General features: G+C 73.5%; 37 protein-coding genes and 1 tRNA gene (1 of these 38 cut by a window edge). 21 read left to right on the plus strand and 17 right to left on the minus strand.

What is annotated here, in order from left to right:
* Positions 1–906: the 3' portion of a type II secretion system F family protein gene (locus tag OCU29_RS06380; protein ID WP_261819248.1), read on the plus strand. Its footprint begins 309 nt before the window's first position; the window shows 906 of its 1,215 coding nt (coding positions 310–1,215); its start codon lies beyond the left edge, outside the window; its stop codon occupies positions 904–906.
* A 114-nt stretch (positions 907–1,020) separates the two neighbouring features.
* Here the strand turns inward: OCU29_RS06380 and OCU29_RS06385 are convergent, their stop codons facing one another.
* From OCU29_RS06385 to OCU29_RS06400, 4 genes are read right to left on the minus strand one after another with little or no spacing between them, the layout of a single operon-like run.
* Positions 1,021–2,424 carry a hypothetical protein gene (locus OCU29_RS06385; RefSeq protein ID WP_261819249.1) on the minus strand — a complete coding sequence of 468 codons (1,404 nt, stop codon included), beginning with the start codon at positions 2,422–2,424 and terminating at the stop codon, positions 1,021–1,023.
* Positions 2,424–3,065 carry a PilW family protein gene (locus tag OCU29_RS06390; RefSeq protein ID WP_261819250.1) on the minus strand — a complete coding sequence of 214 codons (642 nt, stop codon included), beginning with the start codon at positions 3,063–3,065 and terminating at the stop codon, positions 2,424–2,426. Before OCU29_RS06390 ends, OCU29_RS06385 begins: the two co-directional genes overlap by 1 nt.
* Complete coding sequence (locus OCU29_RS06395) at positions 3,062–4,837, minus strand: prepilin-type N-terminal cleavage/methylation domain-containing protein (protein WP_261819251.1); 1,776 nt, start codon at positions 4,835–4,837, stop codon at positions 3,062–3,064. The genes OCU29_RS06390 and OCU29_RS06395 overlap by 4 nt, the downstream gene beginning before the upstream one ends.
* Positions 4,821–5,315 (minus strand): type II secretion system protein, encoded by a 495-nt coding sequence (locus tag OCU29_RS06400; protein WP_261819252.1) that lies wholly within the window; start codon positions 5,313–5,315, stop codon positions 4,821–4,823. Before OCU29_RS06400 ends, OCU29_RS06395 begins: the two co-directional genes overlap by 17 nt.
* A 225-nt stretch (positions 5,316–5,540) precedes the next feature.
* Between OCU29_RS06400 and OCU29_RS06405 the strand changes: the two genes are divergently transcribed.
* From OCU29_RS06405 to OCU29_RS06415, 3 genes are all read left to right on the plus strand, one after another.
* The gene (locus OCU29_RS06405; protein WP_261819253.1) at positions 5,541–5,963 is read left to right on the plus strand and encodes a type IV pilin protein; all 423 of its coding nucleotides are present in this window, start codon (positions 5,541–5,543) and stop codon (positions 5,961–5,963) included.
* A gap of 10 nt (positions 5,964–5,973) precedes the next feature.
* On the plus strand, positions 5,974–6,213 hold the full coding sequence (locus tag OCU29_RS06410) for a hypothetical protein (RefSeq protein WP_261819254.1): 240 nt from the start codon (positions 5,974–5,976) through the stop codon (positions 6,211–6,213).
* A 74-nt stretch (positions 6,214–6,287) separates the two neighbouring features.
* A complete protein-coding gene (locus OCU29_RS06415; protein ID WP_261819255.1) occupies positions 6,288–7,034 on the plus strand; it encodes a FliA/WhiG family RNA polymerase sigma factor in 747 nt (248 codons plus the stop codon).
* 66 nt (positions 7,035–7,100) lie between these two features.
* Here the strand turns inward: OCU29_RS06415 and OCU29_RS06420 are convergent, their stop codons facing one another.
* From OCU29_RS06420 to OCU29_RS06430, 3 genes are all read right to left on the minus strand, one after another.
* Positions 7,101–8,048 (minus strand): DMT family transporter, encoded by a 948-nt coding sequence (locus tag OCU29_RS06420; RefSeq protein WP_261819256.1) that lies wholly within the window; start codon positions 8,046–8,048, stop codon positions 7,101–7,103.
* Between the two features lie 62 nt (positions 8,049–8,110).
* The gene (locus tag OCU29_RS06425) at positions 8,111–8,788 is read right to left on the minus strand and encodes a response regulator transcription factor (RefSeq protein ID WP_179615404.1); all 678 of its coding nucleotides are present in this window, start codon (positions 8,786–8,788) and stop codon (positions 8,111–8,113) included.
* On the minus strand, positions 8,785–9,933 hold the full coding sequence (locus OCU29_RS06430) for a cell wall metabolism sensor histidine kinase WalK (RefSeq protein ID WP_179615405.1): 1,149 nt from the start codon (positions 9,931–9,933) through the stop codon (positions 8,785–8,787). The genes OCU29_RS06425 and OCU29_RS06430 overlap by 4 nt, the downstream gene beginning before the upstream one ends.
* Before the next feature lie 133 nt (positions 9,934–10,066).
* Here OCU29_RS06430 and phoU point away from each other — a divergent pair, with 133 nt between their 5' ends.
* Positions 10,067–10,723, plus strand: a complete 657-nt coding sequence (gene phoU / locus OCU29_RS06435) for a phosphate signaling complex protein PhoU (protein ID WP_179615406.1) — start codon at positions 10,067–10,069, stop codon at positions 10,721–10,723.
* A gap of 149 nt (positions 10,724–10,872) precedes the next feature.
* On the opposite strand, the gene OCU29_RS06440 is transcribed toward phoU, so the two are convergent.
* Genes OCU29_RS06440 through OCU29_RS06450 form a run of 3 tightly spaced genes read right to left on the minus strand, consistent with a single transcriptional unit; the run spans position 10,873 to position 13,214 of the window.
* On the minus strand, positions 10,873–11,625 hold the full coding sequence (locus OCU29_RS06440) for a phosphoglyceromutase (protein WP_261819257.1): 753 nt from the start codon (positions 11,623–11,625) through the stop codon (positions 10,873–10,875).
* The gene (locus OCU29_RS06445; protein ID WP_261819258.1) at positions 11,622–12,254 is read right to left on the minus strand and encodes a hypothetical protein; all 633 of its coding nucleotides are present in this window, start codon (positions 12,252–12,254) and stop codon (positions 11,622–11,624) included. Before OCU29_RS06445 ends, OCU29_RS06440 begins: the two co-directional genes overlap by 4 nt.
* 42 nt (positions 12,255–12,296) lie before the next feature.
* Positions 12,297–13,214: a UbiA family prenyltransferase gene (locus OCU29_RS06450; protein ID WP_261819259.1), complete on the minus strand. Its 918-nt coding sequence runs from the start codon at positions 13,212–13,214 to the stop codon at positions 12,297–12,299.
* Between the two features lie 236 nt (positions 13,215–13,450).
* Between OCU29_RS06450 and OCU29_RS06455 the strand changes: the two genes are divergently transcribed.
* Both OCU29_RS06455 and OCU29_RS06460 read left to right on the plus strand, forming a co-directional pair.
* Complete coding sequence (locus tag OCU29_RS06455) at positions 13,451–13,936, plus strand: CarD family transcriptional regulator (protein ID WP_179615410.1); 486 nt, start codon at positions 13,451–13,453, stop codon at positions 13,934–13,936.
* Positions 13,937–14,024: 88 nt separating this feature from the next.
* On the plus strand, positions 14,025–14,654 hold the full coding sequence (locus OCU29_RS06460) for a 2-C-methyl-D-erythritol 4-phosphate cytidylyltransferase (protein ID WP_261819260.1): 630 nt from the start codon (positions 14,025–14,027) through the stop codon (positions 14,652–14,654).
* On the opposite strand, the gene OCU29_RS06465 is transcribed toward OCU29_RS06460, so the two are convergent.
* Both OCU29_RS06465 and ispF read right to left on the minus strand, forming a co-directional pair.
* Positions 14,641–15,429 carry a 2-C-methyl-D-erythritol 4-phosphate cytidylyltransferase gene (locus OCU29_RS06465; RefSeq protein ID WP_261819261.1) on the minus strand — a complete coding sequence of 263 codons (789 nt, stop codon included), beginning with the start codon at positions 15,427–15,429 and terminating at the stop codon, positions 14,641–14,643. The two genes, OCU29_RS06460 and OCU29_RS06465, sit on opposite strands and share 14 nt — an antisense overlap.
* An 82-nt stretch (positions 15,430–15,511) precedes the next feature.
* A complete protein-coding gene (gene ispF / locus OCU29_RS06470) occupies positions 15,512–15,982 on the minus strand; it encodes a 2-C-methyl-D-erythritol 2,4-cyclodiphosphate synthase (protein WP_261819376.1) in 471 nt (156 codons plus the stop codon).
* A 115-nt stretch (positions 15,983–16,097) separates the two neighbouring features.
* Here ispF and OCU29_RS06475 point away from each other — a divergent pair, with 115 nt between their 5' ends.
* Entirely contained in the window at positions 16,098–17,690 is a 1,593-nt protein-coding gene (locus tag OCU29_RS06475; RefSeq protein ID WP_261819262.1) for a molybdopterin-dependent oxidoreductase, read from the plus strand.
* 18 nt (positions 17,691–17,708) lie between these two features.
* Here the strand turns inward: OCU29_RS06475 and OCU29_RS06480 are convergent, their stop codons facing one another.
* On the minus strand, positions 17,709–19,025 hold the full coding sequence (locus tag OCU29_RS06480; protein ID WP_261819263.1) for a peptidase C39 family protein: 1,317 nt from the start codon (positions 19,023–19,025) through the stop codon (positions 17,709–17,711).
* A gap of 212 nt (positions 19,026–19,237) precedes the next feature.
* On the opposite strand from OCU29_RS06480, the gene cysS reads away from it, so the two are divergent.
* Genes cysS through OCU29_RS06495 form a run of 3 tightly spaced genes read left to right on the plus strand, consistent with a single transcriptional unit; the run spans position 19,238 to position 23,451 of the window.
* A complete protein-coding gene (gene cysS / locus OCU29_RS06485) occupies positions 19,238–20,665 on the plus strand; it encodes a cysteine--tRNA ligase (RefSeq protein WP_261819264.1) in 1,428 nt (475 codons plus the stop codon).
* On the plus strand, positions 20,655–21,611 hold the full coding sequence (gene rlmB / locus OCU29_RS06490) for a 23S rRNA (guanosine(2251)-2'-O)-methyltransferase RlmB (RefSeq protein ID WP_179615416.1): 957 nt from the start codon (positions 20,655–20,657) through the stop codon (positions 21,609–21,611). The genes cysS and rlmB overlap by 11 nt, the downstream gene beginning before the upstream one ends.
* Positions 21,598–23,451, plus strand: coding sequence for a metallophosphoesterase (locus OCU29_RS06495; RefSeq protein ID WP_261819265.1), 1,854 nt, complete (start codon positions 21,598–21,600; stop codon positions 23,449–23,451). The genes rlmB and OCU29_RS06495 overlap by 14 nt, the downstream gene beginning before the upstream one ends.
* A gap of 25 nt (positions 23,452–23,476) precedes the next feature.
* Here the strand turns inward: OCU29_RS06495 and OCU29_RS06500 are convergent, their stop codons facing one another.
* Both OCU29_RS06500 and OCU29_RS06505 read right to left on the minus strand, forming a co-directional pair.
* Positions 23,477–25,045: an aldehyde dehydrogenase family protein gene (locus OCU29_RS06500; protein ID WP_261819266.1), complete on the minus strand. Its 1,569-nt coding sequence runs from the start codon at positions 25,043–25,045 to the stop codon at positions 23,477–23,479.
* The gene (locus OCU29_RS06505; RefSeq protein WP_261819267.1) at positions 25,042–26,673 is read right to left on the minus strand and encodes a GMC family oxidoreductase; all 1,632 of its coding nucleotides are present in this window, start codon (positions 26,671–26,673) and stop codon (positions 25,042–25,044) included. Before OCU29_RS06505 ends, OCU29_RS06500 begins: the two co-directional genes overlap by 4 nt.
* A gap of 281 nt (positions 26,674–26,954) precedes the next feature.
* On the opposite strand from OCU29_RS06505, the gene OCU29_RS06510 reads away from it, so the two are divergent.
* From OCU29_RS06510 to OCU29_RS06535, 6 genes are read left to right on the plus strand one after another with little or no spacing between them, the layout of a single operon-like run.
* Complete coding sequence (locus OCU29_RS06510) at positions 26,955–28,460, plus strand: ABC transporter substrate-binding protein (RefSeq protein WP_261819268.1); 1,506 nt, start codon at positions 26,955–26,957, stop codon at positions 28,458–28,460.
* A complete protein-coding gene (locus OCU29_RS06515; protein WP_261819269.1) occupies positions 28,457–30,508 on the plus strand; it encodes an ABC transporter permease in 2,052 nt (683 codons plus the stop codon). Before OCU29_RS06510 ends, OCU29_RS06515 begins: the two co-directional genes overlap by 4 nt.
* Positions 30,489–31,373: an ABC transporter ATP-binding protein gene (locus tag OCU29_RS06520; protein WP_261819270.1), complete on the plus strand. Its 885-nt coding sequence runs from the start codon at positions 30,489–30,491 to the stop codon at positions 31,371–31,373. The genes OCU29_RS06515 and OCU29_RS06520 overlap by 20 nt, the downstream gene beginning before the upstream one ends.
* Positions 31,370–32,077, plus strand: coding sequence for an ABC transporter ATP-binding protein (locus tag OCU29_RS06525; RefSeq protein ID WP_179615422.1), 708 nt, complete (start codon positions 31,370–31,372; stop codon positions 32,075–32,077). Before OCU29_RS06520 ends, OCU29_RS06525 begins: the two co-directional genes overlap by 4 nt.
* Entirely contained in the window at positions 32,074–33,855 is a 1,782-nt protein-coding gene (locus OCU29_RS06530; RefSeq protein WP_261819271.1) for a choice-of-anchor P family protein, read from the plus strand. Before OCU29_RS06525 ends, OCU29_RS06530 begins: the two co-directional genes overlap by 4 nt.
* Before the next feature lie 3 nt (positions 33,856–33,858).
* A complete protein-coding gene (locus OCU29_RS06535; RefSeq protein WP_261819272.1) occupies positions 33,859–34,461 on the plus strand; it encodes a hypothetical protein in 603 nt (200 codons plus the stop codon).
* A 134-nt stretch (positions 34,462–34,595) separates the two neighbouring features.
* On the opposite strand, the gene OCU29_RS06540 is transcribed toward OCU29_RS06535, so the two are convergent.
* Positions 34,596–35,879, minus strand: a complete 1,284-nt coding sequence (locus tag OCU29_RS06540) for a DUF4032 domain-containing protein (protein WP_179615425.1) — start codon at positions 35,877–35,879, stop codon at positions 34,596–34,598.
* 23 nt (positions 35,880–35,902) lie between these two features.
* Complete coding sequence (locus tag OCU29_RS06545) at positions 35,903–37,798, minus strand: glycoside hydrolase family 13 protein (protein ID WP_261819273.1); 1,896 nt, start codon at positions 37,796–37,798, stop codon at positions 35,903–35,905.
* Between the two features lie 85 nt (positions 37,799–37,883).
* On the opposite strand from OCU29_RS06545, the gene OCU29_RS06550 reads away from it, so the two are divergent.
* The 4 genes from OCU29_RS06550 (at position 37,884) to OCU29_RS06565 (ending at position 40,420) form a co-directional block, all read left to right on the plus strand.
* Complete coding sequence (locus OCU29_RS06550) at positions 37,884–38,600, plus strand: SDR family NAD(P)-dependent oxidoreductase (protein ID WP_261819274.1); 717 nt, start codon at positions 37,884–37,886, stop codon at positions 38,598–38,600.
* Positions 38,601–38,649: 49 nt separating this feature from the next.
* Positions 38,650–38,722: transfer RNA gene (locus tag OCU29_RS06555), tRNA-Thr, on the plus strand.
* Between the two features lies 1 nt (position 38,723).
* Positions 38,724–39,575 (plus strand): 16S rRNA (cytidine(1402)-2'-O)-methyltransferase, encoded by an 852-nt coding sequence (rsmI, locus tag OCU29_RS06560; protein ID WP_261819275.1) that lies wholly within the window; start codon positions 38,724–38,726, stop codon positions 39,573–39,575.
* A complete protein-coding gene (locus tag OCU29_RS06565; RefSeq protein ID WP_219633559.1) occupies positions 39,572–40,420 on the plus strand; it encodes an alpha/beta fold hydrolase in 849 nt (282 codons plus the stop codon). The genes rsmI and OCU29_RS06565 overlap by 4 nt, the downstream gene beginning before the upstream one ends.
* Positions 40,421–40,594 lie beyond the last annotated feature (174 nt).

A 40,594-nucleotide genomic window follows, 5' to 3' on the forward strand; every position in this document is an offset into this window, starting at 1 on the left:
CTGGGCCTGGTGCGCCAGGACGTCGAGGCGGGGCACAGCCTCTCCTCGGCCTTCGCCGCCCAGAAGGAGGTCTTCCCCCCGTTCATGATCCACATGACCCGCGCCGGCGAGACCGGCGGCTTCCTCGACGGCGCGCTGCGCCAGGTGGCCGAGACCTTCGAGGCCGACGTCAAGCTGCGCGCGAAGGTGAAGTCGGCGATGACCTACCCCGTGGTGGTCTTCGCGATGGCGATCGTGATGTGCATCGGCATGCTGATCTTCATCGTGCCGATCTTCGAGACGATGTTCGCCGACCTCGGCGGCCAGCTGCCGGCCCCCACTCGCGTGCTGGTCGCGCTGTCGGGGGCGATGAAGTACGCCCTTCCGGCGTTGGGCGTCGTCGTCGCCGCCGGGTTCTTCTGGTGGCGCCGGCACGGCCAGGACGACCGGGTGCGCGAGGTGGTCGACCCGCTCAAGCTCAAGCTGCCGGTCTTCGGGTCGCTTTTCACCAAGATCGCCCTGGCCCGGTTCTCCCGGAACCTCTCGACCCTCCTCGGCGCCGGTGTGCCGGTGCTGTCCTCGCTCGACATCGTCGCCGACACCTCCGGCTCGGTGGTGATCGCGCGCGCCCTGCACGACGTACGCCAGTCGGTGGCGCAGGGCGAGTCGATCGCCGGCCCGCTGGCCCGCCACGACGTCTTCCCGTCGATGACGGTGCAGATGATCGCCTCCGGCGAGGAGGCCGGCGCCGTCGACGCGATGCTGCGCCGCATCTCGCAGTTCTACGACGAGGAGGTCGAGGCCACCACCGACGCCCTGACCTCGCTGATCGAGCCGTTGATGATCGCCTTCCTCGGCGTCGTCGTCGGCGGCATGATCATGGCGCTCTACCTGCCGATGTTCTCGATCTTCGACCTGATCGAGTAGCGGCTCCCGGGCCGCCTCGGCGGCCGGTGGGACGTCATGCGGGCGGGACGTCGTCGAGCCGAGGAGGTGTATGACGTCCTGCGGCCCGGGCCGTCCCGCGGCCCCGGCAGTGGTTCACAGCCGGTCGGTGCGGTCGACCTCGCGGTAGTCGGTGATGGTCAGAGTCGTGTCGACCAGGCTGGGCGAGAGGTTGTGCACGAAGCACTCGTCGAGCTTGACGTCGCCGGTGCCGGTGAGGTCCATCGAGTCGGCGTAGACCGTGCCGATCAGCTCGGCGTTGCCGTTGAGCTTGTTCATCCGCCCGTAGGGCGCCGGCGAGGTGAGCACGACGTTGGCGACCAGCCTCGTGCCGGCGTTGAGCTTGACGTCGCCACCGACGACCACGATCAACAAGGACTGGTCCTTGCACTCAGGGCTGCCGACGGCGGCGTCGAAGGGGCGCGACCAGCCGCTCATGTTGAGGTCGACGCGCTGGCCGGTGTTGTTGCCCGCGGGGAGGTCGAAGAACAGCACCGCGTGCGGGTGCTTCTCCGGGGTCGGGGTCGTGTGCGTGTTGGACTTCCAGTAGTTGTCCTGCGACTTGGCTACCGCGCGCAGCTGGTCGAGCTGGGCGTCGGTGAAGGCCTGCTCCGGGATGCTGAAGAGCTTGCGCAGCGACGCCTCGTCCTTGATCCGCGAGCCCTGCACGTCGGTGCTGCCGTCGCCGTTGAGATCACGGTCCCCGTAGTACGTCGGGTACGGGTCGGTGAGGGTCTTGCACTGCCCAGCCGGGTACGCGCCGCCCTGGACGCTCTGGTCGTGGGGGTAGGAGGTGTGGCAAGCGCCGTTCCTGTGGATCGCGCCGCTGCTCGGACCGCAGTTGCTGTTGCCGCCGTTGGAGGTCGAGACGTACTGCGAGGAGTGCACGGCTGCGGGGATGTCATAGGCGACGTCGGTGCCCGAGACGGTGATGTGGCCCCGAGACCACACGCAGCCAGTGGTCAGGATCGACTCCTGGAAGACCGCTCCGTTGCCACCCCCGTCGAAGCTGCGCGCGAACAGCGCCAGCGGCAGCCCGAGCGGCCGGGTGCCGATGCTGACCTCGGCCTCGATCTCCCGCACGCCGTCGCGGGCTCGGCCGGTGGAGTGCACGACGTAGCGGCCCGGATTGTGGGTGGGCAGCGGCGCCACCGCCTCCACCCACACCCGGTACTGCGAACCTCCGGGCAGGTCGACCACGGTCGGGCTGGCTTGTGAGCCGTAGCCGCTGGGACAGCCGGGGGAGCAGGCGATCCCGGCCACTCCGTGGGTGCGCAGGTGCGAGGACGCCTGGGCCAGCCCGGCGTCGGCGGCGTCGAGGGCAGCGGCCGCGTCCTGGGAGAGCCGCGCCGAGCGCAGGTTCGCGACCGTCACCGACAGGATCGTGGTGCCGACGATCATCGCCAGGGTGGTGGCGAAGAGGGTCAGCACCAGCGCAGCGCCATGGTCGCTGTGGGGGGTGCGGGGCGAGGACGACGACGGCGGCGGGGTCACGGGCATCAGGTGGCTCCTCGGTTGCGCAGGTCGGCCTGCACGGTGAAGCTGCGTACGGCGTCGCCATCGCGCACCTCGAGCTTGACCGAGACCAGGTCGACCAGTGCCAGCTCAGCACCGTCGGGCAGTCCGTTGGCGTTGCCGACGGCGGCCTCGTCGATCTCCTGCCAGGTGGTGGTGCCGTCGCCGTCGGCGTCGTGGATCCACGAGCTGCTGCGCAGCCGGATGTCGACGGCCTGGACGCCGCCGGCCAGGACCGGCCGGGTGACGGCGTTGTTGGCGGTCAGGGTGAGCGTGCGGTCGGTGGCGTCCCAGCGGTAGGTGAGCACCTCGGGGTCGAGTGCGTCATCGGTCTCGACGAAGCCGCTGCCGTCGAAATCGACGCCCAGGGTCAGCGAGACCACCCTGCCACCGGTCACCGTCGCACCGCTGATCTGCTCCGCCTGCCGCAGCTCGCGGCTCATCCGTTCGGTGGCCAGCCGGGCCTCCTCCGTGATGTTGCCGGCAGCGGTGACGTCGGTCGCGACCCGGCTGCTGCCCAGAACGAATCCGAGCAGCACGGTGCCGAGCGCGGCGAACAGCGCCATGGCCACGAGCATCTCGACCATGGTGAAGCCCGCGTCCCTGCGGGGACCGGTGGCGCTCATCGATGGTCCTCCGCGGTGCAGGCGACCGAACCGACGGTCACCGAGAGCGTTGAGAGAGGGTCCGCCTCGGGGGTGCCGTCAGGTCCGAGGACGGGGTTGCCACCCGCGTCGAGGCGGGCCCGGAGCGGGACGGTGTGGATGCTGACCACCGCGGGCACCTCGAGTCGCGCGATGCCGGGGGCCTCGACACGGGTGATGCCCGCGCTCTCGGTGGCCACCGACCAGGACTCGACCCAGGTGGAGAGCGGCGTCCCACCCACCGACAGCGTGGCCGGGTCGGGGAGGGTGGTGGCGCCCTCCTCGGTGAAGGTGGGCAGGTCGGAGTAGGAGGACCCGTTCCAGTAGGAGAGATCGGCGGCGATCGTCAGCGTGGTGTCGGGCTCGTGGCCGGCGCCGGCCACGGTGCAGCGCGCCGCGGCGGCTGTGACCCGCACCTTGATCAGCGGCAGCGGGTCGTCCGTGTCGCTCTCTGCCATGGGCAGGACGCCCACCTCGGCCGAGCGGGCGACGGCGCAGGCGTTGGCCCCGCCGGTGGGCCCCGCCGTGGTGTGGGCCCAGCCGCCGGAAGCCAGTCGCAGCCCGCTGCCTGTGATGCCGACGGAGCAGTCCGCGCCGATGCCGCTTCCGAACTCCCCGGCCCGCACGCGCAGCACCGGGTTGGCGAGCCCCAGGCTCGGGCGCAGCACGGCACCGGAGCCCATCCCCATCCGTAGCGCGTACCCGCCGCCCGCGCTGGGGGTCTTCAGGGCGACCTCTACCGGGGCGGTCGGTGTGCCGACCCCCGGCAACCCGTCGCTGGTCGTCGGCTTCCACGAGCCGTAGAAGCTGCCGCCGCCCCAGCAGGCGACCAGGCACCCGGCAGGACTCAGCCGGCCCTCACCCGTCGACGTCCAGGTCGGTGCGACGTCGGGCGGGGCGGTGAGGGCGGTGCGGGTGGTGCCGTTGTTCTCCTCCGTGGCCGCGGTCGCCGTGACCCCGGCGGCTGCCAGGTCGACCCTGCTGCCAGCGACGAGCGAGGCGTCGAGGTCGGTCAGCGCACCCGACACCGAGACAGCGTTGCCCTCCTCCGGCGTCGGGCCAGGCAGCATGGTGCTGGCCTCGAGCGCGACAGCGTGGGCGGTCGCCCGCAGCCGGGTGGTGGTCTGGTAGCTGCGCGAGATCTGCGTGTACGTCGTGATCGGCCGGCGATCAGTGCCTTGCGCCGGCAGCACGGCCACCGTGATCCCGACCTGGCCGGTGACCGGGGCGTCCCTGCCGACGTCGGTGGTGTCGTAGTCCTCGGGGGGTGCGACGGGCGCCGGGGGCGTGGCGGCATCCAAGAACTGGGTCGAAGCGGTGACCACGAACCCGTCCAGGTCCGGGTCCTCGGCGCTGGTGCGCACGGTGCGGTAGAAGGCACCGGCCGGTTCCCACGAGCACCGCGGTGCACCGGCGGCGACGTACCCGACGTGCGAGACGGTCGGCGGCACCGTGCGTCCGGCGTCGTCGGTGCAGGTCGTGCTGCCAGCAGGCTCGACGTCGTGGAAGTGCTGGTCGAGCAGGTCGATGTAGTCACCCGCGTTGGGCTCGACGTGGAACGGCAGGTTGCGCATCCGCTCCAGCTCGGAGGTCGCGAGCGCCTTGGCCTGGGTGCTGGCGCGGGCGATGTCGTTGGCCCTGATGCCGCCGACGAGCTGCGGGAGCGTGGCGACGAGGAGGGTCATGAGGATCCCGACCGCGACGACCACCTCGACGAGGGTGAACCCGGCGTCCTTCTCAGTCCGTGGTGACACGACCGGTCAGCCCCTCCACGCTCACGACCGCCTCGCGGGCGGCACCGTCGCGCTCCACGGTCACGCGGCCCGGCGTCGCGGTGCCCCGCGGGGCGAAGCTGACCCCGGGCAGGTACGCCGACTCGCCGTGCTGGAAGCGCGGGTCGGTCAAACGCAGCCCCGCGTGAGCCTCGATCGGCCCCTCGAGGAGAACCTTGGCGTCGTCGTCGCAGCGGCCCCGGTAGATGCTCCAGGAGGCAGCGTCGAAGAGCACGCAGGTCGAGGTGCCTGTGGTGACCGCACGCTGCTGCGCCTGGCGCAGCACGCCGCGGAGCTCGGTGACCAGGCCGTCCTGGGCCGAAGCGCGGCTCCAGGTCTGCCAACCGCTGACCGCCGCGGCCATCAGGGTCCCCGCGATCGCGATCACCACGATCATCTCGATCATCGTGTAGCCCGCGTCGCCGCGGCGGCGCTCGGCGCTCGGCGGGCTCGCGGGCATGACGCTCCTGGTCGGGTCCGGCGGGTGGACGTGTCGCGAGGGGGATGTCGGCGCGCCGGGGCCTCCGCTTGAGTGCCTGCGGTGGTGGTCTAGGCCGGGCTCAAGCGGTGCTCGGCCGGCTCCGACGACCTCGGTGCAACACCACGCCGCTCCCTGCGTCTGGCCTGTGTCTGGCTCCGGGGACCGGCGTCCCTCCCGATCCCCTCACAAGGAGAACGAACGACCATGCGCACTGCTCCCTCCACCACCCCCGAGACCAAGAAGGACCAGGGCTTCACGCTCATCGAGCTCCTCGTGGTCGTCGTCATCATCGGCGTGCTTGCCGCCATCGCGATCCCTGTCTTCCTGTCGCAGCGTGAGAAGGCCGCGGACGCCGGCGCGAAGTCGGACCTCAAGAACGCAGCGACCAGCCAGGAGGCTTTCCTGGTTGACAACCCGACCGCTTACGCAACGACGGTCGCCCAGTTGCAGGGTGAGGGATTCACCGGCACGAAGGATGTCGTGCTCAGCATCCTGAGCGCGAACGATGATGGTTACTGCATGTCCGCAAAGGCTGGCTCGAGCGCCAACACCTTCCTCTACGACTCGGGGCAGGGCGGTCTGCTTGACAGCAGCGACACGCCTTGCACTGCGACGTCGTACTCCTGATCCTATAAGCATGAGCAACGAGCGCCGCAGTGACGCGACGAGCATCGCTGACACGCTCGAGCACCTGACCCGCGCGCTGCTCGACCCGGCCTCCAGCCAGGTCGAGCGGCCGCGGGTCGCGGTCGTTCCTGCCCCGACTGGCGAGCCCGCCGACGATCCCATCCCCGAGCAGCGGTCGGTCGAGCCTGTGGTACCGCGCCCCGCGCGCGGGGGCGACCTCCTGGCCGAGCTCGCGTTCCTCGACCGATGACACCGCTGTACGCACCCTCCCCGCGTGTCCGTCGCACCAGCGGCGGGCACGTGGGGCAGAGTCACGATCCGACCATGGGGACCGACATCGATGACGCGCGCGCAGGCACGGCTGCGCTGTGGGCGGCGTACAAGCGCAAGGGCGGCGCCGAGCTGCGCAACCGGCTGGTGCTGCAGTACTCGCCGCTGGTGAAGTACGTCGCCGGCCGCGTCCGCGCCACCCTGCCCGCGACCGTCGAGTCCGCCGACCTGGTCTCCGAGGGCGTCATCGGGCTGATGGACGCGATCGAGAAGTTCGAGCCCGACCGCGGCTGGGAGTTCCAGACCTATGCGGTGCCGCGCATCCGCGGAGCGATCATCGACTCGATCCGCGCCGCCGACTGGGTGCCGCGCAGCGTGCGCACCAAGCTGCGCCAGGTCGAGCAGGCGCAGGGCGAGCTGCGACTGCGACTGGGCCGCGAGCCCGAGCCCGCCGAGCTCGCGGCAGCGACCGGGCTGAGCCCGACCGAGCTGCGCGAGGTGCTCGAGCGCCCGACTACCATGACCAGCGCCGACGACGACGAGCTCGCCGAGATCGGCGACGCCGACGGTGGGCTCGAGGACGCCTTCGAGGACGAGGGCACCCGCGAGCTGCTGATGGGGGCCGTGCGCCGGCTGCCCGAGCGCGACCAGGTCGTGGTGGCGCTCTACTACTTCGAGGGCTTCACCCTCGCCGAGGTCGGCCAGGTCCTCGGCGTCACCGAGTCGCGGGTCAGCCAGCTGCGCAGCCGGACGACCAAGGCGCTGCGCGCCGAGCTGGCGACCGCCCTGCTCGACCGCTGATCCTGACGATCCTCACCGCGACACGCCGCGGGGAGGTGCGGGTCGTCAGGATCGTGGCGGGGTCGCTCAGGCGGGGGCGGGCGGGTGCTCGACGCGCCGCGGCCGGCGCCGCGCGAGCGCCACGCCCAGCAGCGCCAGCACCCCGCCGACGTATGCCGCCCCCGGCGGGGTCTCGCCCAGCAGCGCCCAGCCGAGCACGATCGTGATCGGCGGGACCAGGTAGGTGGTGACGCTGAGGCTCCCGGCGTCCATGTGGGTCAGCGCGTAGGCGTAGGTGGTGAAGGCGATCGCGGTCGGGAAGATGCCGAGGTAGACCACCCACAGCACCGACGAGGTCGGCGCGACCTGCACCTCCTCGATGAGCGTGGGCAGGAACGGCAGGCACACGACCGCACCGATCGTGCAGGCCAGCCAGGTCACGTGCACCGCGGCCAGACGGGCCATCAGCGGCTTCTGCAGGATCAGGCTGACGGCGTAGACCACCGCGGCGAGCAGCACCAGGAAGACCCCGAGCAGGTCGCGGCCCTGGCTCTGCGACGTCGACAGCCCGATCAGCACGACACCGCCGAAGGCCAGCGCGAGCCCCAGGCCGAGCCAGGCGGTGAACCGCTCGTCGAGGAACACCGCGGCCAGCACCGCCACCAGCACCGGCGAGAGCTGGATCAGCATCGCGGCCGTGCCGGCGTCGACGCGCTGCTCGCCCTCGTTGAGCGCGACGTTGTAGACGCCGAACCACAGCACCCCGATCGCGGCGAGCGAGACCCACTCGCGCCGCGTCGGGCGGGGCACGCCCTTCGTCGCGGTCGCCACCACGCCCAGGCACAGCGCGCCCACCAGCAGCCGGCCCAGGCTCAGCGGCCCGGCGGAGAAGTCGGCGCCCAGGTGCCGGATCGCCACGAACGCCGAGGCCCACAGCACCAGCGTCACCGCCACGGCCGCCAGCGGCAGCCAGGACGTTGGGGTGGAGGCCGGGGGAGTGCCGGGCGCGGGGCGCTCGGTGCGGGTCGTCGTCACGACCGAAGCCTACGGTGACCCATGACGCCGGGTCACGCGGGAATCGGTCGTGACGGCCAGGCTCACAGGTCGAGCTTGTAGCCCAGCCCGCGCACGGTGACGAGGTACTTCGGCTCGCCCGGGTCGGGCTCGAGCTTGGCGCGCAGCCGCTTGACGTGCACGTCGAGGGTCTTGGTGTCGCCGACGTAGTCGGAGCCCCAGACCCGGTCGATGAGCTGGCCGCGGGTCAGGACCCGGCCGGGGTTGCGCAGGAACATCTCGAGGAGCTCGAACTCCTTGAGCGGCAGCCGCTGCTCGTGGCCGTCGACGGTCACCACGTGCCGCTCGACGTCCATGCGCACCGGGCCGGCCTCGAGGGTGGCCGGGGCCGCCTCCGGCTCGGCGCCGCGGCGCAGCACCGCACGGATGCGCGCGACCAGCTCGCGCGGGGAGTAGGGCTTGGTGACGTAGTCGTCGGCGCCGAGCTCGAGGCCCACCACCTTGTCGACCTCGTCGTCCTTGGCGCTGACCATGATGACCGGCACGCTGGAGGTCTGCCGGATGGTGCGGCACACCTCGGTGCCGGGGATGCCGGGCAGCATGAGGTCCAGCAGCACGATGTCGGCCCCGTTGCGGTCGAACTCCACCAGCGCGGCGTTGCCGTCGGCGGCGATGGCGACCTCGAAGCCCTCCTTGCGCAGCATGTACGCCAACGCGTCGCTGTAGCTCTCTTCGTCCTCGACGACCAGTACCCGTGTCACGGGCTGTCCTCCTGCTCTTTCCTCTCGGACCCGAAGTGCTGGGGCAGGGTCAGGGTGAACGTAGACCCCTGCCCCTCCGCCGACCAGACCCGGACCTCGCCGCCATGGGTGGCGGCGACGTGCTTGACGATGGACAGGCCGAGCCCGGTGCCGCCGGTGGAGCGGTGGCGGGCGGGGTCGACGCGGTAGAAGCGCTCGAAGATGCGGTCCAGCTCGTCGGCGGGGATGCCGATGCCCTGGTCGACCACCGAGATGTCGACCGACCCGTCGTCGACGCGGGTCGTGACCAGCACCGTCGAGTCGGGGTCGGAGTAGGAGACGGCGTTGGAGACCAGGTTGGAGACCGCGGCGGTCACCTGCTTCTCGTTGCCGAAGACCTGCACGTCCTCGGTGCCGCCGATCGCGACCGAGATCCGCTTGGCGCCTGCGTCGATCGCCGAGGCGTCGACCGCGGAGCGGATCACCTCGTCGAGGTGCACCGCCACGGGCGCGTCGAGCGGGTCGTCGGCCTGCAGCCGCGACAGCTCGATGATCTGCTGGACCAGCTTGGAGAGCCGGTCGCTCTCGGTGCCCATCCGGGCGGCGAACCGCTTGACCGCCTCGGGGTCGTCGGCGGCGTCGACCATCGCCTCGGCCAGCAGCCGGATCGCGCCCACCGGGGTCTTGAGCTCGTGGGAGACGTTGGCGACGAAGTCGCGGCGCACCTCCTCGACCCGCCGCTCGCGGGTGCGGTCCTCGACCAGGGCCAGCACCAGGCGCGAGCCGAGCGGCGCGACCCGGGCCGTGACGTGGCGCGCGGGGGCGCCCGGGCGGGTCATCAGGATCTCGGTCTCACGGATCTGCCCGTCGCGACGCACCAGGTGCACCTGCTCGGCGAGCGCCTCGGAGACCAGGCGCGAGCCGCGCACCAGCCCGAGCGCGTACGCCGGGGCGCTGGCCTTGAGCACCACGTCGCCCGCGTCGACCACGACCGCCGAGCTGCGCAGCACCGAGAGCACCGAGGCGATCCCGTAGGGCAGCACCGGCTCGGGCGCGGGAGGCACGGTGTGCTGCTGGCGGTCGCTGACGTGCCAGGCCAGCACGGCCACGCCGGCGACGAACGCCCCCACGACGGCAGCGATGAATGCCTGCAGCGTCGGGTCCACGTGCAGGATCGTACGCAGTCTCGCACCCGGGACCTGCCGATCCGGCCCCTGCTTCGCAACGTTCACCGCCCGTTCACCGCCCGACGACCACCGGACACCCCGCAGGTCGGCCGCAGTGCCTAGTCTCTTCCTCATGCGTGACGTCTTCCATGAGCAGCTCGACGCCGTCTTCGACGACCTGACCGCCATCTGCGGCCAGGTCGAGGTCGCCGTACGACGAGCCACCGAGGCCCTGTTGAGCGGCGACGCCGCGGTCGCCGAGCAGGTGATCACCGACGACGCCGAGATCGACCAGGCGCGGGAGCGGGTCGAGGAGTCGGCCTTCCAGCTGCTCAGCCTGCAGCAGCCGGTCGCCGGCGACCTGCGCGTGATCATCGCGGCGCTGCGGATGGTCACCGAGCTCGAGCGGATGGGCGACCTGTCGGTGCACGTCGCCAAGATCGCCCGCCTGCGGGTGCCCAACGTGGCGGTGCCCGAGGGCATCAACGAGACCATGACCAAGATGGCCGAGACCGCCGAGGACATGGTGCGTCGCGTCGGTCAGATCATCCGCCACCGCGACGTGTCGGCGGCCATCGAGCTGGGCCGTGACGACGAGGTGATGGACCAGCTGCGCCGCCACAGCTTCACCCAGCTGCTCGGCGACGACTGGGCCCACGGTGTCGAGGCGGCGGTCGACGTCGCCCTGCTCGGCCGCTACTACGAGCGCATCGCCGACCACGCCGTCTCGATCGCCAACCGCGTCGTCTTCGTCGTCACCGGCGAGAAGCCGCACCGCGGCGAGGTCTGAACGACCCGAGAGCCACCCGGCCACCCCCGACGCACACCGCCCCGACCCGTACGAACGGGTCGGGGCGGTGTCGGTCCGGGTCGGCTCGGGTCAGTTCGGGCCGGCTCGGCGCGAAGTATGAGCCGGCTGGGCGCGAGATTTGGGCCGGGTCAGCGACCCTGCGAGGCCACGGCCGCGGCGGCCGCCTCGGCGGCGTCGGGGTCGAGGTAGCGCCCACCGGGGACGGTGGGGGACAGGTCGGCGTCGAGCTCGTAGACCAGCGGCATGCCGGTGGGGATGTTGAGCCCGGCGATCTCGTCGTCGCCGATGCCGTCGAGGTGCTTGACCAGCGCGCGCAGGCTGTTGCCGTGCGCGGCGACCAGGGTGACCTTGCCGGCGCGCAGGTCGGGCACGACCGCCGACTCCCAGTAGGGCAGGAAGCGCTCGATGACGTCCTTGAGGCACTCGGTGCGCGGCATGTCGTCGCCGAGGTCGGCGTAGCGCGGGTCGCCGGCTTGGGAGAACTCGTCGGCGTCGTCGATCGGGGGCGGCGGCACGTCGAACGAGCGGCGCCACTGCATGAACTGCTCCTCGCCGTACTGCTCGAGGGTCTGCTTCTTGTTCTTGCCCTGCAGCGCGCCGTAGTGGCGCTCGTTGAGGCGCCAGGAGCGGTGCACGGGGATCCAGTGCCGGTCGCAGGCGTCGAGGGCCAGCCCGGTGGTGGAGATCGCGCGGCGCAGCAGCGAGGTGTGCACGACGTCGGGGAGGATGCCGGCCTCGCGCATCAGCTCACCGCCGCGGCGGGCCTCGCCCTCGCCCTTCTCGGTCAGGGGCACGTCGACCCAGCCGGTGAAGAGGTTCTTGGCGTTCCAGTCGCTCTCGCCGTGGCGCAGCAGGACCAGGGTGCTGGTCGGGGCGCTCACTGGGTGTTCTCCGGCTCCGACTCGGCGCCGCCCTCGGGCTCGAGCTCGTCGCCCTCGAGGCCCTCCTCGCCGGGCCCGTAGTCGCGCACCGACTCCAGCGGCTCGCAGTCGTAGGTCTCCCCACTGTCACCGCCGTCACCGTCGTCGCTGGCGAAGTCGAAGCCCTCGAAGATGCCGCAGTTCGTGACGACGGGGACGTCGATCTGCACCGACTCGCCGTTGTCGAAGCTCAGGCGCACCGCCAGGTAGTCGCCGGCGGCGAAGTCGCCGGTCACGGCGAAGCCGTTGTCCTCCTCGGAGAGGTTCTCGAAGCCCAGCGGGTCGATCGGGCGGGGCTCGACCTCGGCGCTGACCTGCTCGCCGCCCTCGCCGGACAGGCCGGTGAAGGTGATGACGTCGGTGGCGGAGTTGTTGGCCAGCCCGCCGATGAAGGTGCCGGCGCCGTCGCGGCTGGCCACGATCGCCGCGCCCAGCACGTCGACCTCGGCGTCGCGCTCGTTGGCGCCCGCGGCCGGCGTGTAGGGCCGGTCGGTGGCGTAGTCGAAACCGCAGGAGGAGAGCGGGAGAGCGAGCGCGACCGCGCTGGTGGTCAGCGCGAGCTTGCGGCGGATCAGCATCGTGGGTCTCATGCCTTCGGTTCGTCGTGGGTCCGGCTGCGGGCCAGCCTAGCGTCAGCCGGTGCCCAACCCGCTGGTGGTGCCCACGAAGCCGATCGCGACCGTGACCAGGCCCAGGTAGAGCGCCGTGAGCGCCAGCAGCCGTGCCGCGCCCAGCCGCAGACCCAGGCGCAGCGGCAGGTAGGTCCAGCCGTCCTCGTGGTCGGCGACCAGCCCCCACAGCGCGGTGAGCAGGTGCACCCCGACGCCGAGCAGGGCCGCGAGCAGCACCATCGCCGGCTGCGGGGCCTCGTCGGTGCCGACGCCGCCCCAGCCGCCGTACGACAGGAAGGCGGGGTACGTCGCGAACGCCGCGGCCCAGGGCACGAAGGACAGCACCCCGGTGCGCAGGGTCAGGTTGCCCAGCAGCCCGATCGCCACCGAGCCGAGGTAGATCAGGCCGGCCGTGGGGCCGTGCGCGACCGAGAGCGGCACCAGGGCCAGCAGCCCGCAGGCCAGCGCGAACCACGCCGTGCCGGGGTCGAGTCGCCCGTCGGCGAGGGGCTTGCCCCGGGTCGCGTGGGTGGCGTCGCGGCGCCGGTCGACCAGGTCGTTGTGCCAGCCCAGCATCGCCTGGCCCACCAGGACGGTGACCAGCACCAGCCCCAGCTCGCGGGTCGGGCGGTCCGCGAGCGCCGCGGCGACGCTCATCAGCACGGCAGTCGCCACGGCCTGGCGCGGGTGGGCGGCCTGCACCAGCAGCACCGGCGTGGAGTCGAGGATCCGGGCCGGGCCGGTACGCCGTGCCCGCGGCGTGGGCGGCGGCGGTGCGACGGGCGTGCCCGCCGGCTCGGCGGTCGCGGTGGATGTCGAGCCGGCGGCCGGAGGGGTGGGGCCCGGAGGGGTGGTGGGCTCGGCGACGGGCTCCCCGACGGGCGTCCCCGCGGGGCGCGGGGCGGCCGGGCGGCGGCGGGGCAGGTGGGGTCGGGCCATGCCCGGCAGTATCCCCGTCGAGGGGGCTCCTCGCGGGAGGTCCGCGCAGGTAGGAGGCACTTTTCGCCCGACGCGCCCGACGTCGGGGGTGGGGTGCGTCACGCCCCCGGGGAGGGCCGCCACCACACCCCCGAGCCATCTGTCAAGACCGCATTGCGCCTCTGACCTGCACAAACGATGCGGAGGACGCTTCGATCCCGTGTTAAGATGTCCACCTAGGAAGGGGAACCTGACATATGACTTTCACCGTCGGCGAAACGGTTGTGTATCCCAATCACGGGGCCGCTGTCATCGAGGACATCGAGATGCGGACCATCAAGGGCGAGGACCGTCAGTACCTGGTCCTGCGGATCGTTGCCCAGCAGGACCTGGTCGTTCGCGTCCCGGCCTGCAACCTCGACCTGGTCGGCGTGCGTGACGTCGTCGACAAGGAGGGCCTCGACCGCGTCTTCGACGTCCTGCGGGCCGCCCACGTGGAGGAGCCGACCAACTGGTCGCGCCGCTACAAGGCGAACCTGGAGAAGCTGCACAGCGGCGACGTCATGAAGGTGGCCGAGGTCGTGCGCGACCTGTGGCGCCGCGAGCGCGACCGTGGCCTGTCGGCCGGCGAGAAGCGGATGCTGGCCAAGGCGCGCCAGATCCTGGTCTCCGAGCTGGCCCTGGCCGAGAAGACCAACGAGGACAAGGCCGAGGTCATCCTCGACGAGGTGCTCGCCTCCTGACGGCGAGCACCACCTCCAGCACAGCGACATCTCGACGGCCCCCGGGTGACCACCCGGGGGCCGTCGTGCGTCCTAGGCTGGACCCACCATGACCCCACCCGACAGCCCCGACAGCCCCGACAGCCTCGACAGCCCCGACTGGTCCGACCTCGAGGACGAGGACGAGCTGCCGCCCGCGCTGGGCACCGTGCTCGAGATCAACCGCGGCTCGCTGCCCTTCGAGCTCCTGCACGGCGAGGCGCTGGTCGCCGTCGCCGCGTGGGGCCTGGGGGAGTCGGGGGTCACCCCCGTCGACATCGGCACCGAGTGGGAGGGCCTCGCGGACTCCGGCGAGCCGGTGGTGCTGCACGACTGCCTGTGCCCGATGACCCCGGCCGACTTCATCGCCGAGTGCCTGCGCGAGTCCGTACGCCGCCAGGCGGTCGTCGTGGGCGTGCGACCGGTGACCGACACGGTCAAGACCGTCGACGGGGCGGACGCGCTGCCGACGGTGCGGATGGGGCCCGACCGGGAGCAGCTGCTGGTGGTCACCTCGCCGGTGGTGCTGCCCGCCGGCGTGGTCGCGGCGCTCGACGCGCTGCCCTCCGACGACATGGGGGAGCTGGTCGCGATGCTGGCCGAGCGCTTCCCGGTCGTGACCCGCGAGGCGCCCCCCGAGGGACGTCGCGTGACCGGCCCCGAGGACGTCGCCGTCCTCGAGGCGCTCACCGCTCGCTGAGCGACCCGCCCGGCAGCGACCCGGTCCGGCCCAGCAGCTCCTCGGCCAGGGCGAGGTCCTCGGGCCAGGTGACCTTGAGGTTCGTGGGCCCCGAGGCGACCGCGACGACCGGCAGGTCGGCGTACCGGCTGAAGCAGGCGGCGGTGTCGGTGCCCTCGAAGCCGTCGTCGTCGGCGCGGCGGTAGGCCGCGAGCAGCGGGCCGGCGCGGAAGGCCTGCGGGGTCTGCACGCCCACCAGCGCGTCGGGCACCTGCTGCAGCCCCCGGGTCAGCACCCCGGCGACCGGGGCCCCGGGCAGCGCCCCGCCGCTGCTGCGGGCCGCCTCGAGGACCGCGGTGAAGAGCGCGGCCGGGGCCAGCGGGCGGGCGCCGTCGTGCACGACGACCACGTCGGTGCGCCCGGCCTCGACGTCGGCGGCTAGGCTGCGCAGCGCCCGCGCCTCGGAGGCGTGCCGGGTGGCGCCGCCGGCCACCAGCCCGACCTCCGGGCGGCCGCGGCCCTCGTCGTCCGCGCCGGCGTCGTCCAGCGGCAGGTGCGGGGCCAGCGCCTCGGCGACCTCGTCGAGCTCGTCGGCGCGCGCGACCACCAGCACCCGGCCCACGCCGGGGGTGGCCAGCGCGGTGAGCACCGACCAGGCCAGCACCGGGCACCCGGCCAGCGGCAGCAGCACCTTGTTGACGCCGGCGCCGACGCGCGAGCCGGAGCCGGCGCCGAGGACGACCACGGTCGCGGTCGGGGAGGTCGGTGGGGCGGGGGAGGGCGTCGGGTGCGGCACGCGGTGACCGTACCCAGGCCCGGCCCGGGACGTCATACGGGCGGGACGTCCCCCGCCGCGGGGGTGATGACGTCCCGGGGCTCTAGTCGAGGGCCACCAGCAGCGCGGTCGCGATCGCCGCGACCCCCTCGCCGCGCCCGGTCAGGCCCAGCCCGTCGGTGGTGGTCGCCGAGACCGACACCGGGGCGCCGACCGCGGCCGAGAGCGCCGCCCGGGCCTCGTCGCGCCGCGGGCCGAGACGGGGCCGGTTGCCGATCACCTGCACGGCGACGTTGACGACCTCGAAGCCGGCCGCGCGCACCCGGCGGGCGGTCTCGGCCAGCAGGGTGGCGCCCGACGCGCCGGCCCACTCGGGCTCGGCGGTGCCGAAGTGAGAGCCCAGGTCGCCCAGGTCGGCGGCGGAGAAGAGCGCGTCGCAGGCCGCGTGCGCCGCCACGTCGGCGTCGGAGTGGCCCTCGAGACCGGCCTCCTCGTCGGGCCAGGAGAGCCCGGCCAGGTGCATCTCGGCGCCCGGCACCAGCCGGTGCACGTCGGTGCCGACACCGGTGCGCAGGGCGGCGTACGCCGGCGCGGGACGGTCGGTGCGGGGGCTCTGCTCGGGGGTGCCGTTCACATCGCGATCATGCCCGAGCGCGGGCCCCCGGGGGTGCGTGGGGGATGATCGACAGGTGGACGGACGTGCAGGCATGTGGCGGCTGGCCGGTCTGGTGGCCGGGCTGACCGGTCTGGCGACCAGCTACACCGCCGCGATGGTGCTGACCATCCGCGAGTCGCCGGTGGTCGCGATCGCCGAGGCCGTCATCCGGCTGACCCCGGGCCCGGTCGCCGACTTCGTGATCCGCTTCTTCGGCGCCTCCAACAAGGCGCTGCTGCTGGTGATGATCTTCCTGATCGTCTCGCTCGTCTTCGCCGCGCTCGGCACCGCCGCCCGCACCCGGTGGTGGGCGCCGCTGGCCGGCTACTCGGTGCTGGCGCTGCTCACCGCCGCCGCGGTGCTGCTGCAGCGGGGCTCCGGGCCGGTCGACCTGCTGCCCGTGGTCATCGGCTACCTCACCTGGCTGCTCGTGCTGGCGCTGCTGGTCACGCCGCTGCGGCGCGCCGAGCGGGCCGCGCGCGCACCGGCCCGTCCCGCCGTGCCGAACGACGTACCGCCCGCCGGCTCGCCGGCCGCGGCGCAGGGACGGCGCGCGTTCCTGGTGCGCGCGCTGCTGGTGGGCGGCGCGGCCGTGGTCGTCGCCGGCGCCGGCAAGGTGCTCGGCAGCGGGCGCCGCGCGGTCGAGGAGACCCGGCGGCTGCTGCGCATCGAGGGCGCGGGCCAGACCCCGCCGCCGCGCGGCTCGAGCCTGGGCGTCGACGACATCGCCTCCTGGCAGACGCCCAACGACGAGTTCTACCTGATCCACACCGCCCTGGTGGTGCCCGCGATCGCCCCGGTCGACTGGCGCCTGCGCATCCACGGCCTGGTTGAGCGCGAGATCGAGCTGACCTACGACGACCTGCTCGCCCGCGAGCGCACCGAGGCGTGGGTGACGCTGAACTGCGTCTCCAACCCCGTCGGCGGCGACCTGGTCGGCAACGCGCTGTGGACCGGCGTGCTCACCTCCGAGCTGCTCGCCGAGGCGGGGGTGCTGCCCGGCGCCGACGCGGTGCTGCAGACCTCCGAGGACGGCTGGACCTGCGGCACCCCGCTCGAGGCGCTCACCGACGACCGCGGCGCGATGCTGGCGGTGGCGATGAACGGCGAGGCGCTGCCCATCGAGCACGGCTTCCCGGTGCGCACCCTGGTGCCCGGGCTCTACGGCTACGTCTCGGCGACCAAGTGGGTCGTCGACCTCGAGGTGACCCGCTTCGCCGACTTCTCGGCGTACTGGACCCAGCGCGGCTGGGGCGAGCGCGGGCCGGTCAAGATCGCCTCGCGCATCGACGTGCCGCGCTCGGGGGAGAGCGTGCCGGCCGGCAACGTCGCCTTCGGCGGGGTCGCCTGGATGCAGGGCACCGGCATCTCGGCCGTGGAGTTCTCCGTCGACGGCGGGCCGTGGGTGCCCGCCGACCTGGGTCGCGTGCCCAGCGCCGACACCTGGGTGCAGTGGGCCGGCACCACCGAGGTCGCGCCCGGCGACCACCTGGTGCGGGTGCGCGCCACCGACAGCGCCGGCAACGTGCAGACCGACGTCGAGCGCGACGTGCTGCCCGACGGCGCGACCGGTCTCGACGAGGTCGACTTCACCACCACCGACACCACCGACGCCGCCGTCGGCTGAGCCCGGTGGGCCGCGGCCCTACCAGTTGGAGTGGTTCTCCGGCGAGGGCAGCGGGTGGTCGGCGTCGGTGATGACGTACGCCGTGCCGCCCGAGCGGGGCAGCCAGGCGTTCTCGAGCTCGCCGCGGTCGTAGGTGCGGCGCACCGCGCCGTTGGAGGCCCCGGCCGGGTCGTTGACCACGACGTCGCCGTCGCGGGTGAAGCCGACGACGACCAGCAGGTGCCCGTTGGAGGCGCTGATCGGGGCGCCGGTGAGCTGGCCGCGGTCGAAGGCGATCGAGATGACGACGGGGATGCCCGCGGCCACCAGCTTCTCGGTCTCGCGCATGCTGCGCAGCCGGGTGACGAAGGCCGCGTCGGTCTGGCGGGCGGCGTAGGCGGTGTTGAAGGGCCAGTTGCCGGTGCCCTTGTAGCCGTGGTCGTAGGTCATCCGCGCCGCGTGGTCGACCCACGGGTCGTTGTGCCCGGCCGGCACCCAGGAGTAGTCCTTGGGCTTCGGCAGGGAGTCGTAGTAGCCCAGCACCATCGACGTCGACGTCGGCGAGCACCACGCCTCGCCGCCGTTGCCCCACTGCGGGTAGTGGCCCTGGTGGGTCATCTGGCTGTACGTCGGCACCGGCAGCACCGTGCCGCCGGCCTTGCTGACCACGCCGGGGGCCGAGGCCTGCACCGAGCCGCTCGGCAGCCGCGAGGCCATCGCGCTCACCGCGCCCACGCTCGGCGGGTTGCTGCTCGCGCCGGCCTTGCGGCCCATCGTCACCCGCAGCCGGTAGGCCACCAGCCCGGCGGGGGCGCGCCAGGTGTCGACGTTGACCGAGGCCAGGTCGTCGCTCTGCCCCGAGACCGTGGTGCGCTCGACGAACTTGTCGCCGGAGGCCCAGCGGCCCAGCAGGTCCCACGAGGAGCGGCGCCCGTCGGCGGCGCGGCCCTTGACCTCGACCTCGATCCAGCTGTCGCCGGGGGTCTTGGCCTCCCACGACGCGATCAGCTCGGTGAAGGAGAACCCGGGGCGGTGCCACGGGCCGTTCCAGCGCGCGGTCGTGTACGTCGTCCCGCCCAGCGAGCGCGTCGACGTGGTGGCCGAGGGCTGGTGGAAGACCCGGCCCCGCTTGACCTTCACCGCCGTGGAGCGGCCCTTCTTCCACTGCGCCGAGCCATCCCAGGACTGGTGGTTGATCTTGCGCGCGGTGGCGCTGCGCGCCGAGGTGTCGGCCCGGGCCGCGCTGCTGCTCGAGGCGGCGTCGCTGCCGCCGTCGGCGGCGTACGTCGTGGGGGCGGGGGCCAGCGCGGTGGCGAGGAGGGCGAGCGCGGTGGCGGGGAGGGCGGATCGCAGCACCGGGCCACGGTACGTCACATCCGTCACTTGCGTCACAGGTCGGCCCGAGGGAGTTTCATCGGGTACCCGATGAACCTGGCGCCACCCGGCTGATCCTTCAGCCAGGCAGCGGGAGGTCCATCGGGTACCCGATGAAACTCCCTGTGGAGGACCGGCGGCCCGGCCCGGGCGGGGATGCGGGGCGGGGGAGAGCGCGCTCCTACACTTGCGGGGTGACTCTCCGGCTCTACGACACCGCCACGCGCGACGTCCGCGACTTCGTCCCCCTGCAGCAGGGCAGGGCGGGCGTGTACGTGTGCGGGCTGACGGTGCAGTCGGAGCCGCACGTGGGCCACGTGCGCTCGGGGGTCAATTTCGACGTGCTGCGCCGGTGGCTGGTGCACCAGGGCCTGGAGGTGACGTTCATCCGCAACGTCACCGACATCGACGACAAGATCCTGGCCAAGTCGGCCGAGCAGGGCCGCCCGTGGTGGAACCTGGCCTACGACATGTCGCGCGAGCTCGACCGCGCCTACACCGCGCTCAACGTGCTGCCGCCCTCCTACGAGCCGGCCGCGACCGCCCACGTGCCCGAGATGATCACCCTCATCGAGCAGCTGGTCGAGAAGGGCCACGCCTACGCCGCGGCCGACGGCTCCGGCGACGTCTACTTCGACGTGCGCTCCTGGCCGTCGTACGGCGAGCTGACCCGGCAGGGCCTCGACGACATGGAGCCCGCCGAGGACGCCGACCCCCGGGGCAAGCGCGACCCGCGCGACTTCGCCCTGTGGAAGGGCCGCAAGGCCGCCGAGCCCGCCACCGCCTCGTGGCCCAGCCCCTGGGGCCCCGGCCGCCCCGGCTGGCACATCGAGTGCTCGGCGATGGCCGGCAAGTACCTCGGCGAGGCCTTCGACATCCACGGCGGCGGCGTCGACCTGCGCTTCCCGCACCACGAGAACGAGCAGGCGCAGAGCCGCGCCGCGGGCCACGGCTTCGCGTCGTACTGGATGCACAACGCCTGGATCACCACCGCCGGCGAGAAGATGAGCAAGTCGCTCGGCAACAGCCTGACCATCCCCTCGGTGCTGCAGCGCTTCCGCGGCATCGAGCTGCGCTACTACATGGTCTCGGCCCACTACCGCAGCCACGTCGAGTTCAGCTTCGAGGCGCTCGAGGAGGCCGCGGTCGGCTTCCGGCGCATCGAGGCCTACCTCGAGCGGGCCCGCGGGGTGCTCGGCGAGATCCCCGCGACCGGCATGCACTGCGCCGACTTCGTGGCCGCGATGGACGACGACCTCGGCACCCCCGCCGCCGTCGCCGCGGTCTTCGACGTCGTCCGCGAAGGCAACAAGCTCCTCGCCGAAGGGGCCGGTGCCGACTCACCCGCCCTGCGCGGCAACGCCGCCTCGGTGCGCGCCATGCTCGGCGTGCTGGGCCTCGACCCCGCCGACCCCGCCTGGGGCCCGGCCCGGGGCGCCGACGACCAGCTGACCTCCGCCGTGGACGCCCTCGTCCACGGCCTGCTCGACCAGCGTGCCCAGGCGCGTGCGGCGAAGGACTTCGCCGCGGCCGACGCCATCCGCGACCAGATCAAGGCCGCCGGCATCGAGGTCGAGGACACCCCTGACGGACCGAAGTGGAGCCTCATCAATGGCCGGTAACTCCCAGCGCAAGGGCGCGATCAAGAAGACCGGCAAGGGCAACCCCACCGCCGGCTCGGGTGGGCGCGTCAAGCGCGGGCTCGAGGGCCGCGGCCCGACCCCGAAGGCCAAGGACCGCGAGTACCACCAGGCCCACAAGGCCGCCAAGCGCGCCGAGAAGAACCGCTCGCAGTCCAAGGGCGGCTCCCAGAAGCGCCGCGGCAGCAGCGACGCCGAGTGGATCGCCGGGCGCAACTCGGTGCTCGAGGCGCTGCGCGAGGGCGTGCCGGTCAACGGCGTGTACGTCGCCGAGGGCGCTGAGCGCGACGGCCGGCTGCGCGAGGTCTTCGCGCTGGCCGCCGACAAGGGCGTCAGCCTCCTCGAGGTCGGCCGCGGGGAGCTCGACCGGCTCACCCAGGGCGCGGTGCACCAGGGCCTCGCGGCCCGCATCCCCTCCTACGAGTACGCCGACCCGCACGACCTGATCGAGCGTGCGAAGGAGATGGGCGAGCCGCCGCTGATCGTGATGCTCGACTCGGTCACCGACCCCCGCAACCTCGGCGCGATCGTGCGCAGCGCGGCCGGCTTCGGCGCCCACGGCGTGGTCATCCCCGAGCGGCGCGCCGCCGGCATGACCGCCTCGGCCTGGAAGACCAGCGCCGGTGCCGCCGCCCGCATCCCGGTCGCGCAGACGGTCAACCTGAACCGCCAGATCAAGGAGTACCAGGACGCCGGCTGCATGGTCGTCGGCCTGGCCGCCGACGGCGAGGTCGACCTGCCCGACCTCGACCTGGCCGACGGCCCGCTCGTGGTCGTCGTCGGGTCCGAGGGCAACGGCCTCTCGCGCCTGGTCGCCGAGAACTGCGACCAGCTGGTCTCGATCCCGATGGCCAACCAGCTCGAGTCCCTCAACGCCGGCGTCGCCGCCAGCGTGACCCTCTACGCGATCGCCCGTGCCCGAGCCTGAGCCCGCCTCGTCCCAGGCCGCCGAGCCGGCGGCCGAGCGGGGCCTGCGCGGCCGCCTGCTCGGGCACACCGTGCGCGGTGCGGTGGTCCTCGGCTGCCTGGCGGTCTGGCTGGGCGGCTCGCTGCTCGCGGCCGGCTTCCTGTTCCTCAGCAGCGACCGCGAGGTCAGCCTGGCCAGCCACGAGTCGGTGGTCCGACCGACCCTGAACGGCCAGGTCGAGCTGCGCACCGGGCCGGTCCTGCCGGACCTGCGCATCGCCTCCGGCCTGCCGCTGGGCGTGCAGGTGCAGCTGGGCAAGACCGAGGCGGCCAGCACCGACGACCTGGTCCAGCGCTACGCGCTGATCGCCTCCTCGCCCGAGGGCCCGCAGGCCAAGCTGCGCTCGGCGATGGAGGACATGGCCCTCGACGCGCTGCTGCGCGGGCTGGTCATCGGCGCGGTGCCGGTGCTGGTGTGGCTGCTGCTGGGCCGCAGCCGGCGCCGCCAGCTGCTGCTCGCGCTGCCCACGCCGTACGGCGTGCTCGCCGCGCTGCTCGCGGTCGCGATGGTGCTGGGGCTGTGGCAGCCCTGGACCCCGCCCGACGACGCGGTCGCGGCCGCCGAGGCCGAGCGCGAGTGGGTGCCGCTGGCCGACTTCGTCGGCGAGGGCGTGCCGCTGCCCGAGGAGGTCGACGGCGTGGAGATCCGCGGCGACGTCACCACCACCTCGACCCGCCGGCTCATCGAGTCGGCGGTCAACACCTACGACAAGTCCCAGACGTTCTACACCGAGGCGGCCGAGGCCGCCGGTGAGCTCGACCTGCGCCTGCCCGAGGACGACGAGGTCGTCGTCACGATGGTCAGCGACCGCCACGACAACATCCAGATGGACGTCGTGGCCCGTGCGGTCGGCGACAACGTGGGGGCCGTCGGGGTGCTCAACGGCGGCGACGACACCTCCACCGGCTCCAGCTGGGAGGCCTTCTCGCTCGACTCGGTCTCGGCCGCCTTCGACGACCTGCCGCGCTGGGGCGTGGCCGGCAACCACGACAACGGCACCTTCGTGGTCGAGTACCTGGAGGAGCTGGGCTGGACGATGCTCGACGGCGAGGTCGTCGAGGGCCCCGGGGGCGGCACCCTGCTCGGTGTCGCCGACCCCCGCTCCAGCGGCCTGGGCAGCTGGCGCGACGAGGGCGGGCTGAGCTTCGAGGAGGTCGGCGAGCGCCTGGCCGACGCCGCGTGCGCGGCCGACGAGCCGATCGACACGGTGCTGGTCCACGACGCCAACCTGGCCTCCGAGGCGCTGCGCCGCGGCTGCGTCGACCTCGTGGTCGGCGGCCACCTGCACGTGCAGGAGGGCCCCGACCCGGTCGTGGCCGACGAGGCCACCGACGGCGACGGGTCGGAGGCGGCCGAGCCCGTCTCCGGCGAGCAGGGCGACGCGGAGCCCGCGGCCGACGAGCAGAGCGACGAGCAGACCGGTGAGCAGAGCGACGAGGACGCCGAGGGCGCGAGCGACGCCGAGGGCGAGGAGACCCCCGAGGAGACCGGCCCGCGCACCGGCTACCGGTTCACCATGGGCACCACGGGCGGGGCGGCGTACGCCATCGCGCTCGGCTCGAAGATCCGCCGCGAGGCGCAGGTCTCGCTGATCACCTACCGTGACGGCAGCCCGGTCGGCATCCAGACCGTCAACCTGCAGACCAACGGCGTGTGGGTGGTCGACGACTACATCGAGCTCTCCGACATCGACCCCGCCGGCACCCCCGACGAGGGCCCCACCGACGGCCCGGCGCCCGGCCCGATCGCCCCCGGCGACGGGCCCGACGACGGCCTCGACGACGGGGCCGGCGAGGCCTGAGGCCGGGCCCGCCGGCCGCGCCGGGCTACCCCCGGCGCCTCTCCCGGACGGCGGCCACCCGCTCGCGCAGCGGGCGCTTGCCGATCTGGCTGGCACGGCCGTGCAGGGCGGTGAGCATGGTGGCGAAGAGGGTGTCCTGCTCCTCGGTGCGCTCGAAGGTGGTCAGGTTGAGCACCGGCTTCATCCGCTGGCGGGTCACCGCCTTGGCGTAGGTGAACTCCTTGAGCCCGTCGGCGCCGTGGATGCGCCCGAACCCGGAGTCGCCGACCCCGCCGAAGGGCAGCGAGGGCACCGCGGCGAACGCGATGACGGCGTTGACCGAGGTCATCCCCGAGCGCAGCTGGCGGGCGATCTCGGCGCCCCGGCGCCCCGAGAAGACCGCGCCGCCGAGGCCGTACTTGCCGGCGTTGGCCTTCTCGACGGCCTCGTCCATGCAACCGACCCGGTTGACCACCACGGTGGGCCCGAAGGTCTCCTCGGTGACGGCCAGGGAGTCCTCGGGCACGTCGACGAGGACCACCGGCTGCGCGAACCGGTCGTCGACCGACTCGGGGCCGCCGACCACGGCACGCCCGCCGCGGGCGATCGCGTCGTCGACGTGGCTGCGCACGACCTCGAGCTGCGAGCTCATCGTCATCGGGCCGAGCTTGGCCTCGGCGTCGACGCCGGCGTGGACCGCGCGGGCCCGCTCGGAGAGCCTGCCGATGAAGTCGTCGGCGACCTTCTCGTGCACGTAGACCCGCTCGACGCCGATGCAGGTCTGCCCGGCGTTGGAGAAGGCGCCCCAGGCCGCGGCCTCGGCGGCGGCGTCGAGGTCGGCGTCCTCGTCGACGATCAGGGCGTCCTTGCCGCCGGCCTCGATCACGACCGGGGTCAGGTTCTCGGCGCAGGTGGCCATCACCTTCTTGCCGGTCGCCGTCGAGCCGGTGAAGGCGAGCTTGTCGATGTCGGCGCGGCACAGCGCGGTGCCGGTCTCGCCCCAGCCGATCACGGTCTGGAGCAGGTGCTGGTCGGGGACCACCTCGCGCAGGCTGTCGGCCAGCCACACGCCCACGCCGGGGGTCAGCTCGCTGGGCTTGAAGACGACCGTGTTGCCGGCGCCGAGGGCGTAGGCGATCGAGCCCATCGGCGTGAAGACCGGGTAGTTCCAGGGGCCGATGACGCCCACGACGCCCAGCGGCAGGTACTCCACCGAGGCGCTGTGGTTGGCCAGCAGCAGGCCGGGGGAGACCCGGTGGCGCCCCAGCACCTTCTCGGCCTTGGCGCCGATCCAGGCCAGGTGGTCGATGGCCAGGCCGATCTCGAGCTGGGCGTCGGCGTGCGGCTTGCCGGTCTCGGCGTGCACGACGTCGGCCAGCTGGGCCATCCGCCGGGTCAGCACCGCGCGCCACTGGCCCAGCACCTCGGCGCGGGCGTCGAAGCCGATGCCCGCCCACCAGGCCGCCGAGGCCCGGGCCCGGGCGACGGCGGCCTCGACCGAGGCGGCGTCGTCGACGGCGTGCACCCCGACCACGTCGCCGGTGGCGGGGTCGAAGGACTCGAGCTTCTGCTGGTCCTGCTGGTCCTGCTGGTCCTGGCGCACGGTGTCGCTCATCGGTGGTCCTTCCCGGAGGTGGCGCCGGCGCCGACCGCGGCGCGCCCGCGCAGCAGGTCGGCGGCCTTCTCGCCGATCATGATGGTGGGGGCGTTGGTGTTGCCGCGGGTGACCATCGGCATCACGCTCGCGTCGACGACGCGCAGGCCCTCGACGCCGCGCACCCGCAGCTCGGGGTCGACGACCGCGCGGTCGTCGTCGCCCATCGCGCAGGTGCCGACGGGGTGGTAGAGGGTCTGGGTCTCGGCGCGCAGGTGCTCCTCGATCTGCGCGTCGGTGGGGTCGGCGCCCCACCGCATGGTCGGCAGCCCGGGCCCGGCGACCAGCTCGGCCAGCGGGCCGGTGCCCACCACGTCGAGCATCCGGCGCACGCCCGCGACCATCGCGTCGAGGTCGGCCTGGTCGTCGTAGTAGCCCGGGTCGATGTCGGGGTGCCAGCGCGGGTCGGCCGAGCGCAGCCGCAGCGAGCCGCGGCTGGCCACGTGCACCAGCGTCGGGGCGACGGTGACCTTGCGGCTGGTGGGCTCGTGCAGCCCGTTGTCCCAGAAGCCGCTGGGCGCGACGTGGGCCTGCAGGTCGGGGGCGGGCAGGCTCTCGCGGGTGCGCCAGAAGCCGCCGCCCTCGCCGACGTTGGAGGTCAGCGGCCCCCGGCCCATCAGCTTGGCGCGCGCGAAGGCGCCCAGGGTGTTGAGCTCGGCCAGGTCGGTGGTGCCACGGGTCTCGAAGACCAGCGGCAGCGCCGGGTGGTCGTGCAGGTTGGCGCCCACCGCGGGCTGGTCGAGCACCACGTCGACGCCCACCTCGCGCAGGTGCGCGCCGGGGCCGATGCCCGAGAGCATCAGCAGCTGCGGGCTGTTGACCGCGCCGCCGCACAGCAGCACCTCGGCGGCGGCGTACGACGTCTGCGTGCCGCGCCCGTGCTGGTACTGCACGCCCACGGCGCGGCCGCCCTCGACGACGACCTTCTCGGCCAGCGCGCCGGTGCGCACGGTGAGGTTGGGCCGGTCGGCGGCGGGGTCGAGGTAGGCGCGGGCGGTCGACCAGCGCCGGCCCTGGTGGCAGGTGACCTGGTAGAGCCCGGCGCCCTCCTGGGTGGCGCCGTTGAAGTCGTCGTTGCGGGCCATGCCGGTGGCCACCGCCGACTCGACCCAGGCGTGGGTCAGGTCGTGGGTGTAGCGGCGGTCCTCCACGTGCAGGGGGCCGTCCGTGCCGTGGAGGGGCCCGCCGAGGCGGCTGTTGGCCTCGGCCCGGCGGAAGTAGGGCAGCACGTCGTCGTAGCCCCAGCCGTGCGCGCCGTGGTCGTCGCGCCAGGTGTCGTAGTCGGCGGCGTTGCCGCGGATGTAGATCATCGCGTTCATCGACGAGCAGCCGCCGAGCGCCTTCATCCGCGGCCAGTAGGCGCGTCGGCCGAGCTGCTTCTGCTCGGTGGTCTGGTAGTTCCAGTCCCACCGGGTCTTGAAGAGGTTCGGGAAGGCCGCCGGGACGGAGATGTGGTCGGACTCCGCGGGGCCGCCCGCCTCCAGCAGCAGCACGGAGGTGACCGGGTCCTCGGTGAGCCGGGCGGCCAGGACCGCGCCGGCGCTGCCGGCCCCCACCACCACGTAGTCGAAGCTCTCCCGCACGCTCATCGGCCCTCCTCCTCGCGGCCCGGGCCCGATGCCCGCCGCGTGGGACCGACCGTATGCCGGGGTGGTCTGCGTCACAACGGCGGTGCCGGGTCGTGGACACGCCCGGCCCGTGACCCCGGTCTGGGCCACGCCGATCGGCGGCCCCACCAGCGCTGATGCCGCTCCGACCACCCCTGTCCGGGTGGGAGTGCCGAGAACTGGTTCCAATTCAGTGTGGGCACCATCACCTTTTTGGGGCACACTCGTTAAGAATTAGTACACGTTCTAGTTTTGGAGGTCCGGTGTCCGCTCGACGGTCCCTGCGTGACGTCCGACGCGCCGCCACGGCCGTCGCGGCAGGCTCGCTCTGCCTGGTGCTCGCCGCGTGCGGCTCCAACCTCGACCCCAACGACGTCGTCACGGCCGGCGGCACGCTCGGCGGCACCTCCGTCGGCGGCACCCTCGACAGCGGCGACGGGAGCGTGGCCGGGGGCGACCCCGGAACGGGCGGGGTGCCCGGCACCGACGGCTCCAGCGGCAGCTCGGGCACCTCCGGGTCGTCGGGCTCCTCGGGGTCGTCGGGCTCCGACGGCTCCTCGGGCGGCTCCGACGGCGGGACCAGCGACCCCGGGGGCGAGGGGTCGGCCGACGGCGGCGGCAAGGCCGCGTCGTGCGACGGGTTCAAGAACGGGCCGGGCATCACCGACTCGACCATCACCCTGGGCAACGCCTCGGACATCTCCGGCCCGGTGCCCGGGCTCTTCGAGGCCGCCCAGGACGCGACGAAGGCCTACATCGCCTTCTACAACAAGACCAACCCCGACGGGCTCTGCGGGCGCTCGCTGGTGCTGAAGAACTACGACAGCCGCACCGACGCCGGCGCCGACCAGCAGGCCTACACCTCGGCCTGCGGCGACGTGTTCGCGATGGTGGGCTCGATGTCGGCCTTCGACTCCGGCGGCGCGCCGGTCGCCGAGAAGTGCGGCCTGCCCGACATCCGCTCGGCGGCCGTCACCCGCGACCGCAGCGGCTGCGCGACCTGCTTCGGTGCCCAGTCCACGGTCGCCACCGAGTTCCAGAACGCGGTGCCCGACTACGTGCTGAAGAACTTCAAGGCCGCCTCCCAGAAGGCCGCGATGCTCTACCTCAACGCCGGCGCCGCCGCCGAGAACGGCAAGACGCAGGCGGCCGCGATGACCGCACGGGGGATGAAGTTCGTCTACCAGCAGGGCATCGAGGTCTCCGACTTCAACTACGCGCCCTACGTGCAGCAGATGAAGGACCGCGGCGTCGAGTACGTCCAGTTCATCGGTGCCGCCAGCAACGCCCTCAAGCTGGCCCAGGCGATGGAGCAGCAGGGCTTCGAGCCCGACGTCTTCATGCTCGACCCGACCGCGTACACCCGTGAGTACCAGCAGGGCGGCAGCGCGGTGGAGGGCACCACCATCTTCACCAACTTCGTGCCCTTCGAGGAGGCCGGCAGCAGCCCCGAGACCCAGCTCTACCTCAGCTGGCTCCAGCAGGTGAAGCCCGGCGCGGAGCCCACCTTCTTCGGCGTCTTCGCCTGGTCCGCCGCGCGCCTGTTCGTCGAGCAGGCCAGCGCGCTGGGCGGCAAGCTCGACCGGTCGGCCCTGATCGACTCGGTGCGCAAGGTGTCGAGCTGGACCGCGAACGGCCTGCACTCCCCGCAGGTCGTAGGGCCCAAGCGCACCGGCGAGTGCTGGCGCTTCATCCAGCTCAAGGGCGGCCGGTGGGTCCCGGTCGGGGGCACGAAGTACACCTGCAACGGCACCACGACCGTGCGATGAGCTCCTTCCTCGCCTTCACGCTCTTCGGCCTGTTCAGCGGGGCGGCGTACGCGATCGCGGCCAGCGGGCTGGTGCTGACCTACAGCACCACGAGGGTCTTCAACATCGCCCACGGCGCGCTCGGCATGGTGATGTCGTTCGTGTTCTGGGACTTCAGCGTGCGCCAGGGGATGCCGCTGTGGCTGGCGCTGTTCCTGGTGCTCTTCGTGGTCGCGCCCGGCGTCGGCTGGTTCATCCAGCGCTTCGTGACCCGGGGCCTGGGGGAGGGGCCGGTCTCGGTCTCGCTGGTGGTCACCGTCGGGCTCCTCGTGGGGTGCATCGGCATGGCCACCCAGATCTGGCCGCCCGAGCCGCGCAGCATCCAGCCGTTCTTCCCCGGCAGCGACGTCGAGGTCCTCGGCATCTTCGTCACCGCCCACCAGATCCTCACCATCGCGCTGTCGGGGGTGGTCGCGGTCGGGCTCTACGTGCTGCTCAACCGCACCCGCATCGGCACCGCCATGCGCGCCTCGGTCGACAACCCCGAGCTGCTCAAGCTCTTCGGCGGCAAGCCCGAGCAGGTCGCCGCGCTGTCCTGGGCGATCGGCACCTCGCTGGCCGCGCTGGCCGGCGTGCTGCTGGTCTCCACGGTCGGCCTCGACTACTACGCGCTGACCCTGCTGGTCATCAACGCCTACGCCGCCGCCATGCTCGGGCGCCTGAAGTCGCTGCCGCTGACCTTCCTGGGCGCGATGTCGCTGGGGCTGATGACCTCCTACGCCTCCGGCTACCTGCCCACCGAGGGCCTGCTCAACAGCGTGCGCAACGTCGTGCCGGCGCTGTTCCTCTTCGCCGTCATCGTCGCGATGCCCCAGGCCCAGCTGCGCATCGGCCAGGTCAAGGGCATCGTCTCGGCGCCGCAGCCCTCGCTGTTCCGGGCCCTGGGCTGGGCCGGTGCGCTGCTGCTGGGCGTGGCCTTCCTGGCCACCGCGTTCGGCGAGTCCAAGCTGCTGCTGCTCGGCACCGCGGCGACGTACGCGATGGTGATGCTCTCGCTGGTGCTGCTGACCGGGTACGGCGGCCACGTCTCGCTGGCCCAGCTGACCTTCGCCGGCGTCGGCGCCCTGGCCTACATCAAGATCGACCAGCCCAACCTGCTCGGGCTGGCGCTGGCCAGCCTGGTCGCGGCCGGGGTGGGGGCGCTGGTGGCGCTGCCGGTGATCCGGTTGACGGGGCTCTACCTCGCGCTCTCGACGCTCGCCTTCGGCGTGATCATGGAGAAGATGGTCTTCCAGGCCGAGTTCGCCTTCGGCTTCAACGGCACGCTGGGTGCCGAGCGGCTCTCGGTGCTGGGCGTGCGCATCGAGTCCAGCGCCGCCTACGTGTGGGTGATGGCGCTGTTCTTCGTGCTGATGGGTCTCTCCCTGCTGTGGCTGCGCCGCGGCACCCTGGGCCGGATGCTGATCGCGCTGCGCGACAGCCCCGCCGCCTGCGGCACCCTGGGCCTCGACGCCCGGTGGTTCCGCGTCGGCCTCTTCGGCCTCTCGGCCGGCATGGCCGGCCTCGCCGGGGCGCTGTACGCCGGCCTGCGCGGCTCGGTCGGCGCCGCGGAGTTCCAGTACTTCAACTCGCTGCCGCTGCTGCTGCTCGCCGTGGTCTTCGGCGTCACCTCGGTCACCGGCGCGGCGCTGGGTGGCGTCGGGCTGATGCTGCTCCCGGTCTTCCAGTCCTCCAACCCCTCGGTGGCCGGGCTGATCTTCGCGCTCATCGGCTTCGGTGCGGTCGCGCTGGGCCGCGACCCCAACGGCCTGGCCAACCAGCTCTTCAAGCTCGGGCGGCTGCTCGACCGGCGCTTCGGCACCCAGCTGCGCGCCCGCATCCCGGTGCTCCCGGCCCCGGGCGAGGCCCAGCGACGGATGCACGCCGAGGCCGAGGCCAACGCCGACGCCGAGCCCTCGCTCTCGAGCGTGGGCCTGCACGCCGACCACCACTCCGACGGGTCCGTCGACCTGCCGCTCGCCACCGACCCGCGCCAGGAGGTGCCCGCGCATGCCGCTCCTCGAGGTTGACCACGTCGTGGTCCAGTTCGGTGGCGTGACCGCCGTCAACGAGGCCTGCTTCGCCGCCGAGGCCGGCCGGGTCACCGGCCTGATCGGGCCCAACGGCGCCGGCAAGACCACCTGCTTCAACGTCATCTCCGGGCTCCAGCGACCCACCCGGGGCGCGGTGCGCTTCGACGGCCGCAAGGTGACCTCGGTGCCGGTGCACCGCCGCTCCAAGCGGGGCATGGGCCGCACCTTCCAGCGCCTCGAGGCCTTCGGCTCGCTCACCGTGCGCGACAACGTGCGGGTCGCCGCCGACATCCACCGCGGCCTCCTGGGCGCGGTGCGCGGGATCGGGTCCTCCTCGCGCGGCGGCGTCGACGCGCTGCTGGAGCGGGTGGGCATCGCGGCGTACGCCGAGGAGCGGGCCGACTCGATCCCCACCGGCACCGCGCGGCTGCTCGAGCTGGCCCGCTGCCTGGCCGGCGACCCGAAGCTGCTGCTGCTCGACGAGCCGTCCTCGGGCCTCGACGAGACCGAGACCGACGACTTCGGCGACCTGCTGCGCGACCTGGCCGCCGAGGGCCGCGCGATCCTCATGGTCGAGCACGACATGGACCTGGTGATGGGGGTCTGCGACGAGATCCACGTGCTCGACTTCGGTTCGGTCATCGCCTCCGGTGAGCCCCAGGCGATCCGGGCCGACCCGGCCGTCCAGAAGGCCTACCTCGGCTACGCGCCCGAGGAGGACGACGCGGCCGCTGGCGCCGCCGGCGCCGTCGGCGCCGTCGAGGGGCCCGCCGAGCGCACCCGCACCGACCTGCCCGTCGTCGCCGACGACACGACCGTCCTGCCCGCCGTCGCGGCGGGCCCCGCCGGAGGTGCCCGATGAGCGTCCCGATCCTCGAGGTCCTCGACCTGCACGCCGCCTACGGGCGCATCGAGGTGCTGCGCGGCGTCGACCTGGCCGTGCCCAAGGGCGCGGTGATGGCCCTGCTGGGCCCCAACGGTGCCGGGAAGTCGACGCTGATCAAGGTGATCTCGGGGCAGAAGTCGCCGACCTCCGGCGACGTGCACCTCGGTGGCGTCAACGTGCACGGTGCCGGGCCCGAGGAGCTCGCCCGGCTGGGGCTGTGCACGGTGCCCGAGGGCCGCTCGGTCTTCCCCAACCTGACCGTCGCCGAGAACCTCACCCTGATGTCGTACGCCGGCGTGCCGGCCGAGGCGGTCCTCGAGACGGCCTTCACCTACTTCCCGCGGCTGCTCGAGCGCCGCGGCCAGCTCGCCGGCACCATGTCGGGCGGCGAGCAGCAGATGCTGGCGATGTCGCGGGCGCTGGCCTCCGACCCGGCGCTGCTGCTGCTCGACGAGCTGTCGATGGGCCTGGCGCCGCTGATCGTCGACGAGCTCTACGACACCGTCGCCCAGATCGCCGAGTCGGGCGTCTCGATCCTGTGCATCGAGCAGTTCGCCCGCACCGCGCTGCGGGTCTCCGACTACGCCGCGGTGATGTCGGGCGGCCGCGTGGTGGCCACCGGCGAGCCCGCCGAGATCCTCGAGACCATGTCCGACGTCATCCTGGGAGGTGCGGCATGAGCCGCCAGACCACCACAGCTTCCGTGCGTCGCGCCGGCGGGCCCCGCCGGGTGCTGCTCTCGTTGGCCGCCACCGCCCTCGTGGGCACCGCGCTGCCGCTGGCCGCGGCGCCCGGCCCGGCCGGCGCGGCCGAGGGCGACCCGGCGTTCGCCGGGTACGTCTCGACCACCTCGGCCACCCCGGTGCGCATCGAGATCTACGAGTCGACCATCCCCATCCCGGCCAGCCCGCAGGCCGAGCTGAACATGGGCTACAGCACGGTCAAGGCCGACTCCTCGACGTCGCGGGGCCGGGCCAGCTTCATGTGGCCCGGCGACGCGGTCGGCGAGGGCTTCAAGACCATCGTGGAGAACTTCGGCCTCCCACCCGAGCTCGCCGGCCCGATCGGCGAGAACGGCTACCCCTTCCAGGTCAACTCCGTGCACCCCGCCGGCCCGCCGCGCGAAGCCGACGAGCCGTTCCCGGGGGTCATCAACCGCACCGGGGCCAGCGAGGGCCGGACCTTCGCCGAGGTCGGCTACTCCACCGACTGCCGGCTCGGCGAGCCCGGCGCCGGCAGCGAGGACGGCGGCGGTGGCGACGGTGACGGCGACGGCGACGCGCCGGGGCTCCCGGGCCTGCCCGGCATCCCCGGGCTGCCCGACATCCCCGGGCTGGGCGCCCTGACCGGCGGGCTCACCGAGGCCCTGGCCGGAGGTCTGGCCGGCGGCTCGCGCGCCGCGAGCCAGGAGCCCACGGCGCGCGAGCGTCGTACGGCACGGGTCGAGGCGCGCGCCGACGAGGACGAGGTCGAGTGCCAGATCCCGACCGAGCTCGCCGCGCTCGTCGACATCGGCGGCTACGCCGCCGAGTCGGTCGTGACCAACGACTCCACCCAGGTGCGCGCGGTCTCGCGCTCGGCCGTCGGTGACGTCAGCCTGCTCGGCGGGGTGGTGACCCTCTCGGGCATCACCGCTCGAGCCGTGGCGGCCAGCGACGGCGCCAAGGGCACCACCGGGGGCGGCGCCGACTACGGCGTGCTCACCATCGCCGGGCAGAAGTTCCGCTACGGCGCCGACGGCTTCGAGGCCGCCGGCCAGGCGGCGCCCGTGCCGGGCCTGCCCAGCGACCCGGGGGCCGCGCTCGAGGCCCTCGGCATCCAGCTGCTGCTGCCGCAGCCGTCGTACGAGAAGGACGGCGACAAGGCCACCACCACCGTGCAGGGCATCCAGGTCGTCATCGACACCACGATCCTGCGCGGCCAGCTCGACGCGCTGCCGCTCAACGCGCTCGCCGACCTGATCAACCAGATCCCCGAGGAGGCCGGCCAGCTCAAGGCGGTGCTGGGGTCCGCGATCAACCTGGCCCCCCGGTTCGTGATCACCCTCGGCAACGCCACCAGCGTCGTCGACACCTCCCAGCCCGTCGACATCCCGACCGGCGAGGTGCCCGACAACAACACCACCGGCGAGCCGGGCGACCCGACCACCGCCGGTGGGGGCGGCAGCGCCACGACCGGCGGCGGCGGCACCGGCACCGCCGGCACCCCGGGCACCCCGGGCGAGCCCGCCGTGCCCGGCAGCGACGGCTCGGGCGACGGCGACCTCGTCGACGCCGCGCCGACCGGCGCCGGGCTGCCGCCGCTGTTCTCCATCCCCGGCGCGCTGCTCTTCGGCGGGATCATCGGCGCCACGATCGCCGGCTCCTACCTGCGCCGCCTCGGCGTGCTCGCCCTCGGCGGCGTCGGCGCCTGCCCCCACGGCCTCGACAGCGGCCTCCCCGACCTCCGAAAGGCCTGAGCGATGACCACCGTGAACCCCGCACCCGCACCCACCCCCGGTCACACCGGCACCGCGCCGGCCTCGGGGGCCCGCACCGGCGCCTCGTCGGTCGGCTCGCTGCCGCGGGCCGGCTCGCGCGGCGGCAACGGGGCTGCGCCGCTGAAGAACAACAACTACCGGCTGCTGCAGGTGGTGCTCTTCTGGGCCGGTGCGGTGCTGCTGCCGCTGGGCCTCGTGGTGATCATCCTGGGCTGGTACGGCGCCGCGAACACCCCCTACGAGTACGACCAGATCTCCTACCTGGTCTCCGGCGGCCTGCTCGGGCTCGGGCTGACCTTCTGCGGCGGCTTCCTCTACTTCGGCGCCTGGCTGGCCCGCATCGCCGACGACGGGCGCGAGTCCTCCAAGCGCCTCGCCGACACCCTCCTCGTGCTCGCCGACGTCACCTCGCGCGCCGCGGCCACCCGCGACGACGGCGTCGACGTCTCGGCCCTGCCGGTCACCGCCGGCGACGGCACCACCATGCACCGCCGCGACTGCGCCCTCATCGCCCACCGCACCGACCTGCACCCCGTCGGCGAGCACAACGGCCACCTCACCACCTGCCGCGTCTGCCGCCCCTGACCTCACGGGCTCGGGTCCGAAGGTTCATCGGGTCCCCGATGAACCTCCCGCCACCACGCTGAAGCATCAGCCAGGCACCGCCAGTGCCATCGGGTACCCGATGAACCTTCGGCGCCCCGCCTGACCCGCCCGCGTCAGCGGCGTACGCCGCCGGCGTCGGTGGGCGCGTCGGTGGGGTCGGTGTCGTCCGGGTCGTCGTCGGGGTCGGCGGCCATGGCCTCGTCGGGCTTCGAGGTGAGGACGGTGTCGATGTAGTCGCGGGCGGTGTCGAAGATGTCGACGGGCCGCCCGGCGCGCTCGGAGAGGTACCACCGGTGCACCAGCACCTCGTGGAAGAACTGCGCGGGCTCGAGCTTGCCGCGCGAGTCGGCGGGGATCATCGCGGTCAGCGGCTCGTACACCCGGGTCAGCCACCGGTTGGCGACCAGCTGGCGGTCCTCGCGGCCCAGGTCGTGGTGGGCGGTGAAGGCGGCGAGGTCGTTGAGCAGGCGCCGGGCCTGGGCGTCCTCGACGTCGAGCCCGGTCAGCGACTGCAGCTCGCGGCGGTGGTGGCCGGCCTCGACGACCTTGGGCTGGATGCGCACCTGGTCGCCGTCGTAGTCGGTGACGATGTCGAGCTCGTCGACGTCGAAGCCCAGGTCGTTGAGCCGCTCGAGGCGCCGCTCGATGCGCCACAGCTCGCCGGCCGAGAACTCCTCGTGCCCGGTCAGCTCGCCCCACAGCTCGTCGTAGCGGCGCAGCAGCAGCTCGACCACCTCGTGCGGCTCGATCGCCTCGGCGGCCGAGCCGTGGCCGGGCAGGCTGGCCTGCAGGTCGAGCAGCTCGGCGAAGACGTTCTCGGTGGCCACGGTGACGTCGTGTTCACGCATCTGGCGCGACAGGCTCGAGCGCAGCTCGCCGGTCTCGGCGTCGACGAGGTACGCCGCGAACCCGTCGGCGCTGCGCCGGAAGAGCACGTTCGACAGCGACACGTCGCCCCAGTAGAAGTCGGCCAGGTGCAGGCGCACCAGCAGCACCACCAGCGCGTCGACCAGCCGGGGCAGGTCCTCGCGCCCGGCGCCGTGGCTGAAGAGGCTGCGGTAGGGCAGCGAGAAGCGCAGGTGCTCGGTGATCAGCGCGGCCGGCAGCTCCTCGCCGTCGGCGTCGACGCGCCCGGCGACCACGCCCTGCGGCACCACGGCCGGCATCCCCATCCGCTGCAGGTCGCGCAGCAGCCGGTACTCGCGGAACGCGATGTCCTCGACGGTCTCCTTGACGGCGTACACCCGATCGCGCAGCCGCACGATGCGCACCACGTGGCGCGAGAGGCCGCGCGGCAGCGGCACCACGTGCTCCTCGCCCCACTCCTCGAGCGGGGTCGACCAGGGCAGGGTGATGATCGCCGGGTCGGGTCGGCTGGCGACGATGCGCAGGGCCATCAGGCGAGCCTAGGGCCGGGCGCTCAGAGCCGCCACACGGTGACGCCGGCCCCGCCGGTCGGCACCTCCAGCCATCCGTCGCGTACGACGAGCGGTGCCGGTTCGCCCTCGGTGGCCAGCAGCGGCGCGGGGTCGCCGACCGGGCGGGCCGGGGCCCCGTCGAGGGCGGGCAGCGCCAGCGCGGCGCTGGGCAGGCCGACCGCCCCGCCGGGGGCGCGGCGGGCGCAGACCAGCACCGAGCCGGCGGGGTGCTCACGGAGGTAGACGAGGGTGTCGTCGTCGACGTGGGCCCAGCGCAGCCCGCCGCGCACCAGCGCGGGGTGCTCGGCGCGCAGCCGCGCGAGCGCGGCGTACGTCTCCATCGTCGTGCGGTCCCACGCCTCGGGGGAGTCCCAGGGCATCGTCCGGCGCGCGTCCTCGCCGTTGACGCCCTCGAGGCCGATCTCGTCGCCGGCGAAGAGCATCGGCACCCCGGGCAGGGTGAACTGCAGCCCAGCGGCGACCCGGTGCTGCTCGGGCGAGCCGACCAGGGTGCGGATGCGCGCGGAGTCGTGGGAGCCCAGGATGTTCCACGACCAGGTGGTGGCCCGCCAGCCGTGCCGCGCGGTCCACTCGCGCATGGAGCGCGCCACCAGCGGGCCGGGGCGCCGCGGCACCGGCAGCGGCCGGCCGAAGGCCCGCGCCGGCGACTTCTCGTCGCGCAGCCACGACCAGACCGGCCACGAGAAGCCGGAGTAGTTCATGGTGCCGTGCCAGCCGTCGCCGTCGAGGTCGCTCGAGGCGTCGTGGTTGTGCTCGCCGATCACCAGCGCGTCGGGGCGCTGGGCCTGCGCGGTGGCGCGCACGGTGCGCGCCACGTCGTGCGCGACGTCGGTGGCGCCCAGCCGCCCGGTCATGTTGGCCACGTCGATGCGCCAGCCGTCGACGTCGTACGGCGGCCGCAGCCAGCGCGCCACGACGCTCTCGGGCCCCTCGGTCATGGCCGCGCGCAGCCCGGGGTCGGTGTGGTCGAGCTTGGGCAGGGTGTGGTGGCCCATCCAGCACTCGTAGGAGCCGTCGGCGCGGAAGCAGTACCAGCCGCGGCCGGGGCCCTCGGGGTCGGCGAGCGCCTCGCGGAACCACTCGTGGGTGTCGCCGGTGTGGTTGGTGGTCAGGTCGCCCAGCAGCCGCAGCCCCCGCTCGTGCACCGCCTCGGAGAGGCGCTGGTAGGCGTCGTCGCCGCCGAGCAGCGGGTCGACGCCGTCGAAGGTGGAGGCGTTGTAGCGGTGGTTGGACTCCCCGGGGAAGACCGGGGTCGTGTAGAGCACGTTCACGCCGAGCGCGGCGACGTGGTCGAGGTGCTCGACGACGCCGTCGAGGTCGCCGCCGAAGAGCTGCAGCGGGGTGCGCGGGTCGGAGCCCTCGAAGACCACCTCGTCGTCCCAGGCCGCCGGCACCGCCCAGGCCGGGGTCTCGCGCTGGTCGGCGGCCGCCGAGCGGGCGAACCGGTCGGGGAAGACCTGGTAGACCACGGCCTCGCGGCCCCACTCCGGCGGCGGGGCGTGGCTGGAGACGCGGAAGTCGAAGGCGTCGGGCGCGTCGTGCTCGACCACCCCGGCCGCGGTCAGCCAGCGCTGGCGCCCGTCGGCCCCGGCGAGCAGGAAGCGGTAGTGGGTGACCGGGTTGTGCACCGGCAGCTCGCCCTCCCACCACACCGACCCCTCGCCGCCGGACTCCTCGGCGTCGTCGCGCGCGACCTCGGCGCAGCGGTGGTAGACCGGCTCGGCGTCGTACGTCGTGCGCAGCCAGACCGCCTCGACCGGGTCGCCGACCCAGGTCCGCAGCCGCACCGTGACCGGCCAGCCCGGCGCGGGGGTCTCGGGGTCCAGGTGCAGCGCGGAGCCGTCGTGGTGCGGCTCGTGCAGGAGGTGGGGGTCCATGCGCCCATCCTCCCAGGCGGGCTCGCCGCGACCGGTGTGTCCTCGACCCTTGCCGGATAAGTAGAACGTGTTCTAGGTTTCGGCCATGAGCAACCGCGTCGTCGTCGTCACCGGAGCCGCGTCCGGCATCGGGTTCGCCACCGCCGAGAGGTTCCGCGACCTCGGCGACACCGTCCTGGCCCTCGACATCGCCACGAGCGTGCCCGAGGGCGTCAGCTTCGTGAAGTGCGACGTGGGCGACAAGGCCGCCGTGGATGCCGCGATCGCCACCTGCGTGGCCGAGGCCGGGCGCATCGACGTGCTGGCCAACGTCGCCGGCATCGTGCAGTTCGGCCGCTTCGAGACCGTCACCGAGGAGCTCTTCGACCGCGTCCACGCCGTCGACGTCAAGGGCCCCTTCTTCCTCGTCCAGGCCGCCCTGCCGCACCTGCGCGCCAGCCGCGGCTGCGTCGTCAACGTCTCCTCGGTGGCCGGACGCGTCCCGCAGCCCTACTCGGCGGCGTACTCGGCCGCCAAGGGCGGGCTGACCCAGCTGACCAAGGCCCTGGCCCTCGAGCTCTCGCCCGACGGCATCCGCGTCAACGCGGTCTGCCCCGGCACCGTCGACACCCCGCTGGTGGCCAAGGTCGCAGAGACCTACCCCGACGACCTCGACCCGCGCGTCTCCGACCGGCTGCTGGCGATGCTGCCCGGCGCGGCGTCGTCGCCCGCCGAGATCGCGGCGACCATCGCCTACCTCGCCTCCGCCGAGGCGCGGATGATCACCGGCGCGATCGTGGCCCACGACGGCGGCATGGGCTGAGCCCCACCCGGGCCGCGCGCCGCCGGGCCTGGCTAGGCTGGGCGCCCCCGCCGGTGTAGCTCAGTTGGCAGAGCACCTCTCTTGTAAAGAGGATGTCGCAGGTTCGACCCCTGTCACCGGCTCGTGAGCGACCACCCCGTCCCGTACGGCGTGCTGGTCCTGGCCGCCACCCCCATCGGCCAGCCCGGCGACGCGCCGCCGCGCCTGGCGGCCGAGCTGTCCGGTGCCGACGTGGTCGCCGCCGAGGACACCCGGCGGCTGCGGCGCCTGACCACCGACCTCGGCATCGAGCTCGGCGGGCGCGTCGTCTCCTACTTCGAGGGCAACGAGCAGGCGCGCACGCCCACGCTGCTCGAGGCGCTGCTGGCCGGCGAGCGGGTGGTGCTGGTGACCGACGCCGGGATGCCGAGCGTGTCCGACCCGGGCTACCGCCTGGTGGCCGCGGCGGTCGAGGCCGGGGTGCGGGTCACCTCGGTGCCCGGGCCGAGCGCGGTGCTGACCGCGCTCGCGGTCAGCGGCCTGCCCGTCGACCGGTTCTGCTTCGAGGGGTTCCTGCCCCGCAAGGCCGGCGAGCGCGCGCGGCGCCTGGACTCCCTGGCCGCCGAGGAGCGGACCATGGTGTTCTTCGAGGCGCCGCACCGCACCGAGGCCGCGCTCGCCGCGATGGCGACCTCCTGGGGCGCCGACCGGGTGGCCGCGGTGTGCCGCGAGCTGACCAAGACCCACGAGGAGGTGCGCCGTGGCCCGCTGGGCGAGCTCGTCGACTGGGCCGCCGAGGGCGTGCGCGGCGAGGTGACGATCGTGGTCACCGGCGCCGCGCCCAGCGCCGCCCTCTCGACCGAGCCCCCCGCCCTCGTCGCCGCGGTCGCCGAGCGGGAGGATCAGGGCATGAGCCGCAAGGAAGCGATCGCCGAGGTGGCCCGGCTGGCCGGGGTGCCCAAGCGCGAGGTCTACCAGCTGGTGCACGTCCGGTGAGCGCCCACCTGCGGGAGCGGATCACCTCCTACACCCACGATGGCCTGGTCTTCGACGTCGTCGACGACGGCCCGCTCGACGGCGACGTGGTCGTGCTGCTGCACGGCTTCCCCGAGCGCGCCACCAGCTGGCAGCAGGTCGCGGCCCGGCTGCACGCCCACGGCTTCCGCACCCTCGCGCCCGACCAGCGCGGCTACTCGCCCGGCGCGCGGCCCCCGCGCCGCCGCGACCACCGCCTCGCGCTGCTCACCGCCGACGTCGCCGCCCTCGTCGAGCGGGTCGGCGGGCCGGTGCACCTGGTCGGCCACGACTGGGGCGCGATCGTGGCCTGGTCGCTGGCCCAGACCCGCCCCGAGCTGCTGCGCACCCTGACCGCCTTCTCGGTGCCGCACCCCGGCGCCTTCGCCCGCTCGATGCGCGGCCTGCGGCAGCCGCTGCGCTCCTGGTACGTCGGGGTCTTCCAGGTCCGCGGCCTGGCCGAGCGGGTGCTGGCCCGCCCCGGCCTCGCCGAGCGCGTCCTGCGCCGCGGCGGGATGACGGCCGAGGACGTCGAGGCGTTCCGCACCGGCATCGTCGAGCACGGGGCGCTGCGCGGCGGCCTGATGTGGTACCGCGCCCTGGGCCTGCTCGACCGCGACCAGGTGCCGCGCCACGTCACCGTGCCGACCACGATGGTGTGGTCCGACGGCGACTCCTTCCTCGACCGCAGCGGCGTCGAGGCCACCGAGCGCTACGTCGACGCCTCCTACGAGCTCGTCGTGCTCAGCGGCGTCACCCACTGGATCCCCACCCAGGCCCCCGACGCGGCCGCCGAGGCGGTCCTCGAGCGGATCAGCGGCACGTGAGCCCGGCGCCGTACCCCGAGCAGCCGCCGCGCGCGGACCTGCCGCCGGTCCCCGAGCCGCTGCCGCACCCGGTGGTCGACAACCACTGCCACCTCGACATGGGACGCGGCGACGAGCCCGCGCTCCCGGTCGAGGAGGCCCTGGCGGCGGGGGGCGCCGGGGGGGCGGTCCCCC

The organism is Nocardioides sp. OK12, assembly GCF_024341885.1.
Taxonomy (GTDB): domain Bacteria; phylum Actinomycetota; class Actinomycetes; order Propionibacteriales; family Nocardioidaceae; genus Nocardioides; species Nocardioides marinisabuli.

Coding starts and splice junctions, on each gene's coding strand:
- OCU29_RS06415 (WP_261819255.1), top strand. CDS start 6,288: ATGGGGACCGACATCGATGACGCGCGCGCAGGCACGGCTGCGCTGTGG.
- OCU29_RS06500 (WP_261819266.1), bottom strand. CDS start 25,045: ATGAGCGACACCGTGCGCCAGGACCAGCAGGACCAGCAGGACCAGCAG.
- OCU29_RS06405 (WP_261819253.1), top strand. CDS start 5,541: ATGCGCACTGCTCCCTCCACCACCCCCGAGACCAAGAAGGACCAGGGC.
- OCU29_RS06385 (WP_261819249.1), bottom strand. CDS start 2,424: ATGCCCGTGACCCCGCCGCCGTCGTCGTCCTCGCCCCGCACCCCCCAC.
- OCU29_RS06450 (WP_261819259.1), bottom strand. CDS start 13,214: ATGGCCCGACCCCACCTGCCCCGCCGCCGCCCGGCCGCCCCGCGCCCC.
- OCU29_RS06455 (WP_179615410.1), top strand. CDS start 13,451: ATGACTTTCACCGTCGGCGAAACGGTTGTGTATCCCAATCACGGGGCC.
- OCU29_RS06445 (WP_261819258.1), bottom strand. CDS start 12,254: ATGAGACCCACGATGCTGATCCGCCGCAAGCTCGCGCTGACCACCAGC.
- rlmB (WP_179615416.1), top strand. CDS start 20,655: ATGGCCGGTAACTCCCAGCGCAAGGGCGCGATCAAGAAGACCGGCAAG.
- OCU29_RS06525 (WP_179615422.1), top strand. CDS start 31,370: ATGAGCGTCCCGATCCTCGAGGTCCTCGACCTGCACGCCGCCTACGGG.
- OCU29_RS06505 (WP_261819267.1), bottom strand. CDS start 26,673: ATGAGCGTGCGGGAGAGCTTCGACTACGTGGTGGTGGGGGCCGGCAGC.
- OCU29_RS06545 (WP_261819273.1), bottom strand. CDS start 37,798: ATGGACCCCCACCTCCTGCACGAGCCGCACCACGACGGCTCCGCGCTG.
- OCU29_RS06410 (WP_261819254.1), top strand. CDS start 5,974: ATGAGCAACGAGCGCCGCAGTGACGCGACGAGCATCGCTGACACGCTC.
- OCU29_RS06550 (WP_261819274.1), top strand. CDS start 37,884: ATGAGCAACCGCGTCGTCGTCGTCACCGGAGCCGCGTCCGGCATCGGG.
- OCU29_RS06515 (WP_261819269.1), top strand. CDS start 28,457: ATGAGCTCCTTCCTCGCCTTCACGCTCTTCGGCCTGTTCAGCGGGGCG.
- OCU29_RS06400 (WP_261819252.1), bottom strand. CDS start 5,315: ATGCCCGCGAGCCCGCCGAGCGCCGAGCGCCGCCGCGGCGACGCGGGC.
- OCU29_RS06535 (WP_261819272.1), top strand. CDS start 33,859: ATGACCACCGTGAACCCCGCACCCGCACCCACCCCCGGTCACACCGGC.
- OCU29_RS06540 (WP_179615425.1), bottom strand. CDS start 35,879: ATGGCCCTGCGCATCGTCGCCAGCCGACCCGACCCGGCGATCATCACC.
- OCU29_RS06460 (WP_261819260.1), top strand. CDS start 14,025: ATGACCCCACCCGACAGCCCCGACAGCCCCGACAGCCTCGACAGCCCC.
- OCU29_RS06390 (WP_261819250.1), bottom strand. CDS start 3,065: ATGAGCGCCACCGGTCCCCGCAGGGACGCGGGCTTCACCATGGTCGAG.
- OCU29_RS06520 (WP_261819270.1), top strand. CDS start 30,489: ATGCCGCTCCTCGAGGTTGACCACGTCGTGGTCCAGTTCGGTGGCGTG.
- phoU (WP_179615406.1), top strand. CDS start 10,067: ATGCGTGACGTCTTCCATGAGCAGCTCGACGCCGTCTTCGACGACCTG.
- OCU29_RS06530 (WP_261819271.1), top strand. CDS start 32,074: ATGAGCCGCCAGACCACCACAGCTTCCGTGCGTCGCGCCGGCGGGCCC.